This is a genomic window from Achromobacter maghribensis (assembly GCF_057334215.1).
This window is the reverse complement of sequence record NZ_JBHFII010000039.1, coordinates 124,755-169,545: the sequence shown is the minus strand read 5'-3', so window position 1 is coordinate 169,545 and position 44,791 is coordinate 124,755. Positions and strand designations below refer to the sequence as shown.

At 65.3% G+C, this 44,791-nt stretch carries 35 protein-coding genes and 1 pseudogene; 13 read left to right on the top strand and 23 right to left on the bottom strand.

Features of this window, described 5'->3' with window-relative positions:
• The 6 genes from ACE039_RS16340 to ACE039_RS16315 form a co-directional block, all read right to left on the bottom strand.
• Positions 1 to 125: 3-hydroxyacyl-CoA dehydrogenase NAD-binding domain-containing protein (locus ACE039_RS16340; protein ID WP_485822864.1), on the bottom strand; the 125-nt coding region annotated here is incomplete at its 3' end.
• A 55-nt stretch (positions 126 to 180) separates the two neighbouring features.
• On the bottom strand, positions 181 to 1,503 hold the full coding sequence (locus ACE039_RS16335; RefSeq protein WP_199196817.1) for an OmpP1/FadL family transporter: 1,323 nt from the start codon (positions 1,501 to 1,503) through the stop codon (positions 181 to 183).
• A gap of 95 nt (positions 1,504 to 1,598) precedes the next feature.
• Positions 1,599 to 3,533 (bottom strand): 3-hydroxyacyl-CoA dehydrogenase NAD-binding domain-containing protein, encoded by a 1,935-nt coding sequence (locus ACE039_RS16330; RefSeq protein ID WP_485822825.1) that lies wholly within the window; start codon positions 3,531 to 3,533, stop codon positions 1,599 to 1,601.
• On the bottom strand, positions 3,530 to 4,825 hold the full coding sequence (locus ACE039_RS16325) for an acetyl-CoA C-acetyltransferase (RefSeq protein WP_485822824.1): 1,296 nt from the start codon (positions 4,823 to 4,825) through the stop codon (positions 3,530 to 3,532). The genes ACE039_RS16330 and ACE039_RS16325 overlap by 4 nt, the downstream gene beginning before the upstream one ends.
• A 13-nt stretch (positions 4,826 to 4,838) precedes the next feature.
• A complete protein-coding gene (locus ACE039_RS16320; RefSeq protein ID WP_485822823.1) occupies positions 4,839 to 7,187 on the bottom strand; it encodes an acyl-CoA dehydrogenase in 2,349 nt (782 codons plus the stop codon).
• Positions 7,188 to 7,245: 58 nt separating this feature from the next.
• On the bottom strand, positions 7,246 to 7,917 hold the full coding sequence (locus ACE039_RS16315; RefSeq protein WP_105557564.1) for a TetR/AcrR family transcriptional regulator: 672 nt from the start codon (positions 7,915 to 7,917) through the stop codon (positions 7,246 to 7,248).
• Positions 7,918 to 8,304: 387 nt separating this feature from the next.
• Here ACE039_RS16315 and ACE039_RS16310 point away from each other — a divergent pair, with 387 nt between their 5' ends.
• The 3 genes from ACE039_RS16310 to ACE039_RS16300 all read left to right on the top strand — a co-directional run bounded on the left by ACE039_RS16310 (position 8,305) and on the right by ACE039_RS16300 (position 12,242).
• The gene (locus ACE039_RS16310) at positions 8,305 to 9,906 is read left to right on the top strand and encodes a glucosamine inositolphosphorylceramide transferase family protein (protein ID WP_105557565.1); all 1,602 of its coding nucleotides are present in this window, start codon (positions 8,305 to 8,307) and stop codon (positions 9,904 to 9,906) included.
• Between the two features lie 563 nt (positions 9,907 to 10,469).
• Positions 10,470 to 11,222, top strand: coding sequence for a response regulator transcription factor (locus ACE039_RS16305; RefSeq protein WP_313462789.1), 753 nt, complete (start codon positions 10,470 to 10,472; stop codon positions 11,220 to 11,222).
• 357 nt (positions 11,223 to 11,579) lie between these two features.
• The gene (locus tag ACE039_RS16300; RefSeq protein WP_313462787.1) at positions 11,580 to 12,242 is read left to right on the top strand and encodes a helix-turn-helix transcriptional regulator; all 663 of its coding nucleotides are present in this window, start codon (positions 11,580 to 11,582) and stop codon (positions 12,240 to 12,242) included.
• A 31-nt stretch (positions 12,243 to 12,273) separates the two neighbouring features.
• Here ACE039_RS16300 and ACE039_RS16295 read toward each other — a convergent pair whose 3' ends face one another.
• From ACE039_RS16295 to ACE039_RS16235, 13 genes are read right to left on the bottom strand one after another with little or no spacing between them, the layout of a single operon-like run.
• Positions 12,274 to 13,548: a WcaI family glycosyltransferase gene (locus ACE039_RS16295; RefSeq protein WP_485822822.1), complete on the bottom strand. Its 1,275-nt coding sequence runs from the start codon at positions 13,546 to 13,548 to the stop codon at positions 12,274 to 12,276.
• Entirely contained in the window at positions 13,545 to 14,105 is a 561-nt protein-coding gene (locus tag ACE039_RS16290; RefSeq protein WP_105557568.1) for a putative colanic acid biosynthesis acetyltransferase, read from the bottom strand. Before ACE039_RS16290 ends, ACE039_RS16295 begins: the two co-directional genes overlap by 4 nt.
• On the bottom strand, positions 14,102 to 14,989 hold the full coding sequence (locus ACE039_RS16285; RefSeq protein ID WP_105557569.1) for a glycosyltransferase family 2 protein: 888 nt from the start codon (positions 14,987 to 14,989) through the stop codon (positions 14,102 to 14,104). Before ACE039_RS16285 ends, ACE039_RS16290 begins: the two co-directional genes overlap by 4 nt.
• Before the next feature lie 13 nt (positions 14,990 to 15,002).
• Entirely contained in the window at positions 15,003 to 16,130 is a 1,128-nt protein-coding gene (locus ACE039_RS16280; protein ID WP_485811505.1) for a glycosyltransferase, read from the bottom strand.
• Positions 16,123 to 17,427, bottom strand: coding sequence for an O-antigen ligase family protein (locus ACE039_RS16275; protein ID WP_448708996.1), 1,305 nt, complete (start codon positions 17,425 to 17,427; stop codon positions 16,123 to 16,125). The genes ACE039_RS16280 and ACE039_RS16275 overlap by 8 nt, the downstream gene beginning before the upstream one ends.
• 9 nt (positions 17,428 to 17,436) lie before the next feature.
• The gene (locus ACE039_RS16270; RefSeq protein ID WP_105557572.1) at positions 17,437 to 18,339 is read right to left on the bottom strand and encodes a glycosyltransferase family 2 protein; all 903 of its coding nucleotides are present in this window, start codon (positions 18,337 to 18,339) and stop codon (positions 17,437 to 17,439) included.
• A gap of 22 nt (positions 18,340 to 18,361) precedes the next feature.
• Complete coding sequence (locus ACE039_RS16265) at positions 18,362 to 19,678, bottom strand: lipopolysaccharide biosynthesis protein (protein ID WP_485822821.1); 1,317 nt, start codon at positions 19,676 to 19,678, stop codon at positions 18,362 to 18,364.
• 32 nt (positions 19,679 to 19,710) lie between these two features.
• Complete coding sequence (locus ACE039_RS16260) at positions 19,711 to 20,673, bottom strand: GDP-L-fucose synthase family protein (protein ID WP_485822820.1); 963 nt, start codon at positions 20,671 to 20,673, stop codon at positions 19,711 to 19,713.
• 6 nt (positions 20,674 to 20,679) lie between these two features.
• Entirely contained in the window at positions 20,680 to 21,789 is a 1,110-nt protein-coding gene (gene gmd / locus ACE039_RS16255) for a GDP-mannose 4,6-dehydratase (protein WP_105557575.1), read from the bottom strand.
• A gap of 10 nt (positions 21,790 to 21,799) precedes the next feature.
• Entirely contained in the window at positions 21,800 to 22,276 is a 477-nt protein-coding gene (locus ACE039_RS16250) for a VanZ family protein (RefSeq protein ID WP_485822819.1), read from the bottom strand.
• Positions 22,263 to 23,693 carry a mannose-1-phosphate guanylyltransferase/mannose-6-phosphate isomerase gene (locus ACE039_RS16245; RefSeq protein WP_448709000.1) on the bottom strand — a complete coding sequence of 477 codons (1,431 nt, stop codon included), beginning with the start codon at positions 23,691 to 23,693 and terminating at the stop codon, positions 22,263 to 22,265. The genes ACE039_RS16250 and ACE039_RS16245 overlap by 14 nt, the downstream gene beginning before the upstream one ends.
• Before the next feature lie 5 nt (positions 23,694 to 23,698).
• Entirely contained in the window at positions 23,699 to 24,151 is a 453-nt protein-coding gene (locus ACE039_RS16240) for a GDP-mannose mannosyl hydrolase (protein ID WP_485822863.1), read from the bottom strand.
• A gap of 52 nt (positions 24,152 to 24,203) precedes the next feature.
• The gene (locus ACE039_RS16235) at positions 24,204 to 25,613 is read right to left on the bottom strand and encodes an undecaprenyl-phosphate glucose phosphotransferase (RefSeq protein ID WP_105557578.1); all 1,410 of its coding nucleotides are present in this window, start codon (positions 25,611 to 25,613) and stop codon (positions 24,204 to 24,206) included.
• A gap of 246 nt (positions 25,614 to 25,859) precedes the next feature.
• Here ACE039_RS16235 and ACE039_RS16230 point away from each other — a divergent pair, with 246 nt between their 5' ends.
• The 7 genes from ACE039_RS16230 (at position 25,860) to ACE039_RS16200 (ending at position 35,587) form a co-directional block, all read left to right on the top strand.
• Positions 25,860 to 26,996: a polysaccharide biosynthesis/export family protein gene (locus ACE039_RS16230; protein ID WP_485811506.1), complete on the top strand. Its 1,137-nt coding sequence runs from the start codon at positions 25,860 to 25,862 to the stop codon at positions 26,994 to 26,996.
• Between the two features lie 83 nt (positions 26,997 to 27,079).
• The gene (locus tag ACE039_RS16225; protein WP_105557580.1) at positions 27,080 to 29,341 is read left to right on the top strand and encodes a GNVR domain-containing protein; all 2,262 of its coding nucleotides are present in this window, start codon (positions 27,080 to 27,082) and stop codon (positions 29,339 to 29,341) included.
• A gap of 20 nt (positions 29,342 to 29,361) precedes the next feature.
• Positions 29,362 to 30,765 (top strand): phosphomannomutase/phosphoglucomutase, encoded by a 1,404-nt coding sequence (locus ACE039_RS16220; protein WP_485822818.1) that lies wholly within the window; start codon positions 29,362 to 29,364, stop codon positions 30,763 to 30,765.
• Positions 30,766 to 30,778: 13 nt separating this feature from the next.
• On the top strand, positions 30,779 to 32,446 hold the full coding sequence (gene pgi / locus ACE039_RS16215; RefSeq protein WP_313460369.1) for a glucose-6-phosphate isomerase: 1,668 nt from the start codon (positions 30,779 to 30,781) through the stop codon (positions 32,444 to 32,446).
• Positions 32,447 to 32,457: 11 nt separating this feature from the next.
• Positions 32,458 to 33,579 carry a UDP-glucose 4-epimerase GalE gene (gene galE, locus ACE039_RS16210; protein WP_485822817.1) on the top strand — a complete coding sequence of 374 codons (1,122 nt, stop codon included), beginning with the start codon at positions 32,458 to 32,460 and terminating at the stop codon, positions 33,577 to 33,579.
• Between the two features lie 183 nt (positions 33,580 to 33,762).
• Positions 33,763 to 34,710, top strand: coding sequence for a serine O-acetyltransferase EpsC (gene epsC, locus ACE039_RS16205; RefSeq protein WP_448710710.1), 948 nt, complete (start codon positions 33,763 to 33,765; stop codon positions 34,708 to 34,710).
• A 58-nt stretch (positions 34,711 to 34,768) separates the two neighbouring features.
• Positions 34,769 to 35,587 (top strand): NAD-dependent protein deacetylase, encoded by an 819-nt coding sequence (locus ACE039_RS16200; RefSeq protein ID WP_448710711.1) that lies wholly within the window; start codon positions 34,769 to 34,771, stop codon positions 35,585 to 35,587.
• Positions 35,588 to 35,724: 137 nt separating this feature from the next.
• Here ACE039_RS16200 and ACE039_RS16195 read toward each other — a convergent pair whose 3' ends face one another.
• From ACE039_RS16195 to ACE039_RS16185, 3 genes are all read right to left on the bottom strand, one after another.
• Positions 35,725 to 36,579, bottom strand: a complete 855-nt coding sequence (locus tag ACE039_RS16195; protein WP_313460360.1) for an inositol monophosphatase family protein — start codon at positions 36,577 to 36,579, stop codon at positions 35,725 to 35,727.
• A gap of 171 nt (positions 36,580 to 36,750) precedes the next feature.
• Positions 36,751 to 38,217: an NAD-dependent succinate-semialdehyde dehydrogenase gene (locus ACE039_RS16190; protein WP_485822816.1), complete on the bottom strand. Its 1,467-nt coding sequence runs from the start codon at positions 38,215 to 38,217 to the stop codon at positions 36,751 to 36,753.
• 127 nt (positions 38,218 to 38,344) lie between these two features.
• A complete protein-coding gene (locus tag ACE039_RS16185) occupies positions 38,345 to 39,607 on the bottom strand; it encodes a 4-aminobutyrate--2-oxoglutarate transaminase (protein ID WP_105556598.1) in 1,263 nt (420 codons plus the stop codon).
• 96 nt (positions 39,608 to 39,703) lie between these two features.
• Between ACE039_RS16185 and pdxR the strand changes: the two genes are divergently transcribed.
• Positions 39,704 to 41,197, top strand: coding sequence for a MocR-like pyridoxine biosynthesis transcription factor PdxR (gene pdxR / locus ACE039_RS16180; protein WP_485822815.1), 1,494 nt, complete (start codon positions 39,704 to 39,706; stop codon positions 41,195 to 41,197).
• A gap of 4 nt (positions 41,198 to 41,201) precedes the next feature.
• Here pdxR and ACE039_RS16175 read toward each other — a convergent pair whose 3' ends face one another.
• Complete coding sequence (locus ACE039_RS16175) at positions 41,202 to 42,098, bottom strand: DUF72 domain-containing protein (RefSeq protein ID WP_485822814.1); 897 nt, start codon at positions 42,096 to 42,098, stop codon at positions 41,202 to 41,204.
• 131 nt (positions 42,099 to 42,229) lie between these two features.
• Between ACE039_RS16175 and ACE039_RS16170 the strand changes: the two genes are divergently transcribed.
• Together ACE039_RS16170 and ACE039_RS16165 are read left to right on the top strand one after the other, a co-directional pair.
• Entirely contained in the window at positions 42,230 to 44,332 is a 2,103-nt protein-coding gene (locus tag ACE039_RS16170) for an ATP-dependent helicase (protein ID WP_448710718.1), read from the top strand.
• Positions 44,333 to 44,397: 65 nt separating this feature from the next.
• A pseudogene (locus tag ACE039_RS16165) lies at positions 44,398 to 44,791 on the top strand (magnesium and cobalt transport protein CorA); the annotation flags it as partial.

Below are 44,791 nucleotides of genomic sequence, written 5' to 3'. Positions count from 1 at the left end.
CCTTCGGCGGCCGCCAGGTCGAACAACGTGACGGGCACGCCGGCATTGGCTAGGTGGGCGGCGATCTGCGCGCCCATGACGCCGGCACCCAGGACGGCGACGTGTTTGACGACGAACTTGCTCAAGGGATTCTCCTGGAAAAGCGGGCGGGCGGCTTGGGGCCGGCCCGCCCGTGCAAGGCTAGAAGCGGGACGACAGCTGCAGGCCGAAGATGTGGCCGCTGCTGTCATAGGTGCCCGCGACGCGGCCCTTGGATAGCTGGCTGCCGGACGTCGTGTCGATGTCCGTCTTGCGCAGGTATAGATAGGTGTAGCCCAGATCCAGCGTGGTGCTCTTGGTGGCTTGCCACTGCACGCCCGTCGAGAACCAGTAGCGGTCGTTGTCGGGCAGAGAGGTCGGACGGTCGGCTTCATTGTGGACCGGAGACTGGTCGTAGGCCACGCCGAACTTCCACTTCCAGGCGGGAGCGAACTTGTAGTTCGCGCCCACGGCGACGCGCCACGTGTCGCGGAAATTCAGCGGCAGTTCGTCGTCGCGCGCGCCGGCGCCCGAGTTGCGGATCTTCAGTTCGGGGATGCTGCTCCAGCCCGTCCACGACACGTCGCCCAGCAGTTCCCAGCGTTCGTTGAGCTGATGCGTGCCGCTCAAGATAAGCGTATCGGGCAAGTCCACCGAGGCCTTGGCGTCGAAGGACACCGACTGCTTGCTGGGGCCGATGCTGGTGATGTCGGTATCGCCCTTGGCCGTGTGCTTGATCTTCGAGCGGTACGACAGGCCGATGCGCGTGTCTTCCGTCGGCTGCAGCATGAAGCCGATGTTCCAGCCCCACGCGTCGCCCTTCAGGTTCAAGTCGGCGTCGCCGTTGGTGGCGACCGGCAGGCCGGCGATCGGCACCACCGTCTTTTTCTTGTAATTGGCATCGATGTGCTGCCAATTCACGCCGAAGCCCATCGAGAACTTGTCGTTGACCTTGTAGGCGATCGACGGGTTCACGTTGATGGTCTTGATCTCGAACTTGTTGGAGTGATATTGGCCGACCCAACCGTCGTCGTATTCGGTCATCAGCCCGAACGGGGCGCCGACGCCCAGGCCGATGTACCACTGCTCGTTCAGTTGCCAGGAAGCGTAGAGGTTGGGGACGACCCCGAGGTTGCCGGCGTCGCCGCCATTGCCGCCGGTGGGCACCGACCCGTTCAAGCCCGATCCGGGAATGCCTGGCACGCTGGGATTGCGGCTATTGCCATTGTCCGAGAACTTGAACGAGGGCTTGATCAAGTTGACCCCGCCCGAAAAGTTGATGCCAGGCAGATACGTCATGCCTGCCGGGTTGTAGTAGATGATGCTGGCGTTTTCCGGATTTGCCGCCGAGCCTGCGTACGCGTTGCCCAAGCCGCTGGCGTTCTGCTCCAAGAGCTGAAAGCCGGCGGCATAGGACGTTGCGGATGCGCCCAGGCCGACCACAAGGGCCGACAAGGTGCTCAGGGACAATGAACGTCTGCGCATGGTACTGCCTCCTCGAGTTGGATGTATGTCTCTATTCCACTGCCGGTTTTCTTGTCGATCCGGTCTAATCGGCGTGAGCCGTTTTACTGCTGTGCCTAGGGGTTGCTACGTTGGTAATGCAAGGGTCCGCCCGTGAAGGGGGCGAATCCGGTTCCGAAAATCACGCCGGCGTCGGCCAGGTCGGCGTCGGCGACGACGCCCGCCTCCACGCGCTGCCGGGTGGCGTCCACAAGCGGCTGGATCAGGCGCTCTGCCAGGCCCGCCGGGGCAGCCGCCGGGGTGGCCCCGGTGTGCTTGACCGGCTTGCCGTCGCGCCAGGTATAGAAGCCCTTGCCGCTTTTCTTGCCGAGATCGCCGCGGGCCAGCCGTTCGGCCAGGCAACGCGGGGGTTCGGCGCCACCGGCCAGTTCGTCGCCAGCGGCGCGCGCGATGTCCAGGCCGACGGTGTCGGCGAGTTCCAGCGGCCCCATCGGCATGCCGAACGCCACCATGGCGGCGTCGACCGTTTCAGGCGCAACGCCGTCGTCCACGCTGCGCATCGCCTGCAACAGGTAGGGGGCCAGCACGGCGTTGACCAGGAAACCGGGCGCGCTCTTGACGGGTAGCGCCAGCTTGTCGATCTGGCCGACGAAGGCGCAGGCGCGCGCCAGCGCATCGCCCGCGTCGCCGTCGGCATGCACGACTTCCACGAGCGGCATCTTGGCGACCGGGTTGAAGAAGTGGATGCCGATCAGCCGCGTGGGGTCCGCCAAGCCGGTGCGCAGGGTTTCAAGCGACAGGCTGGACGTGTTGGTGGCCAGCAGGGCGCCGAGTTTCATGCGCGGTTCCAGCGAGCGGTACAGCGCGCGCTTGGCCTCCGGCTGTTCGCTGATGGCTTCGATGACGACGTCGGCCAGCGGCACGCCGCCGCCCGCCGGGTCGGGAATCAGGCGGTCGAACGCCGCCCGCGCCAGGCGCGGGTCTTTCAGGCGGCGCGCGTACAGCGCCGCCGCGCGCTGGACGGCGGGGGCGATGCGGGCCATGTCCTGGTCTTGCAAGGTGACGGTCATGCCCTTTAGCGCGCACCAGGCCGCGATGTCGCCGCCCATGACGCCCGCGCCCACGACGTGGACATGGCGGGCGGGCGTGACGCCGGTCTGCTTGCCGTTGGCCTTCAGGCGTTCCTGCAAACGGAACACGCGCAGAAGATTGCGCGCGGTGTCCGATGCAATGATGCCGTCGATCAGGCCCGGCGCCTGCAGGGCGTTGCCGCCGTGCTTTTCCCACAACGTCACGATCGCGGGAGCGGCGGGGTAGTGGCCCTGCGGATCCTTGGCGGCGATCTGCTTGCGGGCGCGATTGGCCACCACGGATTTCAGCGGCCAGCGGTTGGCCCACCCGCCCAGGCCGCGGGCACGGCGCGCGGGCTTGTTCGACAGCACCGTCTGGCGGGCCGCGGCCCGCAGCAGACGGGTCGGCACGCGGGCATCGGCCAGGCCCAGCGCGGCGGCCCGGCGGGCGTCCGCGCCTCGGCCGGTCAACATCATGTCCAGCGCGGCGGGCGCGCCGATCACTTGCGGCAAGCGCAGCATCCCGCCCCAGCCGGGGAAGATGCCCAACATGACTTCGGGCAGCGCCAGCGACGTGCCAGGTTCGTCGGCAACCAGCCGATAGCGGCAGGCCAGCGCCAGTTCCAGCCCGCCACCCAGGCAATGGCCCTGGATCAGGGCAAGCGTGGGATAGCGCACGGCGGCCAGGCGGTTGAACAGGTTCCAGCCGCGGGCCACCAGCGCGCGGCCTTGCTCGGGCGTGTCCAGGCTGGCGAATTCATTGACGTCGGCGCCCACGATAAAGCCCGTGGCCTTGCCGGATTGGATGATCAGGCCCTTGGGCGGCGCGGCGTCCAGCGCGTCCAGCACCACGGCCAGCTCGGTCATGGTGTCGGCCGACAAGGCGTTCACGGCGCTGCCGGCGCGGTCGAACGTCAGCCACGCCACGTGATCGGCATCGCGTTCCAGGCGCCAGTGGGAGAGCGAGTCCAGGGTCGTCATGGGCGGTCCTCGTCCAGGGTTTCAACCAGCATTGCGCCGCCTTGACCGCCGCCGATGCAGATGGCCGCCATGCCCCGCCTGGCGCCGCGACGCTTCAGGGCATCAAGCAGATGGAGCACGATGCGGGCGCCGGAAGCGCCCACCGGATGTCCGATCGCGATGGCGCCGCCGTCCACGTTGAGCTTGCCGGGGTCGAGCGACCCCCATGCTGGCGTACCGAAGTGCGCTTGGCAATAGGCATCGTCGCGCCAGGCCGCCAGGCAGCCTAGCACCTGGGCGGCAAAGGCCTCGTTGATCTCCCACAAATCCAGGTCATTCAAGCCCAGGCCGTGACGTTGCAGGATCGGCGTGGCCGCATGGACCGGCCCCAGGCCCATCTGCGCCGGATCCAGCCCCGCCCACTGGCTGTCGACGATGCGGCCCAGCGGGCGCAGGTTCCATTTGGCCACGGCTTCTTCCGACGCCAGCACCAACATGGCAGCGCCGTCGGTCACCTGAGAGCTGTTGCCGGCGGTGATGTTGCCCCAGGGCTTGTCGAACACGGGCTTGAGTTTGGCCAGCCTCTCTGGCGTGGAGTCTTCGCGCACGCCATCGTCATCGGGATACAGCTTGCCCTGCGTGTCGATTAACGGCGTGATTTCGGTCATGATGCCCGCGGCGCGGGCCGCCAGCGCGCGCTGGTGGCTGCCGGCGGAATAGGCGTCCATGGCCGCGCGGTCGATGCCGAAACGGGTGGCGATGTTCTCGGCGGTCTGGCCCATCGACAGACCCACGACGGGGTCGGTCAAGCCTTTCAAGAGGCCGATGACCGGCGCAAGGTTCTTCAGCCTGAAGCGGCGCAAGGCAGCCAGTTTGGCGCCGATGCCGCGGGCCGCGTACCAGCCGGCAAGCCAGCGCACCATGTCGTCCGAGAACAACAGTGGCGCGCGCGAGAGGGCGTCCGTGCCGCCCGCCAGCACCAGCGCCGAACGGCCGGACTGGATGTTGGCGATGGCTGAGTCCAGCGCTTGCATGCCCGAGGCGCAATTGCGCATCACGGTCCAGCCGGGCACGGTGTTGCCGCAGCCCAGGCGCAGCGCGATGTCGCGGCCGATGTTCACTTCGTCGGGAGAGGGCGCGGCGCAGCCCACGATGACCTCGTCCAGGTCGGTGGGCGCGAAGGGCTGGCGCAGCAGCAGGCCGCGGCCGGCCTGCACGGCAAGATCACCCGCCGAGAAGGGGCCGGGCCCCGTGCGCGCTTTCAGGAAGGGCGTACGGGCGCCGTCGACGACGTAAACCGGTTTGAATGCCATCGGTTCCCTCCTCTTAGGCGACCTTGCGTTCGGCAGCGGGCCTGGCTGCGTCGGACGCGCCAAGGTCGAAGGGGAAATCATCCACTTTCACCACGGTATCGCGCAAGCTGTTGCGGCGTTTCACCACGGCATATTCTTCCGCGGTGATGCCGCCGGCGGCGTATGCGGCGTCGGCGATGTCGCGCACGTTGGCTTGGGGATTGCCTTCCAGCGCGCCGCGTTTTTCCAGGTCGCGGATCTTGGCCTCGATGGGTTCGGCCTCCAGCGTGGCGGCCAGGGCCTGTTCGATGGCGCCCACGGGTTCGTCGGCGGAGTCGGGCAGGTGGCAGCCCGCGGTCAGCCGGTCGCGCGTGGCGCTGGGGTTGATCAACAGCCGTGCCACGTCCTGGCCCAACTTATCGGAGGGCAGCGATTGCGTGCGGCCCCACGGGAAGATGATGCGCGCCAGGCTCCAGGCGACGAAACGGTTGGGGTAGTTGTCCAGCACGCCGTCGAAGGCTTCCTGCAGCTTGAACAGCGCGTCCTGGATGGACCAGTGCGCAAGCGGCGCGTCGGCGGCCTGGCGGCCTTCGTCTTCGAAGCGCTTGAGGGTCGCGCTGACCAGGTACATCTGGGACAGCACGTCGCCCAGTCTCGCCGACAGGCGTTCGCGCCGTTTCAGGCTGCCACCCAGCACCAGCATCGAGGTGTCGGCCAGCAAGGCGAAGGCGGCGGAATAGCGGCTAAGCAGCTGGTAGTAGCGCAACATGTCCGGCGCGACATCGGCGTTCACCCTGACGTAGCGGGCGCCCGTCAGCGCGGTGCCCAGCGCGCGTAATTTGTTGCGGACGACAAAGCCGACATGGCCCCAGAACGCCCGATCGAAGTCGGTCAGGCCCTGCTTGCCGTCCGGCGATTGGGCGGCCTGCATTTCAGCCAGCACATACGGGTGGCAGCGGATCGCGCCCTGACCAAAGATGATCAAGCTGCGCGTCAGGATGTTGGCGCCTTCCACGGTGATGCCGATCGGAATCTGCTGGTACGCCCGGCCCAGGAAGTTGCTGGGGCCCAGGCAGATGCCCTTGCCGCCGATGACGTCCATGCCGTCGTTGACGACCTGGCGGGCGCGTTCGGTCACATGGTATTTGACGATCGCCGACACGACCGATGGCTTTTCGCCCAGGTCCACGGCGCCGGCCGTCATGCTGCGCGCCGCATCCATCATGTAGGTGTGGCCGCCGATACGCGCCAGCGCTTCTTCCACGCCCTCGAACTTGCCGACCGGCGTGCGGAACTGGCTGCGCACGCGCGCATAGCCGCCCACGGCGCGGGCCGTCAGCTTGGACATGCCGGTGTTGGACGAGGGCAGCGAAATCGAACGGCCCGCGGCCAGGCATTCCATCAGCATGCGCCAGCCTTGGCCCGCCATGGCTGGGCCGCCGATGATGAAGTCCAACGGCATGAAGACGTCGGTGCCCCGGGTGGGCCCGTTCATGAACATCGCGTTCAACGGGAAGTGACGGCGGCCGGTGTCGACGCCGGGGTGATCGTGCGGTACCAGCGCGCAGGTGATGCCAAGGTCGCGCTTGCCGCCCAGCAGGCCGTCGGGGTCATACAGGCGGAAAGCCAGGCCCAGCAAGGTGCACACGGGTGCCAGCGTGATGTAGCGCTTGTCCCAGGTGACGCGCATGCCGATCACTTCGCGGCCCTGCCATTCGCCCTTGCAAACGATGCCGCTGTCGGGAATGGCCGCGGCATCGGATCCGGCCCAGGGGCTGGTCAGCGCGAAAGCGGGCACGTCTTCGCCGCGGGCAAGGCGAGGCAGGTAGTGGTTCTTTTGTTCGTCGGTGCCGTAGTGCAGCAGCAGCTCGGCGGGGCCGAGTGAGTTGGGCACCATGACCGACACCGCCAAGGCGGACGAGCGCGTGGACAGCTTGGTGACGATTTCGGAATGCGCATAGGCCGAGAAGGCCAGACCGCCATATTCCTTGGGGATGATCATGCCCAGGAAACCCTGGGACTTCAGGTAGTTCCAGACATCGGCGGGCAGGTCATAGCTTTCCTGGGTGACGCTCCAGTCATTGACCATGCGGCAGGCCGTTTCCGCCTGGTTGTCCAGGAAGCGTTGTTCATCCTCGGTCAGGCGCGGACGCGGATAGGCCAGCAGGCGGCTCCAATCGGGCCGGCCCCGGAACAGTTCGCCTTCCCACCAGACCGTGCCGGCTTCCAGCGCATCGCGCTCGGTGTCCGACATCTGCGGCAGGACCTTGCGGTACAGGTTGAAGATCGGCGCCGACAGCAGCGCGCGCCGCAGGGGGCGCACGCCCAGCAAAACGGCGGCAAGAAGCGCGATGGCGGCCAGCGCGATGAGGACTGCGTTCATTTCGTTGTCTCCGTATGTGTTCTGTTCTGTTCCAGCGGCCGCTATGAGGTCGGGACGGCTACGTGCCCACGACGGGCGGCAGCGGCGCGCGCAAGCCGCCCAGCAGGAAACTCATCAGCCGGGGCAGCAGCAGGTCGGGGTTGTCGGGTTGTTCGGCTTCGTCGAGGGTCCATCCCGTGACGGACCGCAGCAGGTCGGTGCCGATGATGGCGTACGACGTGGCGCCGAGCATGAATTGAAAGCGCCACACGATTTCGGCTTTGGGCACGTCGGGTAGGGCGGCGAACAGGGCGTTGCGGTAGCGCTCCAGCACGTCGGCGTATTCCTCGGCGAACAGGGCGCGGATGAAATCGGACGGATCGGTCATGGTCCGTTCAAGCAGCGGCAGGAACGTGCTGCCCGCCTGGGCGGGATCGGCGGCCAGACGCAGCAGGGTGCCGAAGAAGGCGTCCACGATCAGCGACGGCTTCAGGGGCTTGCCGCCGGATTGCGACTCCAGTTCATCCAACAGGCGCAGGCGCTCGCGATTCAGCACTTCCAGGCGGCGTTTGAGCACCGCCTGGACGAGGGACTCCTTGGAGCCGAAGTGATAGTTCACCGATGCCAGATTGACCCCGGCCGCGCCGGTGATCTGCCGCATCGATGTGCCGTCGTGGCCTTGTTGCGCAAATAGCGCCTCGGCCGTGTCCAGGATGGATTCGCGAGTGTTGGGAGTTCTGATTTCTTGCATATGGTTGAATTCAAACGTTCGTTTAAAAACATTATGCGGTAGGGAAGTGCAGTAAGCGAGCCTCGGCAATCCCCAATAGGGTTTACCCGTGACGGCGCTTATGCACCGGTTGGTCTGAACCCTTCAGGTATGAGCGGACCGGGTCAGCTAGATCAGATGGATGAGAGGGCTCGCGCCGAGGGACGACGCGCCCATCGGCCGAAGGCGGGGGGCTTGGCCATTCGTCCTCGGACGGCCGCCCTAGGATGAATGTGGTCTGGAAGCCGCGCGCAAAACGCCGCAGTATCAGCGCGAGGAGTTGAACGCGTTGCACCGGCCGTACGCGACGCGGGCCCGTTGGCGAGACCGCTACGGCTACCCGTGCGCCCCGACACAGGAGCAGGACAAATGAAGACCTACCGAGTGGGACTGCTGGTTGATGGGTATGAGCAACCCGGCTGGATGCATGAGATGGCGGAGTGGCTGATCCATAGTCAGGATTTCGACCTGTCCGCTCTGTTGGTCATATCGCCCGAAGGCGCTGTCAGGACGCCGCGTCTGGGGGTGAAGGCGCTGTTCGGCACGTTGTCACGCCTTGAGGCCCGGCTGCTGCCGGTCAAACAGCGCCAGATGCTGGCGAACTGCCGAGACATGCGGCAAAGCACGCCACCTGGCGTGCCAGTGCTGCCGCTGGCGCCGCGAGAGGCGGTGCAAGGCGAAGACGTGGTCGCCGCGCTTGGCCTGGACCTGGTGATCACGCTGGGCGCGTCGCTGGCGACTCGGGCGCAAATGAGCGGGTGGGCGCGCTTGGGCGTCTGGCAATTGAGCTATTCGGATATCGCGGTGTCCACCAGCCGATATGCCGGTTTTTGGGAGGTTTACCAGCGCGAGGATCACACCACCGTGAAACTCTGGCGTGTCGGCCCGGAAGCGGATCAGGACGAACTCCTGGACCAGCGCAGTTTCAACACGGAAGTGTTCTGGCTGAAGAATCAGGCGCGCGCCTTCAGCCTGGGAAATTTCATGGTCTACGACGCCTTGCAGGCGCTGGCCCACGCCAGGCAGACCATGGCAACGCCCCAAATGCAGATCATGAGCGGACCGCGCCGGCCCGATCCGATGGAGTGGGACAGCGCGGCTTATATCGCGCGTCAGGCATGGTTAATGTCTGATTTAATTGTGCGGCGCATCATGAAGCGCAATGTTCGATGGCGAATAGGTATGTTCCCATCGGCCCGGCAACAGGTTGTGGTATCGGACGCGATGGTGCTGCAACCTCCGAAGGGGCGATTTTTCGCGGACCCTTTCGTATATACCCACGATAAAAAACCATATATATTTTTTGAGGATTACGACTTCACTTCCCGGAAGGGCACGATTTCGGTCGCGACCTACTCCGACGGGGCTTTCCGGCTGCTTGGCACCGCGCTGAACCTGCCCTACCACCTGTCGTTTCCCTATATATTCGAACACGAAGGCGTGACCTACATGGTCCCGGAAACGTGCGGAAATCGCAGTATCGAATTGTGGCGTTGCACTGAATTTCCGCTTAAATGGGAGCTTGATGTCACTTTGATGACCAATATATCCGCCGTGGATACCATTATTTTTAAACACGGAGAATACTGGTGGTTATTAACGAATATCGATCGGACGGACGGCCAAAGCCATTGCGACGAGCTGTTCGCGTTCTTTTCGGATTCGCCGCGTTCCACGGTCTGGACGCCGCACGCCGGCAATCCGATCGTGCGCAACCCGATGCGGGCCCGCAACGCCGGAATCGTTGTCTCTCCTGGCGGAGAGGTGATCCGCTGCGCGCAGTATCAGGGCTTCTGCCACTACGGCAAGGGCGTTTCACTGAACCGGATCGAGGAGCTTTCCCCGACGACCTATGTAGAAACCGATGGCGAAATCCACTACGCGAGCTTTTTAGGGAAGCGTCATGCTTCAATGCACCATTGGCATCACCAAGGGGGGCATACGGTATTTGACTTCGCCTATATGGAGTAAATGATGCATCCGGCACAAAAATAAAAATGTTACCTATATTTCTTTTGAAAAATGCACGCACGGGCGTGATGTGTCCGTGGAAACATATCGATAGCTTTCCCATCCGAAACCGGTCTTCCGCGCTGCGGCGGGCGTGTGTGCCCCGATGCGGCTTTTTTTGTGCCCCCCATCCCTTATGGCCCGTCCCTATTGAGCCTCCACAAAGGAGGATCCTCGGGGAGCCGCTCCGTATGCCTTCGAATGTTGGTAAAAACCCTAGCGTCAAAAAGACGGAGAAGACCTTCTCATCCCTATTTACGAGAGTGATTAAGGCTAACGAATGATTTCTGTTTTTGTCGGATTATATCGCCCTGAAACGTCTTGATTTTGAGGGTTTCGAACCATAAGATGGGTTCATGCCATCCGTTATGTTGGCTACCAAAGTTGCCCAGCCCAAACGCCCCGGTCCAGCTTCATTAGATATTCCGGGATAGTGCGGACCACCCACCGCGGGGCTGGAAAAAAAATAGTCTTCAGCACAGCGAAGATCCCTTCTAGGCCCGTCGAAAAACCGGGAGGACACCATGGCCAAGATGGTCCTGATTGAAGCCCATCCGCTATTGCGGTTGGGGTTGTGGCAGATACTTAGCAAGTTGGACGATGTGTGGGAAATCGAGGGGATGGGCCTGGCGGATTTATCCAAGGCCGACGGCGCGCACGCGGGCGCCGATCTTCTGATCTACGGGTTGCCGGTGGAGACCGACGAGGCATGGAGCGCATTGCACGAGATCCAGCGTGTGCTCACTCCCAAGCGGATTCTGCTTTTGACGGACGTGATGCCGTTGCCCATGCCGGTGCAGGGCTTGCCGGGCGCAAGCGTATATGGTTGCCTGATGAAGACCGCCTCGGTTGAAATCCTGGAAGCCGCGATACGCCTGGTCATGGCGGGCGGACAGTGCTTTCCCAGCGAACAGGCATTGCAGACGCCGGCGGCAACGGTCTGCGCCTTGCCGTCTCGCGATGCCGACGAGGCTTCTGGAAAGGGCTCGATGCCGGTCAGCGCCGGGGCGCAGTTGCTTCAGATCACGCCGCGTCAGTACGAAGTCCTGGTGTTGCTGGCCAGGGGCTATCCCATCAAGACCGTCAGCCGGATGCTCAACATTTCGGTCGCCACCGCCAAGACGCATGCATGCACGCTTTACCAGCGCCTGCATGTCAAGAACAAGGGAGAGGCGGTCTACGCGGCTTTGCAGCGCGGGGCAACACTGGAATGGCACGAACCCACTGGCAGCAGGGATACGGACGCCGGGCAGATCTACGGGCGCAAGCTGGGGTAACAGCAGGTTGCGCTGCCTGCCCGGCAGCCTGGAACGCGCAGGTTCCGTTGCTGCCGGGGTCCGCATAGCCATCCTGGCTAAGGCTTACATAGCAGTGCCCGGCGTGCTTTTTGGCACGCCTTTCCACCACCAATCATCCTCCTGAACGAGATTCAGCGAACGTAGCCGCTGATAGCATGGGTTGTGTCCGCAAGCCTGGGTCGATAGCGCGAATCACAACACCTCGCGATAGTGATCCCGTAGCGCGGACGAGATTCCCGTCATGCCGGCGCACCACCCAAAACCTGCTCAGGCAGCGTGGTGCGCCGGTGTGACGGGAACCGTGTATGGGCCATGCGTCACAAGGTTCCTCCCGGGATGACAACCGTACTGATCGAAGACTACGCTCTGCTTCGCGTCGCAATTCAGCATGTGCTGGAACGTGTCCGGAACGCCGACGACATCCTGGCTATTTCGCCAGCCCATTTGCTCAACATGTCCAGTTCGATCAACCGTCCAGTGGAATTACTGGTGATCGGTTGTAGTGGCATGGCCGAGCAGGACATCGGGCTTATCTCCCAGTCGATGGCTTTCTTCATGCCGCGCCTGGTATTGGTGCTGTATTCCGTGTTGGACACGTCCGTCATGGGCGTGTGCGCGCGCAGCGGGGTCGCGGGGTATCTGCCCAAGGCGTCCAGTCCCGACGCGCTGGCGGCGGCCGTAAGCCTGGTGATGGCGGGCGGCGAGTGCTATCCCCAACCGGCCGGGCGACCCCAGAGCGCCTCGCACGCACCGGCGCAGGAGCTGCGCGAACTGACGCAGCGGCAGGAAGAAATACTGCAGCTGCTGGTGCAAGGCAAGACGATGCGCGAAATCGGCCAACAGGTCGGCATCTCGGTCGCCACGGTGAAGAGCCATGCGCGCACGCTGTACTGGAAGTTGAACGCGCGCAACCAGGCCGAAGCGGCCTATATCGCGGTGCAGATGGGGCTGGTCAGAAGCGCGGGAACGCCCGCTCCAATCAAGGTCGATGGCAAATAGGGGCGCCCGCTACGGGCGCGAATCATCCGCCCTACGTATCGCTTTCGCGAGTGCGGCTTTTCATGGAGGCCGGCGTTTGGGCCTTCACGCCGACCACCGCCGCGAACTCGCGTTCCGCCGCGGCCAATACCGCGTCGACGTGCAGATAGGTCAGCGCATAGTGGCGCGCCGATGCGCCCAGGGCCTGGCGGGTCTGCGCGTCGTTGCTTAACGTGCGGATGGCCTGGGCCATGGCGTCGGCGTCCTCGGGGGCGGTGAGCAGTCCGCAATGCGCGACGACGGTGGCAAGCTCCGTGCCGGCCGCGGCGCCGCAGACGACGGGACGGCCGCTGGCCAGCATGCCCGTCAGCTTGGATGGCATGACCAGATCGGCCGCGCCAGCGCGTTGCGGCAACAGGTGGATGTCCGCGGTATTCAGCAGCGCACCCAGCCGCGCCGCCGGTTGCAGGTCCAGGAACACGACGCGCGACAGCCCTTCACAACGCGCTTGCAGCGGCGCGCGTTCTGGTCCCTGCCCGCAGAACACAAACCATAGCCGGGTGTCGTCGGCAAGCTGCCGCGCCACGTCGGCCAGCGTCTGCAGCCCTTGTTTTCCGCCCATGTTGCCCGAATACAGGGCGACGATGGCGTTGGCCGGGATACCCAGTTCCGCTCGGTAATCGCCGCCGTCCGCACGCGGCGAGATGGCGTTGACGTCGATCCAATTGGGGAGCAGCACGGCACGCTCGGGCGCCACGCCTTTGGCCACTGCCAAGTCCAGCATGCGATGCGATATCGTGGACACGCGGTCGAAGCGGCGCATCAACCAGCTTTCCGCCCGCTTGACCAGCGCCCGAAGCCGGGCGCCCTTCAGCAGACCCAGCTCGAATGCCGCGTCGACTTCGTAATCCTGGATGTGCAGCCACGCTCGCGCGCCGCACAATCGCGCCGTCAGCCAGGCGGCGGGCGCGCAGAACAGCGCCGGCTCCACCACCAGGATAAGGTCCGGCCGGCGGGCGGCCGCACGCAGCAGCGACGGCAGGCTGGATACGGCGAAGCTTGCCAGATGGATCAGGCGCTTGAGGCCGCCGGGGCGCGCGGGCACCCACAGCGGTGCGCGGCGCACGGTGACGCCGGCCCGCTCTTCCTTGCGGTAGCGGCCCGCGCGGTAGCCGTTGTGAACCTGCCATTGGGGGTAGTAGGGCGGGGCGGTCACGACGTCCACGTCATGGCCCTGCGCGGCCAGCCATTCGGCCAGTTCGGCGCTGTACTTGCCGATGCCGGTCAATTCCGGCGCGTAGTTGATTCCGTAGATCAGTATCTTCATGGCGGCGTGGGCAGGCGGGGGCGCACGGGCCGGCAGGGGTTGCCATGGCACACCATCGCCGGCGGCATGTTGCGGAATACCGAGCTGCGCGCGCCCACCACGGCCTCGCGGCCGATCGTCACGCCCGGGCCGACGAACACGTCCGTCGCCACCCAGGCGCCATCTTCGACGCGCACCGCGCGTTCGCGCAAAGGGAAATCCGGCTGGCCCGCGTCATGATCGGCGGCGCATAGATAGCTGCGTTGCGACACGACGGCATGCGCGCCGATATGGATGGGCCCCAGGCTGTAGATCACGGCGTCATCGCCGATCCAGGCGTAGTCGCCAATCTGGACCTTCCACGGATAGGTCACCGTGGCGGTCGGCCGGATCAGCACCTTGCGGCCCACCTGCGCGCCGAAACAGCGCAGCAGCCAGCGGCGAAAACCATAGGCGACCTGTGGCGACCATCGGAACACGGTCCCCTGCACCATCCACCACAGCTGCACCGTCAACGCGGAGCGGCCGCGTTGGCCCGGCGCCAGCGCAAAGCGGTCCAGTTGCTGGAGCGCGCTCATTTGGCGGCCCCCGCCACGGCATCCGCCTGCGCGTCGCCCGCGCGCGCCTGCCGCGCCTTCTGAAGCTCTTCGGTCTTGATGCGAATCTGCCAGTAATACATGGCGCGCGCCACCGCGTAGTCGTAGCCGGCCTTGCCGTCCAGGAACCCCAGACGGAAAACATAGGAATGCAGGAAGGAAATCGGCGCCTTGAACGGCATGGCCTGGAAGATGCGCTTGAGCAGCGCGCGCGCGCCCACATTGGCTTCGCGCGGATCGTTCATCAGTCCTTTGGTGCGCAGGTTGGCTTCCCAGTCGGAATAGCGGTTGTGCTTGTCGAAATAATGGAAGAGCGAGTCGTGATCGTTGTGCACCATGCGCTGGCGCAGCGCGAAGGTCTCGCCCTGGACTTGCGGCTGGTAATGGCCTTCCACTTCCCACATGTGGGCCACGTCCAGATCGTCGTAGTCCAGAAAACGGGACTGGTCACGGGCCAGCAGCGCCAGCTTGTAGACGCGGTGGCCGTGCACCAGCTTCTTGCCGCAGAACACGTAGTCAAACGGCACGAAAGCCCCGCCGGCGCCGGCGGCAAAGCGCGGCAGCGTTTCGCGGATCTCGGCGGCCAGCGCAGGCGTCATTTCCTCGTCGGCGTCCACGTACAGCACGACCGGGTGCGAGAACGGCAGCTGCTCCAGGCACCACTGCTTTTTCTTCGGGTACTTTCCGTTCCACTGGAAGTTCGAGACGCGCGCGCCCAGCGCCGTGGCCATCGCGCAGGTGGCGTCGGTGCTGTTGGAGTCCACCACGAACACCTCGTCGAACTCCGACAGCGCCTTCAGGCACTTGGTGATGTTGCGTTCCTCGTTCTTCGTCATGACAACCACGGAAACCGGTATTTTCTGCATGATGCTGTCCTGTTCAGGGCGTGCCGCGTTGCATCAGCGGCTGGAATAGCGCGATGACGTTGCGGCAATGCCGCTCTAGGGAAAAGGCGTCGGCGCGCTCGGGGCCTCGGGCGGCCAATTGCTCGCGGATGTCGCCGTCGTAGGCCAGGCGGCGCACGGCATCGGCCAACGCCGCCGCGTCGCCCACCGGCACCAGCAGGCCGTAGCGGCCGGCGTCCAGTATTTCCGCCGGCCCATGGGGACAGTCGGTCGAAATGACCGGCACGCCCAGGCACAGCGCTTCAACCAGCACATTGCCGAAGCTCTCGCGGATGGACGTCAGCGCGAAGGCGCCCGCGCCGGCGATCACGGGGAATGGGTTGTCGATGTGACCGGCCAGCGTCACGGACGTGCGCGACGGACGCTCGTCGATGCGCTTTTGCAGCGCCGCGTGCTCGGAACCTTCTCCCAGGATGGTGAAGGCGATGCCGGGGTCGTCCAGCAGCGCGGCGGCGTCGATCAGCGTGGCGTAGTCCTTCACGGCTTCCAGCCGGCCCACCGCCACGACGTGATAGGGGGTCGTCGTGCCGCCTTCCGGGCGCTGGGCGCCTTGTCTGCGCACGTTGTCCAGCGGCACGCCGTTGTAGATCGTGTGGACCTTGCCGCGCAGCGGCGGAAACATGCTGACCAGATCTTCCTTCACGCCACGGGACACGCCCACGACGGCGTCGTGGCGGCGGTAGGTCTGGCTGACCAGCCAGCACTTCAGGCGTCGCATCCGCGACGCGCCGTAGTGGATGGCCGGGCTGCTGTGCTCGAACGCGACCGTCCGGAACGTGCCGCCCAGCATCTTTCTGGCCAGGACGACCAGCATGTTGCACAACAGGCCATGCGAGCACACGATGGCGGGCTTGTCGCGCCGGATCTGGGCCACAAGGCGCATGAACGCCAGGGGCAGCATCAAGCGCAGTTTGGTGGGCGATTCAATGACCGGCAGCGCGCGGGTGACCTTCGGGTTGCCGACCGGATACTCGCGGTTGCGCGACCGCAGCAGGAACAGGGCGGAATCCACGCCCTGTTCCGGCAAGGCGTCCACGATGAAGGCGACGCACCTTCCGACGCCGCCGTGCAAGTCCGGCGCGACAAACAAGACATCAGGCATGGGGAATCACTCTCGGTAGCGCCCGGCGCGCGGCGTCCGGGCGGTGGCTGGGGGTGAACGGTGCTGCGGGCGTGTCCGCCCGAGGCACGGGCATGATCTGCGCATTGCGCATCAGCGACAGGCAATAGCACAGCAGGAATCCGGTGAACGCGGTCTTGGGCGCATAGGCCAGCCCGCCGGAGAGCGAATCGATGAAGATGTAGATGGGGGCGGTCGCCAACAGGTAGCGCCGGTGCATTTCCAGGCCCGGATGCTGGTAGCGCCTGAGCAGCGTCAGCAGCAATATCAGCAGGGGCGGCAGCATGATCATGATCGTGCCGACCACGCCGAACTTCATCAGGTAAAAGGCCCAGGAATTGTGCGCGAAGGTGCTCAGTTCGAAGCCGTTTTCGCCCATGACCCAACTGCGGAACCCCGCGCCCTTGCCGAATACGGGGCTTTCGGCGAAGGAGTCCATCTGCCCCTGCATCTCCTGGATGCGTGCGCCATAACTGGAATCTTCGTCCAGCTTTTCGACGCTGAAGATGCGGTTGGCCAGCACGTCCAGGTACCCGATGCTGGCAAACACCAGCACACCCGCGACGGCGGCCGGGGCAAAGATCAGCACCGCGCGCCGACGGATTTCTGGGCCCGCGCCCAGCAGCACCGCAATCACCACCGATACCGCCAATTGCAGGTATTGGCTGCGGTTCAGCGAAAATACCAGGGCCAACAGCATGTACAGCGTCAGCGCGTAGGCTTTGGGGCCGGACACGTTCAGCGTGCGCCGGAACGTCAGCAGCGACACCACGCCGAACGGGATCGCCCACACGCCCAGCCGCACGTTGCGCAGCGGGTTGGACACGCTGAAACCCTGCGCCTGTTCCAGCAGCATCAGCGTGGCCACCGCCAGGCAGGCCGCCACGATGTACTTTTGCAGTACGGCGTAAGCGGCGGGGCTATCGATGTCCTTGTAGCAAAGGAATGGCGTGCACAGGAAATAGAACACGATGCGCAGGTCGCGCGCCACGTCGCCGGTCTCGATGCCGGGGTGATGGAGCGATACCAGCAGCAGGTAGATCACCGACATCGCCTGCAGGCCCAGCAGCGCGCCCAGCACGCCGCGGGGCAAGGCGTACGCGCTGGGCTCGGCCAGCCGCAGCGCCTTGACGGCCAGCATGGCGACGAACAGTACGTCGAAAGGCGACAGCTTGAAGCTGCCCACGCCCAGGATGAAGCGGTCGTCGTTCAGGGCCAGGGCGGTGAACGCGAACAGCCCCAGCAGGTGCAGGGTGGATAGGCGGCGATGCGGGCTCATGTCGGTGTCCTAGTGCGCGGCCCAGTCGTCGCGTCTGAAGATCTTGGTGGTCAGCTTTTCGAACAGGTAGGACAGGTCTCCCTGGCGGGCATGCGCGGCCACCTTCGATGCGCGGCAGGACAGTTCGAACAGCCGGCCCAGTCCCGGTTCGGTGCGCCGGATGCGGGTCACGATCTGTTCGCGCTCTTCCAGCAGCACGTCCTGCATCAGGGCCGTCTTGGTTTCGTCATGCGCCGTATACACGCCCAGCGCGTCCGGCACGATCAGGTTCTTGCCCTCGCGCAGCAGCCGGCTCCACAGCTCCAGGTCCATGCAATAGCGCATGCTTTCCTGCAGCAGCCCGTATTTGCGCAGCAGGTCGCGGCGGAAAATGGCCGACTGGTTGGGAATCGACGCCTTCACGACCGTCAGCGTGCCTCGGTTGACGGGCGTGTAGTGGATCTTGCGGAAGATCTGGTTGTTGGCGTCGGCCACGAACAGGTTGCCGCTGACGATTGGCGCGCGGCCTCGCGCCGCGGCCGCGCCCAGCTTGCGCAGCGCGCCCGGAAAGTACAGGTCGTCGGAATTCTGCCAGCCGACGTAATCGCCAGTGGCCCGTTCGAATCCCTTGTTGATGGCATGGGACTGGCCGCGGTCGGGGGTGCTTTCCCAGTACGTCAGGTACCGCTCGTACTTGCGGATGATGTCCACGCTGCCGTCGGTCGACCCGCCATCGATGATGATGTACTCCAGTCGCGGATAGCCCTGGTTCAGCACGGACAGAATGGTGCGTTCCAGGAATTTGGCCTGGTTGAACGAGGGGGTCACGATGGTCAGCTTGGGCAGCAGGCCGCCGGCGATGGGCGCGGGCGGACGGAGTTCGCGGACGAAGTCGATGAGCTGACGTGAATACTCGTTATGACGCTTGCGCATGTAAGACCTCAACATGTTGGGGTTAACGGGTGGCCGCTGGCAATGCGCCCGGGAAGTCGGGGCGGGATTGACGGATGGCGAGAGCGACGCCGGCCAGCGTGATCGCCGCGTAGGCCATACGGCCCCAAGCCGCGGCGTGCTCACCCGCCGCGTGTACCAATCCCGCCATGACGCACAGCATCGCCAGCCCGCCCAGACCGTTCAGGATGGCGACCGCGCGGGAATTTCCCAGACCGAGCAGCGAGAAGTGCGCCGCCGCATTCAGGGACAGCAGCCCCGAAGCCACGATCAGTAGCCGGAAGGTGTCAAGATGGCCTGTGGCCACGTTGTCGCCCAGCAGCAGGTTCAGAAGCGGCTGGCTCACGGCCAGCACCGCCAGCGTGGCGCCGGCGGACAGCGCCAGGTTCCACAGCATCATGCGGCGGATCTCGCGTTCGGCGGCGCCGGCATAGGGCGGCGACACCGACAGGCGGCTGACGCGCGGCATGGCCTTCTGGAAGATCGCCACCGCGGCGGTATGGATGATCTGTCCGACCTGGACGCCGACCGTATAGATCGCCAGCGCGGCCGGACCCATCAGGCTGCCCACCAGCACGCGGTCCACGGATCCGAACGCCAGCGCGCTCAGGCTATTCAGCCAGGACCAGCGGGAAAACTTGAATGCGTCCATCATCGCGGCGCGGTCGCGCACAGGGCGCACCAGCACCCGGCCGTAGGCGCGCGAGAACACGCGCATCTTCACGGTGCCGGCGACAAGCAGCCCGAGGGCCTGGGCCACGCCCGTCCAGGTGGGCGACGCCGTCAGCCAGGCCGTGGCGCAAGCCAGCGCCATCGTTGCGGAACGGCTGAAGACTTCGCACAGCGCCGTGGCGCGGAAGTCTTCGCGCCCTTTCAGGCAACCCGAGAACAGCTGGTCATACTGTTGAGTCAGATAGATGGCCAGCGCCGGCATGGCCAGCAAGGTCACCGCGACGCCGCCGAAGGTGGCGGCAGGCCAGGCCAGGCCGACGACCGCCCACAACAGCACGGCGGCCAGCGTGACCACGCCCAGCGCGCAACCGATCAGCGACATGCTGACGCCCGCCGCGCGGTAGGCGCCGCCCGGTTCGTGCATCCGTTCGGACACGAGCTTGGTCGCGGTCACGGCCGCGCCCAGGTTGGCGGCATTGCCGAACCCGGCCAGCGCGATGATCATCGAGTACTGGCCAAAGCCGACGGTGCCCAGCTGACGGAACAGGATGGGCAGCGCCACCAGCGCCGCGACCGGGCCGATGCCGTATTCCACCAGCCCCCAGAAGGAAGCGTTGCCGGCGATGTGTTTTCTGACGAATCCAAGCATCGGGTAGCCTGTGTTGCATGCTGGCGCGGCCCTCAGGCCACGGGCAGCGCCTGTCGGGGTTGTTCGACGCGTTCACGCAGGAAATGCCCATAGGCCAGCGCGATGCCGTCGACAAGCGAAATGCCGGGCCGCCAGCCCAGCGCCTGCACGCGCGACGAGTCCATCAGCTTGCGCGGCGTGCCGTCCGGCTTGCTGGTGTCGTAGACGATGCGCCCGTGGTACCCCACGACGCGCGCCACCAGCGCCGCCAGGTCCGCGATGGAAATGTCCTTGCCCGCGCCGATGTTGTAGATGCCTTCGGCGTCGGGATGCTCCATCAGGGTCACGCAGGCCTGGGCCAGGTCGTCCACATACAGGAACTCGCGCAGCGGCGTGCCCGTGCCCCAGATCGTGACGCTTTCCTGGCCCGCTTCGCGGCCTTCGTGGAATTTGCGAATCAGCGCGGGCAACACATGGCTGCTGTGCAGGTCGTAGTTGTCGTGCGGGCCGTACAGGTTGGTCGGCATGGCGCAAATGAAGCGCGCGCCGTACTCCCGCTGATAGGCTTCGCACAGCTTCAAGCCTGCGATCTTGGCGATGGCGTAGGGCTCGTTGGTGGCTTCCAGCGGGCCGGTCAGCAGGGCATCTTCGCGGATCGGCTGTGGGGCCTCGCGCGGGTAGATGCATGACGATCCCAGGAACAGCAGCTTGCGCACCCCGGCCGCATACGCGGCGCGGATCACGTTGCACTGGATCATCAGGTTCTTGTACAGGAAGTCGACCGGATGATTCTGGTTGGCCAGAATGCCGCCGACACGGGCGGCGGCCAGGTACACCACATCGACCGGGGTGGTCGAGAAGAAGCGGTGCACCTGGTCCTGGTTTTCCAGGTCCAGCTCGGTGCGGGTGCGGGTCAGCACCTGCGGGTAGCCGCGGCGCTGCAGTTCGCGGGTGATCGCGGCGCCCACCATGCCGCGATGGCCGGCGACAAACACGCGTTGGTCCAGGTTCGTCATGTCGGGCTACTCCTTGTAGGCGTAGATTTCGTAGCCGTTCTGTTCGACCAGGGCGTCGCGGCGCGCATCCTTCAGGTCGCTTTCCACCATTTCCTTGACCAGCTGCGCAAACGTGGTGCGCGGCGACCAGCCCAGCTTTTCCCGCGCCTTGGTGGGGTCGCCCAGCAGGGTCTCCACTTCGGTCGGACGGAAGTACCGGGGATCCACGCGCACGATCACTTGGCCGGGCTTGATGTCATGGACCGGCGAGAACAGCACGGTGGCCGTTTCTTCCAGGCCTTCGCCTTCCCAGGCCAGCAGGATGCCCAGCTCGCGCGCCGCGGTATTGATGAATTCGCGTACGCTGTATTGCATGCCCGTGGCGATTACGTAGTCTTCCGGGGTGTCCTGCTGCAGCATCAACCACTGCATTTCGACGTAGTCGCGGGCGTGGCCCCAATCCCGCAGCGCCGACAGGTTGCCCAGGTACAGGCATTCCTGCAGTCCCAGCACGATGCGGGCCAGGCCGCGCGTGATCTTGCGGGTGACGAAGGTCTCGCCGCGCTTGGGCGATTCATGGTTGAACAGAATGCCGTTGCAGGCGTACATCCCATACGCTTCGCGGTAGTTCACGCTGATCCAATAGGCGTATAGCTTTGCCGCGGCATAGGGGCTGCGCGGGTAGAAGGGAGTGGTTTCCTTCTGCGGGGTTTCCTGCACCAGGCCATACAGTTCCGAGGTGGAGGCTTGGTAGAAGCGCGCCTTTTCCTCCAGCTTCAGGATGCGGATGGCTTCCAGCAGCCGCAAGGTGCCCAGCCCGTCCGCATTCGCGGTGTACTCGGGTTCTTCGAACGAGACGCCCACATGGCTTTGCGCGGCCAGGTTGTAGATCTCGTCGGGCTGCACCGATTGCACGATGCGGATCAGGCTGCACGAGTCGGTCATGTCGCCGTGATGCAGCACGAAATTGCGCGGCTTGTCGTGGGGATCCTGGTACAGGTGGTCGATGCGCGCGGTGTTGAACAGCGAAGCACGCCGCTTGATGCCGTGGACCTCATAGCCCTTGGCCAGCAGGAACTCCGCCAGATAGGCCCCGTCTTGGCCGGTAACGCCGGTAATCAGTGCCCGTTTTGGCATGGTTGTATCCTTAAGACTTAGTGACTTCACGAAAGGAGCCGAAGGCTGCGGAACCGATGTGCAATGAGATTACTGTTGCACCAGCCGCCAAGATATCGGCCAAAAGGTCTAAGAGTTCAGCCTGTCGATAGGGAAAAAAGGACTGGATTGATTCATCCAGCGCACCTAACGCCGTGACGACCAGCATGGCCACCAGGGCCGGGCGCCGGTTGACCGACAGGTAAATCAACGCGGCCAGGAAGGCGTAGGCCACAAGATGCAGGCGCTTGTCGCCGAAGGCATCGGACATGTCGGCCGCCAGCCCCGGCAAATTGCCCACGGTCACCAGCACGGCGAAGAACACGGCCGCCAGAGGCAGGCAAGCTCGCGCGACCCCCACCTTCCAAAACGTGCTTTTGCCGCCGGGCCGCCCCAAGGCAAAAGGCGCCCCCTCGGGGGGCAGCGAACGCGCGGAGCGCGTGTGGCGTGGGGGCTCATACTCTTCCATACATGTCCTGGAAGCGGACAATGTCGTCTTCGCCGAGATACGCGCCTGACTGGACCTCGATGATCTCCAGCGGGATCTTTCCCGGGTTTTCCAGGCTGTGGGTTTCGCCCAGCGGGATGTAGGTCGACTGGTTCTCGGTCAGCAGGTACTGCTTGTCGCCGTTGTAGATGCGAGCCGTGCCGGACACCACGATCCAGTGTTCCGCCCGATGGTGATGCATCTGGGAAGACAGGCGCGCGCCCGGCTTCACCGTGATGCGCTTGACCTGGTAGCGCGGCCCGTGGCCCACCGAGTCGTAGGACCCCCATGGGCGCTGCACCTCGCGGTGGTGGTTCAGTTCGGACCGGTGCTGGGTCTTGAAGATCTCGACCAGGCGCTTGACGTCCTGAGACCGCGACTTATGGGCGACCAGCACGGCGTCGGCCGTTTCGATCACCACGATGTCGTCCAGGCCCACCGAAGCGACCAGCCGGCTGGTGGAGTGGATCAGGCAGTTGCGCGAGTCCTCCACCATGACGTCGCCGGTGGTCGAATTGCCTTCCTCCGTCTTCTGGGCGATGCCCCAGACGGCGTCCCAGGCGCCGACGTCGCTCCACGAGGCCGCCAGCGGGATGACGACGGCGCTGTCCGTGCGTTCCATGATGGCGTAGTCCATGGAATCGCTGGGGCAAGCCTCGAATGACGGCCCGTCCAGGTGGAACAGCCCGTCTTCCCCGTGGCCGGTGGCGACGGCGGCCTGCACCTGTTCCAGCATCTTCGGCGCCAGGCGCGCCATTTCAGCCAGGAAGACCGAGGCCTGGAAGGCGAACATGCCGCTGTTCCAGTAGTAGCCGCCGTCTTCGATGAAGCGTTGCGCCACTTCCGGCGACGGCTTTTCCACGAAGCGGCGCACGCGGCGCGCCGGCGCCATCACGCCGGGCTCTTCCGACTGGATATAGCCGTAGCCGCTGAGCGGCGCGGTCGGGGTGATCCCGAACGTCACCAGCGCGCCTTGGCGCGCGGCCTCGTAGGCGTCGGCGAAGGCGGCGCTAAGCACCGGGCCGTCTTCCAGCACGTGGTCGGACGGCATGATCAGCATGATGGGGTCTTCGCCGCCGCGCATGGCCCGCAGCGTGGCCGCGGCGATCGCTGGCGCGGTATTGCGCGCGAAGGGCTCCAGGATCACCTCGGCGTCCTTGATGCCCAGTTCCAGCGCCTGTTCGGCGGCGATGTACTGGTGGGCGTCGTTGCAGACCAGCATCGGCTTGGCCTGGGCGCCCGCCGACCCCAACCGCAGCAGCGTGTTCTGCAACAGGCTGCGGGCATCGGTCAAACGGATGAACTGCTTCGGCAGCAGTTCGCGCGACAACGGCCACAGGCGCGAACCGGAACCGCCGCAAAGAATGACAGCCCGGTAGGGGGGAGGGGGATTCGTCATGGCGCTCACTCCTTGAAGTAGGCCTGGGTGTACGGATGCACGCCGGGGTCGGCGGCGATCTCTTCCGCAGGCAGCCAGCGGTAACTCCGGTGCTGGGCCTGAGGAAGGCTTGCGGCGTTCAACGACAGTTCGGCCTCAAAGGCGAGGACGACGTAATGGGTGGAGCGTCCGGCTTCACCCGCGAAATTGGTGCCATAGAAGTGTTCGTACACGCCGCGCGGGGTCCAGACCTCGGCCGCGATGGGCAGGCCAAGTTCGTCGCGGGCGATACGGCGCAGCGCGCTGCGCAGCGATTCGTTCTTGCGGATGCGGCCACCCGGCACGAACCAGGCGCCCCGGGCGGGCGGGTTGGTCCGCAGGCCCGTCAGGTAACGGCCCTTGGCGTCGCGCAGCAGCAGGTCGATGGACACCAGCGGCAGCATCTCGACCGCCTGGCGGAAGTCGGCCTGCGCCAGCATGCCGTCCGGGGCCGTATCCGCCCGGGCGTCTTGCCCGGGCCATCCCAAAGGCTTAGTAGACATTGCGGCCCGTCCATCCCGACACGGCCGTGCGCGCGATGATCAGCAGGTCCATCCGAAACGTCCAGTGCTGGATGTAGTAGATGTCGTGCTCGACGCGGTCGCTCATCTTGCGCAGCGTGTCCGTCTGTCCGCGGAACCCATTGACCTGGGCCCAGCCCGTGATGCCCGGTTTGACCCGATGGCGCATCATGTAGCGCTGCACCAGGTCCTTGTACATTTCGTTGTGCTCCAGCGCGTGCGGACGGGGTCCGACGACAGACATGTCGCCCATCAGCACATTCAGGAACTGCGGCAGCTCATCCAGGCTGGTGCGCCGCAGAAAGCCGCCAATACGGGTAATGCGGGAATCGTTGCGCGTCGCCTGCGTCACCGTGCCATGTTCCTGGTGCACGGTCATGGTGCGGAACTTGTAGACGTGGAACACTTTGCCATCCACGCCCAGGCGCGGCTGGGTGAAGAAAACGGGGCCACGGGACGTCAGCTTCACCATCAGGGCGATGGATATCATCAGCGGCGACAGCCCGATCAGCGCGCACAAGGCGAATCCGCGGTCGAAGACCTCTTTGGCCCAGCCGCGCACGCCGGCGGCCGGCAGGCTGTTGAGCTGGATGGCGGGCAGCCCCAGGAATTCGCCGATCCGGTGGCCCAGCAACTGGATCGACATCACGTCGGGAATCCAGCGGATATCCACCAGGTCGTTGCGCAGGTGGTAGAGCACTTCACGCAGCTCCTGGCCCGCCTCCATCGGAAGGACGATCCAGATTTCCCGCACGTTGTGCTCGTGGACGAAGGCGTGCAGGTTATCCAGGTCATGCAGGCGGCGTACTTGCGGCGGCAGGCTCTCATGCGGCTCGGCGTAGATGCCCGCCACGTTGTAGCCCGCGCCCCGATACCGTTCGACGCGGCGCCACAGGTCATGGCCCAGTGCGCCGAATCCCACCAGCAAGACATTCTTCTTGTTCAGCCCGCGGTCGCGCGCGGCCCCAAGCGCCGCATACACGGCGATGCGCACGCCGGCCAGCGTCAGCGCGGTCATGCCGAACCAGGTAGCCGCCCATATGCGCGATATCGCGGCAGTCTGGTGCATGAGAAAACTGACAAGAATGCCCAGCGCGAACACGGTGGCCCAGGCCATCAGGCTGCGCACCACCAGATCCGTCAGCAGGCGGCCGCGCCAAGACACATAGAGGCGGTACGCCGGGAAGATGGCGATGACGCCCAGGCCGCACAAATAGATCAGGAACAGATGAATCTGCGGAGGATCCGCCAGAGCATCGTCCGAGAATTTCAAGCCGGTGGCAGTCAGGCCGCAGGTGATGACGATCGCGGCGTCGAGCAAGCGGTACAGATAGCTTGCCCCGCTGAATCTTGCCGACGTGTCCGTGTTGGACGGGTCCATCGCGCACTCCTGTTCGTGGGGAGTCTTCTTCTTGCGGCCAAAAAAAAACGATGCAGTGCCGCAAAACATGGGGCTACCGACGAAATCTTATTGAGTGCAAGGCGTACCCGAAACCTCCAAACGATGTAGGAGAAGGCTTAGGGCATCCGTCGAATGTGCGGGGCTTCGAAAAGAGAGTGGAATGTCGCAACCCGTTACGCATCGGGCTCCATTCCAAGCAACGAAGTCATTCACAGTGGATTTGCCATGACGACATTTTTCGGAACGTTGAGCCGAGCCATCGCCGCTATCGCGCTCGTGTCCTCGCTAGGCGCTTGCGCCCTGTCACCCGGTATGACCTTCAACGCCGGCCACCTTGTAGATCCCCTGGATCCGAACTCCGTCGCGCCGATCAAGGAGATCACGCCGTCGCTGGTCGTGGACGACCTGCGCGCGCGCCAGGCATTGATCGACAACGACGGCGTGAACCGCCTGGTCGGCAGCGTCGAGCCCTACCGCATCGGTCCCGGAGACATCCTCTCCATCGTGGTGTGGGATCACCCCGAGCTCGTCCTTCCGACGCAAACCTACGCTATCGGGACTGGGGTAACCGAACTAGTCATGGGGGATACCGCCTCGGGCATTCCGGGCTATACGGTGTCATCCTCGGGATATATCCAATTTCCCTATACGGGATTGCTGAAAGTGGCGGGGTTGACGGAACTTCAGGCGCGCAATCTCATAGTCAATAGTTCCGGCAAGTACATCCAGGATCCCCAGATCACGGTACGCGTGCTTGGCTATCGCAGCAAGCGCGTCTACGTCGAAGGCGAGGTCAAGTTGCCGGGCACGGTAGCGATCAACGACATTCCGATGACCCTGCTTGAAGCGGTCAACCGCGCGGGGGGCTTGTTGCCCACCGCCGACCGCAGCGCCGTCTATGTGATTCGTGAAGGCCGCCGTACCCGCGTGAATCTGCCCGCGCTGATCGAGCGAGGCCAGGACTTGAATCAGGTCATGCTGAAGTCGGGCGACATCGTGCGTGTGACGCCGCGCGACGACAGCAAGGTGTTCGTGATGGGCGAAGTGTTCCTGCCCACCACGGTGGTGATGCGCGACGGACGCATGTCGTTGACCGAGGCGCTGGGCATAGCAGGAGGTCCGAACCAGCTCACGGCCGACGCGTCGCAAGTGTTTGTGGTCCGCAGTACCGAGCAAGCGACGCCGCAGGTGTTCCACCTGAACGCCAAGTCGCCGCAAGCTCTGGCCGTAGGAGCGAAGTTCGAGCTGGAACCCAAAGACGTCGTGTTCGTGGATACGGCAGCGCTGGTGCGGTGGAACCGCTTCATCAGCAACCTGTTCCCGAGCGCGCAAACGGTACAGACCGTGAAATCGATCGACTAGTCCGCCTTTCGGGGTCGCCAGACCCTAAACCAACGCCTTTGGGGGCGCCGCAACCGCAGCGGCGCCCACGTCTGGAGAGCTGCATGTCGTTGCCCATCGAATCATTCGAGCCGAACGTCCCGGCTCGCCAGCAGGAAACCCCGTTGTCCTCGCATGTGGACGCCATCGTGTCGAACCGGTGGATGATCATCGCGATCACGTTGCTCGCCTTCTTCGGCGCGCTGGCCTATGTGATGGTGACCCCATCGGTCTATTCGGCCGACATCATCGTCCAGGTCGAAGAGGAAATGCCCAATGGCCAGGCGCGTAGCCTGCTTGGCGACGTTTCGGCCATGTTCGATACCAAGGCCGAGACCTCCGGTGAAATGGAAGTGCTGCGCTCGCGCATGGTGGTGGGCCCGGCGGTCGACAAGTTCCTGCTCTACATCCACGCGAAGCCGCGCTATTTCCCCGTCGTGGGCGAATGGCTGGCGCAGCGCTATGAGGCCTTGCCATATCCCTCCAGCCTGCCGCGCGGCGGATACGCGTGGGGCGGGGAATCCATCGCAATCTCGCAGCTGGACGTGCCCAACGAATGGCTGGGCAAGCCCTTCCGCGTAACTGCGCTGGGCGAAGGCCGCTACACGCTGGCCGACAAATTCACGGGCGCCACGTTCACCGGCACCGTCGGCAAGCCCGAGCATTTCATGTTGCCCGGCGGCGGCGCCATGGACGTACACATCGACGCCCTGGCCGGCCGTCCCGGCACGGAATTCACCGTGTCGCGCACGTCGCGTCTGGCGGCTATCGAAGACGTGCAGTCGCACCTGGGCATCTTCGAGCGCGGCCGCGCCTCGGGCGTGATCGGCGTCACGCTGGAAGGCAATGATCCCGCGCTGACGACCGCGGTGCTGAACCAGATCGGCCAGGAATACGTGCAGCAGAACGTCAACCGGAAGTCGGCCCAGGCCGAGAAGTCGCTGACGTTCCTGGAGCAGCAGCTGCCTATCTTGAAGGGAGAGCTGGATGCCGCCGAGACCAAGTACAACACCTTGCGCAACAAGCGCGGCACGATCGACCTGAGCGAAGAAGCCAAGTTGATCCTGGCGCAGTCGGTGGATGCGCAGACCAAGGTGATGGAGCTGCGCTCCAAGCGGCAGGAACTGATCACGCGCTTTGCGCCGACCCATCCCAGCATCGTGGCCATCGACCGCCAGATCACGTCGCTCTCCGGCGACGTCAGCCGCATCGGCAACAACATCAAGCAGTTGCCGGATCTTGAGCAGGATGTCGTGCGCCTGGTGCGCGACGTGCGCGTCAACACCGAGCTCTACACCGGTCTGTTGAACAACGCACAGCAGTTGCGCCTGATCCGCGCGGGCAAGGTGGGCAACGTGCGCATCCTGGACGCGGCCGTGCAACCCGACCGCCCCGTGCGCCCCAAAGCCGCGATCATCCTCGGCGTGGCCACGGTCATCGGCCTGATCTTCGGCATGCTGTGCGCTTTCGTCCGCAATGCACTGTTCGGCGGACTGTCGGAACCCGACGATGTCGAGCGCTATACGGGGCTGCCGGTGCTGGCCGCCATTCCGTACAGCGACATGCAGGACAAGCTGTGGCGCCGCAGCCGCCGCAAGAACGCGACGGTACCCGCGCTGTTGGCGCAAAGCCAGGGCAACGCGCCGCCCATTGAAAGCCTGCGTTCGTTCCGCAATGTGCTGCAGGCGTCGTTGCGCCAGTCCGCCAACAACATGGTCATGTTCACCGGCCCGGTGGCGGGCGTGGGCAAGTCGTTCCTGTCGGCCAACTTTGCCTTCATCCAGGGCGGCGTGGGAAAGCGCGTGCTGCTGATCGACGCCGACTTCCGCAAGGGCCAATTGAACCGCTACTTCGGCGTGCCCAAGGAGGACGGCTTGTTTGAAGTGTTGGCGGGCACGATTCCGCTGACGCGTGTCAGGAAGCACAGCGTGTCCGAAGGCGTGGACTTCATCGCCACTGGCGCGGTGACGTTCGATCCTTCAGAGCTGTTGGCGTCGCCCGTGTTTGGCGCGACCCTGCGCGAGCTGGCGTCGCAGTACGACATGGTGATCCTGGATACGGCGCCCGTGCTGTCGTCGCCCGACGCGGCGGTGGTGGGCACGCATGCGGCGGCGGTCATGGTGGTCGTGCGTTCGGGGATGAACACCGTGGGCGAGATCCGCGAAACGGCCAAGCGGCTGATCCAGGCCGGCGCGCCAGTGGATGGCGTGCTGTTCAACGGCCTCAAGCTCATGCCGGAGCGATTCGGCTTCCGCTCCAAGTATGGGAGCTATCGGTATTCCCGTGCGGCGTATTACGGCGATTTCAAACAGAACGGCCCCAAATAACGCCACCCGGAGAAACTGGCATGCACGGAACTTTTGGCTGGGATACCCCGCAAATTCTGGATGCGGTTTTCAAGGCTTACGACATACGCGGCACGGTGCCGGATGAAATCGATGCGCGCTTCGCCCACAGCCTGGGCATGGCGGCGGGGACTCAGGCGCGGCAGCAGGGCGCGCGGTCGATCGTGGTGGGACGCGACGGCCGCATCAGCAGCGTGGAGCTGGCGGCGGCGCTGCAGGCGGGTTTGCGTTCGGCGGGCATGCATGTCATCGACATTGGCATGGCCACCACGCCGATGGTGTATTTCGCCACGCGCCTGATGGACACGGGCGCCGGCATCGCCGTCACGGGCAGCCATAACCCGCCGGCGCACAACGGCTTCAAGATTGTGCTGGAAGGCGCTTCGCTGTACGGCGAAGGCATCACGGCCCTGCGCGACGCGATGCGCCTGCCGATCGAATCCGCCGCCGTGTCGGGCGGGCGCACGCAGATGCAGATCCAGCCTTGCTATGCCGCCCGCCTGCTTGGCGACATCCGCATGGCGCGTCCGATGAAAATCGCCATCGACTGCGGCAGCGGGGTGGCGGGCGCGGTGGCGCCGGCGTTGTTCCGCGCGCTGGGCTGCGAAGTGACGGAACTTTTTTGCGAAGTGGACGGCTCGTTCCCCGGCCATCATCCCGACCCGGCCGACCCGCAGAACCTGCAGGACCTGATCTATTGCCTGCGCTATTCCGACTGCGAAGTGGGCCTGGCGTTCGACGGCGACGGCGACCGGCTGGGCGTGGTGACAAAGTCGGGACAGATCATCTGGCCGGATCGTCAACTGATCCTGTTCGCACGCGATGTGCTGGAGCGCAATCCGGGCGCCGAAATCATCTACGACGTCAAGTGCAGCCGGCATGTGGCGCGCGCCATCGTTGAAGCGGGCGGCCGGGCCACCATGTGGAAGACCGGCCATTCGCTGATCAAGGCCAAGATGCGCGAGACGGGAGCGCTGCTTGCTGGAGAGATGAGCGGCCACATGTTCTTCAAAGAGCGCTGGTATGGCTTTGACGACGGCATTTACGCCGCCGCCCGGCTGCTGGAAATCCTGTCGTCGGCGCCGGACCCATCGGCCTTGCTGGAAAGCCTGCCGCAATCCTGCGCCACCCCCGAGATCAAGCTGGACACCGCCGAAGGCGAACAGTTCGAACTGGTAGACATGTTGCGCGCACAGGGGGAATTCCCTGGCGCGGTCTCCATCAACGACCTGGATGGCGTCCGGGTGGACTATGCCGACGGCTTCGGCCTGGCGCGTCCGTCCAACACCACGCCGACGGTGGTTTTGCGTTTTGAAGGAGACACCGTGGCCGCATTGGCCCGTATCGAGGAGGACTTCCGCAAAGCGTTCCGGCGCATTGCACCTCACGTTCGTTTACCGTTCTAAGGAGCATCACGCGATGGGTAAGGCCAACTATGCGATTGAGGCGTTAAGGGCGAACTCCGGCTTGGCGCACAGCCCCGAGTGGCAGGCGTTCGCGCAAGCGGCGCAAAGCGCCGGACTGGACGCCGGCACGTTGAAAGTGATCGAGGCAGCGGGATTGTGCGTGGACCTGACCATGCAGCGGCAGTCCCCCGCCTTGGAGGCGGCGGCGCTGAACCTGCTGCAGGCGCGCGGGTTGGCGGACGCGCGCCACGCGCTGTTCGCGGGCGACCCGGTCAACTGGACCGAAGGCAAACCGGCGTGGCACACCGCGCTGCGCGCCGGCCGCACCCGCGAGCAACCGGACGGCCAGGATGCGGATTCCGTCTGCGAGTATTCGCGCATGACCGATTTCGTCCGCAAGCTGGACCAGACGGCGGACTTTTCCACGGTGCTGCATATCGGCATCGGCGGCAGCGACTGGGGGCCGCGGTTGGCCATTCAGGCGTTTGGCGGGCCGTCGCAACGACGCCAGATCCGTTTTGTGTCCAACATCGACGGCCATGCCTTTCATGACGCCGTGGCGGGGCTGGATCCGCGCCGCTGCCTGGTCGTGGTGTCGTCCAAATCCTTCACGACATCCGAGACCCTGCACAACGCGCGGGCCGCCATTGCGTGGCTCAAGCAAGGTGGCGTGGCGGACGTGTCCGAACACCTGGCGGCGGTTACCGCGAATGCACCCGCCGCGCGCGCCCTGGGCGTGCCGGCCAGCCAGGTGTTCAAGATGTGCGACTGGGTCGGCGGACGCTATTCCGTCTGGTCGGTCGCCGGGCTGTCGATCGCGTTGACGGTGGGCGCCGACGTGCTGATCGGCATGCGGGCGGGCGCCGAGGCCATGGACCAGCATTTCCAGCAGGCGCCGTTCGCCTCCAATGCGCCGATCCAGCTGGCCCTGGCGGGCCTGGTGAATTGCAGTGTGCTGGGCCACAACTCGCTGAACATCGCCGCGTACAGCGCGCGGTTGCTGCATCTGGTGACGTACTTGCAGCAGCTGGAAATGGAATCCCTGGGCAAGCGCGTGGCGGGCGACGGCGCGGCGGTCGGCGTGCCAACGGCGCCCATCATCTGGGGCATGCCGGGCACCGACGGGCAGCACACGTTCTTTCAATGGTTGCACCAGAGCGAGGAGGGTGCGCCGGTCGACTTCATCGCCAGCCTGCAGGGCCATGCCGACAGCCCCGATGCGCACCGCATGCTGCTGGCCAATTGCCTGGCGCAGCGGCAGGCGCTGCTACGCGGCAAATGCCTGGAAGAGGCGTTGCTGGATGTGGCGCATATCGACGACCAGGAACGCGCGCTAAGCCTCGCGCAGCACATGGTGCATCCGGGCGGGCGGCCGTCGACCCTGATCGTCCTGCGCCAGCTGGACCCGCGCGGGCTGGGCGCGCTGCTGGCCTTGTACGAGCACAAGGTGTTCGTGCAAAGCGTGGTCTGGGGCATCAATCCCTTCGACCAATGGGGCGTGGAATTGGGCAAGCGCCTGGCCACCGGCATCGAACGCGAGCTGGCGGTTCCGGTGTCGGCCGGGGTGGTGGACTGGGGCCATGACGCGTCCACGTCGTACTGGATCGACCGCTATCGCGGCCATGCCCAGGCGCCGCGCTCGCGGCATGCGTGGGTGCCGGGCATGGCGGCCCATCTTTGACGGGGACGGGCATGCCACAGCTGAATGTGCTGGTGACGGGCGGCGCGGGCTATATCGGCACGCACACGCTGGTCGCGATGCTGGCGGCGGGCCAGCGGCCGCTGGTGCTGGATAACTTCAGCAACGGCAGCCGCGAGGCCGTGCACCGGGTCGAACGCCTGTGCGGCGTTCCGATTCCGCTGATAGAGGGCGATCTCCGCACCCCGGGCCTGATGGAATCGGTGCTGGCCGAGGCCGCGGCGCGGGGGGAGCCGGTGCAGGCGGTGTTGCATCTGGCGGGCTGCAAGGCGGTTGGGGAATCGGTGGCGGATCCGCTGAAGTACTACGACAACAACGTGGCGGGGTCGTTGGCCCTGCTGCGCGCCATGCGCGACACCGGCGTCGCGCGGCTGGTGTTCAGTTCGTCGGCCACCGTCTACGGCGAACCCCGCTACCTGCCGTTTACCGAGGCCCACCCGCTGGCGCCCACCAACCCCTATGGCCGCACGAAATGGATGGTGGAAGAGATACTGCGCGATGTCTGCGCGGCGGACCCGGCCTTCAGCGCGGTCACGCTGCGCTACTTCAACCCCATCGGCGCGCACCCCAGCGGGCTGATCGGCGAAAGCCCGCGTGACTTGCCCAACAACCTGTTCCCCTTCATCACCCAGGTGGCCGTGGGCCGGCAGCCGTTCCTGCGCGTATTCGGCGACGACTACGCGACTGCCGACGGCACCGGGGTGCGCGACTATCTGCACGTGATGGACCTGGCGCAAGGCCATGTGCAGGCCCTGGCGTATTCCGAGGGGCATCCGGGCTTTGTCGCGGTGAACCTGGGAACGGGGCAGGGCACCAGCGTGCTGGAATTGGTGCGGGCCTTTGAACAGGTCAATGGCTGCCGCATCCCCGTGCGCACCCAGGCGCGGCGGCCCGGCGACATCGAGCGGATGTGGGCCGACCCGGCGTTGGCGGCGTCCCTGCTGGGATGGCGCAGCACGCACGACGTGGCCGCCATGTGCGCGGACGGGTGGCGCTGGCAGCAAGGCAATCCGCAAGGCTACGGGGAGCCAGGCGATGCGGGGCCGGTCGGCGAACGGCCCGCCCAGGCGCAACCGGCGCACGAACCACCGGGGCGGGGGAAGGCCGCCGCATAACCCCAATGGCATGTCGGAAGGGTTACGGAAAAAGGGCGCGAGCGGTTACAGTTGACGGGATTATTGCGTAGCAACATGGCCCGGCGGCCTGGCCGCCCGGGCCCTGTACCGTCAGTGAGGCACTTCCATGTTTGAATTCCATCCGTATGCCGGACTCAGCGGCGCCTTGCCGGAGCCGCGGCAATGAGCGGCCCCTCCTATTTGCCGCCGGCCCACTGGAACCTGGACAGCATCGTGTCCGGCCTGCGCGAAGCGCGTGTCGCGTGGCGCGGTCCGCGTGGCCGCCTGCGTGAAGATTCGGGCTTGCGTGAATTTCCGTCGCAGGAAAGCCTGCGCCAGATCATCAAGGACCTCTGTGGCGCCTTGTTCCCGATGCGCCTGGGTCCGATCGACCTGCGCGAAGAGGTCGAAGACTTCTACGTGGGGCACACCATCGGCGCTGCGCTGGATGCGCTGCTGCATCAGGTCTGTCTGGAACTGCAGTACATGGGCCGCCATGAACACGTGGACCCGGCCGAGACGCAGCGGCGCGCCATCGAGATCGTGCGCCAGTTCGGCGCCGAGCTGCCCCGCGTGCGTGCCGCGCTTGACCTGGACGTGACCGCCGCCTATCAAGGCGATCCGGCCGCGCACAGTGTGGACGAGGTGCTGCTGTGCTATCCCGGCGTGGCGGCGATGATCCACCACCGCCTGGCCAATGTCCTGTATCGCCTGAACGTGCCCATGCTGGCCCGCATCGTGGCCGAGATCGCGCATGCCGACACCGGCATCGACATCCATCCCGGCGCCACGATCGGCCGCAGTTTCTTCATCGATCACGGCACGGGCGTCGTCATCGGCGAAACCGCCATCATCGGTGACCGCGTGCGGCTCTACCAGATGGTGACGCTGGGCGCCAAGCGCTTCCCCCCCGGTGAAAACGGCGAGCTCAAGAAGGGCCTGCCGCGCCACCCGTTGATCGAAGACGACGTCGTGATTTACGCTGGCGCCACGATCCTGGGCCGCGTCACGATCGGCAAGGGGTCGACCATCGGCGGCAATGTCTGGCTGACGCGCAGCGTGGCGCCGGGCAGCAACGTCACGCAGGCCAGCCTGGTCAGCGACATGCCGGATTGCGGCCTGGGCGGCTGAGCGCTGCCTTCAAGCGCGTGGCGCCGCCGGGGCGGACGGCCAGGACAGAGGAGTCAGGATGGATACACGAGTCTCGGATCTGGCCGCGCTGCGCGGCTTCATCGACCGCCACCCGCGGCTGTTCGTCCTGACGGGGGCGGGTGTCAGCACCGACTCGGGCATCCCCGACTACCGCGACACCGAAGGCGAATGGAAGCGCAAGCCGCCCATGACCCTGCAGACCTTCATGGGAGACGACCTTGCGCGGGCGCGGTACTGGGCCCGCAGCATGGTCGGCTGGCGGCGCTTCGGCAGCGTCAAGCCCAATGATTCGCACCGCGCGCTGGCGCGTCTGGAATCGCATGGCCACGTCACCGTGCTGGTCACGCAGAATGTCGATGGGCTGCATGAAGCCGCAGGCAGCCGCGAAGTCGTGGACCTGCATGGCCGGCTGGACGAGGTGCGCTGCATGAATTGCGATTGGCGCGGCGGCCGTCAAGCCTGGCAAGACGAGCTGCAGCACGGCAATCCGGAATGGACCTCGTTGGATGCCACCGATGCGCCCGACGGCGACGCGGATCTGGACGGCGAGGATTTCTCGCGGTTCACCGTTCCGCCTTGCCCGCGCTGCGGCGGCATCGTCAAGCCGGACGTGGTTTTTTTCGGTGAAACCGTGCCCCGCGACCGCGTCGACCGGGCCAATGCCGGCCTGATGAGCGCCGACGCGGTGCTGGTGGTCGGGTCATCGCTGATGGTGTATTCGGGCTACCGCTTCGTGACGGCGGCCTCCCGCAACGGCATGCCGATCGCCGCCATCAATCTGGGCCGTACCCGCGCGGATCCGCTGCTGACGCTGAAGGTGGAACAGCCTTGCGCGGTGGCGCTGGACGCCCTGTAGGCACGGTTTTTGCCGGCCGGTTTTTGACCGGTCTAAGCAAGTGCTTGCCCTGTAAGGGATTTTTCGCGCTGTTACAGACCTTTCCATAGGGTTGTCCACAGGAACTGTGGATAATTCCTAGGGATAACCCCGATTTTTCAGGGCTCCGTGGCGTCAATGCCGTCGCCCAGCAACGCTTTGCGGGCAGCGTGCCAACTGCCGGCGTCCGGAGCATAAAGCAGTCCGCCCGTGCGGTGCGTGGGCTTGTAGGGCGACCCGTCGAAGCGAGCGGCGTAGCCGCCGGCCTCGCGGTGCAGCAGCCAGCCCGCCGCATGGTCCCAAGCCGTCAACTGATTGTACAGCGCCACGTGGCAATGGCCCGCCGCCAGCATCCGGTATTCATGCGCGGCGCAACGCAGGGACGAGGTGCTGCCCAGGCGCGACAGATTGCCGTTGACGACGGTGCGCAGCGGCTCGGGCAGGGCGCCGGTAGAGATCAGGCCATCCATGTCCTCGGGGGGCGCCGGGCTGGCCACCGTCAGGGGCGCCTGCCGGCCGTTTTCGTATTCCATCCAGGCGCCTTCTCCCCGCACGGCCAGCGCGCTGTCGCGGTTGACCGGGTCGTAGATGACCCCGGCGATCACGTCGCCGCGGTGACACGCCGCGATCATCATGCCGAACAGCGGCAGGCCGGCCACATAGTTGCGGGTACCGTCGATGGGGTCGATCAGGAAGGCCAGGTCGGCGTCCACCAGCATGTTCAGCAAGGCGGGGTTGCGCGCCGAGGCTTCTTCGCCGATCAGCACGGCGCCGGGATGCAGCTTGGACAGGCGAGCGGCGATCAGGCGTTCGGCCGCCTCGTCCGCGTCGGTCACCAGGTCGCGCGGTGAACTCTTGTTCCGGACTGATCCTTCCGGCAGGTTGCGATAGCGTGGCATGACCTCCGCCAGGGCGGTTTCGGCCAGCACGGCGGCAAGCTTGCGGGTGTCCTCGCGGGTAAACGTTCTGCTCATACTGACTCGTCCAGGGAACGCGCAAATCTATCATGCCTGAGCGGCATTTGATCGCGTTTCGCAAGTCACTGGAACGAAAGGACTTTTTCGGGCTGTGCAGAAGTTATCTGCCGGGTTGTCCACAGTTGGTGGGGATAAGCGGGGCAATCCCGCCTATCCCCTGGGACGGATTTAGCCCAAGTCGACGCACAGATACTTGATCTCGAGGTATTCCTCGATACCGTACTTGGAACCTTCACGGCCCAGGCCGGATTGCTTCACACCGCCGAACGGACCCACTTCGTTCGAGATCAAGCCGGTGTTGATGCCGACGATGCCGTATTCCAGCGATTCCGACACGCGCCAGATGCGGGCGTAGTCGCGGGTGAAGAAATAGGCGGCCAGGCCGAAGATGGTGTCGTTGGCCATCCCGATGACTTCTTCTTCCGTTTCAAAGCGGAACAGCGGGGCCACCGGGCCGAAGGTCTCTTCGGTCGCGAAGCGCATCGATTGCGTCACGTCGCGCACCACGGTCGGTTCGAAGAACGTGCCACCCAGCGCGTGCGGCTTGCCGCCGGCGATCACACGGGCGCCGTGCGACGTGGCGTCCGCAATGTGCTCCTGCACCTTCTCGACGGCGCTGGCGTCGATCAGCGGGCCTTGCGTCACGCCGTCGGCGAAGCCGTCGCCCACCTTCATGGCGTTGACCTTGGCCACCAAGCGCTTGGCGATTTCCTCGTACACGCCGGCTTGCACGTAGATGCGGTTGGCGCACACGCAGGTCTGGCCGGCGTTGCGGTACTTCGACGCCAGGATGCCGTCCACGGCGCGGTCCAGGTCGGCGTCGTCGAACACGATGAAGGGCGCATTGCCGCCCAGTTCCAGCGACAGCTTCTTGATGGTGGGCGCGCATTGCTCCATCAGCGTGCGGCCGACTTCAGTGGATCCGGTGAAGCTCAGCTTGCGCACCACTTCGCTTTCGCACAGGGCCGCGCCGATGTCGCGCGAGCTGCCCGTGATGACGTGGAACACGCCAGCCGGCACGCCGGCTTCCTCGGCCAGCACGGCCAGCGCCAGTGCGGTCAGCGGCGTGTGCTGGGCGGGCTTGACGACCATGGTGCAGCCGGCGGCCAGGGCCGGGCCGACCTTGCGGGTGATCATGGCGGCCGGGAAATTCCACGGCGTGATGGCGGCGGTGACGCCGATGGGTTGCTTCAGTGCCAGCAGGCGCTGGCCGGCTTTCGGGCTTTGCAGCACGTCGCCGTCGATGCGCTTGGCTTCTTCGGCGAACCACTCCAGGAACGAGGCGGCGTAGGCGATTTCGCCGGCGGCCTCAGTGACGGGCTTGCCTTGTTCCGACGTCATGATGGCAGCCAGGTCTTGCTGGTTCTGCATCATCAGTTGCGCCCACTTCAGCAGGATCGCGGCGCGCTCCTTGCCGGTCTTGGCGCTCCAGGCCGGCAGCGCGGCCTGCGCGCTGGCGATGGCTTGTTCCGTTTCCTTGCGGCCCAGCTTGGGCACGGACACGATGGTCTTGCCGGTGGAGGGATTGTCCACCGGGATCGATGCGCCGCTGCCGGCGCCTACCCACTTGCCGTCGATGTAGCAGGCGTCGCGCAACAGTTCAGGACGCGACAGGGGATGGGTCAATGCGGTCATTATCGAAGTCTCCGTGAATGAAATGCGAAAAAGGGCAGGAAACGGCTGCGGGCGTGGCGGTAATCCGCAGCACGCCCGCAATTGCCATGCCCGCCTGATCGAAGATCGGGCTTTCAGGCCCTGAACATCAAGCGGCCAGCGCCTCGGACAGAATGACCAGCGCGCGGTCGAACTGCGCGTCGGGGATGGTCAGCGGATACAGGAAGCGAAGCACGTTGCCGTACACGCCGCAGCTCAGCAGGATCAGGCCTTGTTCCAGCGCGCGGGCTTGCACGCGCTTGACCGCTTCGGCGTCCGGCTTGCCGCTGGCGTCGTTCAATTCCACCGCCACCATGGAGCCCAGGCCGCGCACGTCGGCGATGGCGGGCACCTTGGCGCGCAGGCCTTCCAGGTGGGCGCGCAGCTTGTCGCCCAGCACTGTGGCGCGTTCGCACAGCTTTTCTTCGGCGATCACATCCAGGACGGCATGCGCGGCGGCGACCGCCAGCGGGTTACCGGCGTAGGTGCCGCCCAGACCGCCCGCGGCCGGGCCATCCATGACGTCGGCGCGGCCGACCACGCCCGAGATCGGGAAGCCGCCGCCCAGGCTCTTGGCCATCGTGATCAGGTCGGCCTGCACCGCGTGGTGTTCCATCGCGAACAGCTTGCCGGTGCGGCCGAAGCCGGTCTGCACTTCGTCGGCGATCAGCAAGATGCCGTGTTCGTCGCAGACCTTGCGCAGCGCGCTCATCAGTTCGGGCGGGGTGATGTTGAAGCCGCCTTCGCCTTGCACCGGTTCAATGATGATCGCTGCCACGCGCTTCGGGTCGATGTCGCACTTGAACAGCAGGTCCAGCGCCTTGAGCGAATCCGCGACGGTGATGGACTGCGTGCCGTTGGGGAACGGCACGTGGTAGATGTCGCCCGGCATGGGGCCAAACGACAGCTTGTAGGGAGCAACCTTGCCGGTCAGCGCCATGCCCAGCATCGTGCGGCCATGGAACGAACCCGAAAAGGCAATGACGCCCGAACGGCCGGTGGCCGAGCGTGCGATCTTGACGGCGTTTTCAACGGCTTCGACGCCGGTCGTGAAGAAGGCGGTCTTCTTCAGGCCGTCGATGGGAGCCAGGCGGTTGATGCGCTCGGCCAGCGAGATATAGCCTTCGTACGGCACGATCTGATAGGCCGTGTGCGTGAAATTGTCCAGCTGGGCGGACACGGCGGCCTTGACCTTGGGGTGCAGGTGGCCGGTGTTCAGCACGGCGATGCCGCCCGCGAAATCGATGTATTCCTTGCCGTTGGCGTCCCACAGCGTCGCGTTTTCGGCGCGCACCGCGTAGAAGTCGCACATGACGCCAACGCCACGCGGCGTGGCCAAGGAACGGCGGGTATTCAGGTCCTGATTCTTCATCTCTGCCTCGGGGAACGTGGTGGGCGGGAAAAACCTTATTTAATGCTACGATGGCCCCATTTGTGGGAACCACTTTAATAAAACAGGTAGAACCAATTGCGGTCCATTGTAGGTGACTTGCTGCTGCTGCGCTTGGCCGACGGATCCAGCGAGCCCATGAACAAGCGGCTGTATCGCGGCATCCGTGAAGCGATCCTCGACGGGGCCATCGCCGCGGACTCGCGCCTGCCCGCGTCACGCGACCTGGCCGCCGAGCTGGGCATCGCCCGCAATACCGTCGTTCACGTCTACAGCCAACTGCTGGCCGAGGGCTATACGCGCAGCCGCCAGGGCAACGGTACGTTCGTCAACGCGTCGGTGCCGGACTCCTACCTGGCCAGCGGCCGCCGCCTGCGCCAGCCGCTGGCGTCGCAGCCGGGTCCGGCGCTGTCGCCGCGCGGCGCGGCCATCGTCGACGGCGTATCGGCCTCGCCCTATCAATGGGGCGCCTTCATGCCTGGCGTGCCCGACCTGACGGAATTCCCGCACAAGAAGTTCGGCCGCATCGTAAGCAACCTGTGGCGCAACCCGTCTCCTGATCTGCTGACTTATGCCTACGGCGGCGGCTTGCCGGCGCTGCGCGAGGCGCTGGCCCAGCATCTGGCGCTGACACGCTCCATCGATTGCGATCCCGAACAGATCATCATCACGGAAGGGTCCCATCAGGCCATCGACCTGACGACCCGCATCCTGGGCGAAGCCGGCGAAACCGCCTGGGTGGAAGATCCGGGTTATTGGGGGGCGCGCACCATCCTGCAAGTCAACGGCCTGCGCACGGTGCACCTGCCGGTGGACGAAGAGGGCATGCGGGTGCCGGATGCCGTGGACACGCCGCCGCGTTTCATCTTCGTCACGCCCTCGCATCAGTATCCGCTGGGTCCCGTCATGTCGCTGACCCGCCGCCGCCAGCTGTTGGCGGTTGCGCGCCAATGCGGCAGCTGGATCATCGAAGACGACTACGACAGCGAATTCCGTTTTTCGGGCCGTCCCATTGCGTCGCTACTGGGCCTGGAGCCGGATGCGCCTGTCATCTACATGGGCACTTTCAGCAAGACCTTGTACCCGGGCCTGCGCGTGGGTTACCTGGTGCTGCCCAAGCCGCTCACCGCGGCGTTCCAGGCGGCGCACGCGGAGCTATACCGCGAGGGCCACCTGATGACCCACGCGGCGCTGGCGACGTTCATCGCCGAAGGCCACTACGCGGCCCACATCCGCCGGATGCGCATGCTGTACGGCCGGCGCCGCGCGATGCTGGTCAACCTGATCGAACGTCGGCTGGGGCCGGAATGGCTGCACCGCGACGCCAGCATGGCGGGCCTGCATCTGGTGCTGACCCTGCCGGCGGATATGGACGATCTGCGCGTGGTGGACGTGGCGCGCAGCAAAGGCGTGCTGACGCGTGCGCTGTCGCGTTACTACGTCAATGCGCAAGCCCGGCGGCCGGGCCTGTTGCTGGGCTATGCCTGTGTGCCCGAACACGACATCGCGCGCAAGTTCGAAGTGCTCCTGGAAAGCCTGGCGGAAGTGGCTCGTAAGCCTGCGGCGGCCTGATTCCTCAGAACGGCAGCAGCGCGGATGCGAATGCGGCGGCGTTGCGCATGCCCTGGTCTTCGAAGTTGGTGTTGAACACGGCGTGGGCCTGCGCGCTTTGCGTGGCCAGGCGCGAAAACCGCTCGGCCAGTTCGGCCAGTTCCTGTTCCGTGTATTCATATTGGAAACGCCCCGACGACGCCGTGCCGGACACATTCCATGCACCGGCGTTGCGGCCGTGCAGGCGTAGCAGCGTCAGATCGGGGTGGGTGCTTTCCCAGACGGCGGGCACGGTGTTGTCAAAGCCCTGGGGGGCGTCCACCACGGTGTGCACCACGCCCAGGTCGCGTTCGAACGCCAGCGTGTCCGCAGTGGCGGCGGGGCTCTCGAACCAGCTGTGGTGCCGGAACTCCACCGAGATCAGGTGTTCTTGCATGCGCCGCGCGCAATCGGCCACGCGCGCCCGGCCACGCGCATCGCGGCGGATCCAGGACGGAAACTGGAAATGCACCGCGCCCAGTTTGCCCGGCATCCGCAGCGGCTCCAACGCCAGTTGGTACCGGCGCCAGAGCTCGTCGCGCAGATCGTCGGGCATCTGGTCGTGATAGATGACCGGGTCCGGCCAGCCGGCCAGTTCGCGGCCGATATCCGCAGGCAACGCGGCAAGCGGCGTCTGGTGGCCCGTGAACAGCCGGAAGGCCTTGATGTTGAAGACAAAATCGTCGGGGGTGCGCTGCGCCCACAGGTAGGCGTTTTCCGCCGATGGCAGGGCGTAGTAGCTGGAATCCACTTCGGCCATGGGAAAGCGCGAGGCGTAGAACCGCAGCCGGGCTTCGGCGCTGCGCATCCCGGGCGGGTAGAAGCGCCCGCAGGCCAACAAGGTGGGATCGGTCCAGGAGGCGGTGCCGGTCAGGATACGCATGGGGCAAAGGGTCTGGTGGGTACGGGGGCGGCGGCGAACGGCCACGCTGCTATGATAGCTGGATATATAGCCAGTCATTTGGCCCGCCATCGTGCTCCCTGCGGCGCGCCATGCGGCCCTTCCCACGCGTCATGCCCGATCAGAATCCCGCCCCATCCCATAGCCGCCCCGACCCTCTGGCCGACCTGAATCCCGCCCAGCGTGAAGCCGCCGAATTCGGCATCGGCGGCGCGTCGGGCGGTGGTGGTCCTTTATTGGTCATCGCCGGGGCCGGGTCGGGAAAAACCAATACGCTGGCCCACCGGGTGGCGCACCTGATCCTCAACGGCGCCGACCCGCAACGCATGCTGTTGCTGACCTTTTCGCGCCGCGCGGCTCAGGAAATGGACCGCCGCGTGGGGTCCGTGCTGCAGCGGGTCATGAACCTGCGCGGTTCGCAGCAAGCGCCGTCATTGCCGTGGGCCGGCACGTTTCACGCCATCGGCGCGCGGCTGCTGCGCGATTGCGCGCTGCGCATCGGGTTGTCCGAAGCCTTCACCATCCATGATCGCGGCGACGCCGAAGACCTCATGGGGATGGTCCGGCACGAACAGGGTCTGTCCTCCACCAAGTCGCGCTTTCCGCTGAAGGGTACCTGCCTGGCCATCTACTCGCGCGTGGTCAACAGCCAGACGCCGGTGGCCGACGTGCTGAAGACCTCCTTCCCCTGGTGCGCCCAATGGGAAGACGAATTGAAGAACCTGTTCCGCGGCTATGTGGCCGCCAAACAGGATCAGCAGGTGCTGGATTACGACGACCTGCTGCTGTATTGGGCCGAAATGATGTCCGACCCCGGCATCGCCGCCGACGTGGGTGCGCGTTTCGACCATGTGCTGGTCGACGAATACCAGGACACCAACCGGCTGCAGTCGGCCATCCTGCTGGCCATGAAACCCGACGGCCGCGGGCTGACAGTGGTGGGCGACGATGCCCAGTCCATCTATTCTTTCCGCGCCGCCACGGTACGCAACATCCTGGACTTCCCCGGCCAGTTTCCGCAGCCCGCGCGCGTCATCACGCTGGACCGCAACTATCGCTCGACCCAGCCCATCCTGAACGCGTCCAACGCGGTGATCGGCCTGGCGACGGAACGATTCGCCAAAGACCTCTGGACCGACCGCGCCTCGTCGCAACTGCCCGAACTGGTGACGGTCAGCGATGAAGCCGGGCAGGCGCGCTGGGTGGCCGACCAGGTGCTGGCCCAGCGCGAAGGCGGCGCCACGCTGAAGTCGCAGGCGGCGCTGTTCCGCACGGCCAGCCATAGCGCCGCGCTTGAACTGGAACTGACCCGCCGCAATATCCCCTTCGTGAAGTTCGGCGGCTTGCGCTTCCTGGAAGCCGCGCACGTGAAGGACCTGCTGTCGCTGCTGCGTTGGGCCGAAAACCCACGCGGCCGCATGGCGGGTTTCCGCGTGGCGCAATTGATGCCTGGCATCGGGCCGGCCACGGCCGGCAAGTTGATGGACGCCATGTCCGCATCCGCCGAACCGTTGCGCGCGTTGCGCGAATTCAAGCCCGGAGCCGCGGCGCAGGAAGAGTGGGGCGCGTTTGCCGATACCTATGCGGCGTTGTGCGATCCCGGCCTGCGCTGGCCGGCCGATGTCGACCTGGCGCTGCGCTGGTACGCCGGGCAACTGGAACGCCTGTACGACGACGCGCGGGTGCGTAAAACCGATCTGGACCAGTTGGTGCGGCTGGCGGCGGGCTACCCGTCGCGCGAGCGCTTCCTGACGGAACTGACGCTGGATCCGCCCGACGCCACCAGCGACGAATCTGGCGCTCCATCGCGCGACGAAGACTACATGATCCTGTCCACCATCCATTCCGCCAAGGGCCAGGAATGGAAGGCCGTCTATGTGCTGAACGTCGTCGACGGTTGCATCCCGTCCGACATGAGCACCGGCACGGCCGAAGAGATCGAAGAAGAGCGCCGGCTGCTATATGTGGCCATGACCCGCGCCAAGGAACGCCTGCAACTCATCGTGCCGCAGCGGTTCTACGTGCACCAGCAGACGGGCATGGGCGACCGCCACGTCTATGGTTCGCGCACGCGCTACATCACCAATGCGATGCTGCCCCTGTTCGACCACCTGCCCAAGGCGCCCGCGCTGCCCGGCCTGCCCGACGCTGCGCCCAAGGAACCGCAGGCGCCCAGCATCGACGTGACCAAGCGGGTGCGAAGCCTGTTCTCCTAGGCTGGGCTATCATCGGCCGATGCCCATAAGTTGTCCGGTCGGGATCGCATTGCCAGAGGTAGTCCATGTCTGCTGAACCCAGTTTCGTCGACGCCCATAAGGGCGAGGTGGTTGCGTCAATAGCCTATGTGAATGGGCGGCGCGACCGTGAAGTGCCCATCGACGAGGTGGGGCAGTACATCAGCCGATACAACAGCCAGCCCCAGGGCCAGCCGCCCGGCATGCTGTGGATCGGCCTGCGCAATCCCACGCCGGAATTGCTCGCGCGCATCACAGGGGAACTTGGCGCCTGCGACAAGAACCAGGAAGAGATGCTGGAACCGCATCGCCGCCCGAAGATCATCGACTACGGCAACATGGTCCTCATCGTGACCATCACGGTCGAAGTCGAAGCCGAACGCCCCATCTTTGGCGAAACCCAGCTCTTGATCGGCGACGGCTTCCTGGTCACGGTGCGCC

What these genes read in the sequence shown, in the direction of transcription:
- ACE039_RS16335 (WP_199196817.1), bottom strand. Translation starts at nt 1,503, where the DNA reads ATGCGCAGACGTTCATTGTCCCTGAGCACCTTGTCGGCCCTTGTGGTC.
- ACE039_RS16330 (WP_485822825.1), bottom strand. Translation starts at nt 3,533, where the DNA reads ATGACGACCCTGGACTCGCTCTCCCACTGGCGCCTGGAACGCGATGCC.
- ACE039_RS16325 (WP_485822824.1), bottom strand. Translation starts at nt 4,825, where the DNA reads ATGGCATTCAAACCGGTTTACGTCGTCGACGGCGCCCGTACGCCCTTC.
- ACE039_RS16320 (WP_485822823.1), bottom strand. Translation starts at nt 7,187, where the DNA reads ATGAACGCAGTCCTCATCGCGCTGGCCGCCATCGCGCTTCTTGCCGCC.
- ACE039_RS16315 (WP_105557564.1), bottom strand. Translation starts at nt 7,917, where the DNA reads ATGCAAGAAATCAGAACTCCCAACACTCGCGAATCCATCCTGGACACG.
- ACE039_RS16310 (WP_105557565.1), top strand. Translation starts at nt 8,305, where the DNA reads ATGAAGACCTACCGAGTGGGACTGCTGGTTGATGGGTATGAGCAACCC.
- ACE039_RS16305 (WP_313462789.1), top strand. Translation starts at nt 10,470, where the DNA reads ATGGCCAAGATGGTCCTGATTGAAGCCCATCCGCTATTGCGGTTGGGG.
- ACE039_RS16300 (WP_313462787.1), top strand. Translation starts at nt 11,580, where the DNA reads ATGACAACCGTACTGATCGAAGACTACGCTCTGCTTCGCGTCGCAATT.
- ACE039_RS16295 (WP_485822822.1), bottom strand. Translation starts at nt 13,548, where the DNA reads ATGAAGATACTGATCTACGGAATCAACTACGCGCCGGAATTGACCGGC.
- ACE039_RS16290 (WP_105557568.1), bottom strand. Translation starts at nt 14,105, where the DNA reads ATGAGCGCGCTCCAGCAACTGGACCGCTTTGCGCTGGCGCCGGGCCAA.
- ACE039_RS16285 (WP_105557569.1), bottom strand. Translation starts at nt 14,989, where the DNA reads ATGCAGAAAATACCGGTTTCCGTGGTTGTCATGACGAAGAACGAGGAA.
- ACE039_RS16280 (WP_485811505.1), bottom strand. Translation starts at nt 16,130, where the DNA reads ATGCCTGATGTCTTGTTTGTCGCGCCGGACTTGCACGGCGGCGTCGGA.
- ACE039_RS16275 (WP_448708996.1), bottom strand. Translation starts at nt 17,427, where the DNA reads ATGAGCCCGCATCGCCGCCTATCCACCCTGCACCTGCTGGGGCTGTTC.
- ACE039_RS16270 (WP_105557572.1), bottom strand. Translation starts at nt 18,339, where the DNA reads ATGCGCAAGCGTCATAACGAGTATTCACGTCAGCTCATCGACTTCGTC.
- ACE039_RS16265 (WP_485822821.1), bottom strand. Translation starts at nt 19,678, where the DNA reads ATGCTTGGATTCGTCAGAAAACACATCGCCGGCAACGCTTCCTTCTGG.
- ACE039_RS16260 (WP_485822820.1), bottom strand. Translation starts at nt 20,673, where the DNA reads ATGACGAACCTGGACCAACGCGTGTTTGTCGCCGGCCATCGCGGCATG.
- gmd (WP_105557575.1), bottom strand. Translation starts at nt 21,789, where the DNA reads ATGCCAAAACGGGCACTGATTACCGGCGTTACCGGCCAAGACGGGGCC.
- ACE039_RS16250 (WP_485822819.1), bottom strand. Translation starts at nt 22,276, where the DNA reads ATGGAAGAGTATGAGCCCCCACGCCACACGCGCTCCGCGCGTTCGCTG.
- ACE039_RS16245 (WP_448709000.1), bottom strand. Translation starts at nt 23,693, where the DNA reads ATGACGAATCCCCCTCCCCCCTACCGGGCTGTCATTCTTTGCGGCGGT.
- ACE039_RS16240 (WP_485822863.1), bottom strand. Translation starts at nt 24,151, where the DNA reads ATGCTGGCGCAGGCCGACTTCCGCCAGGCGGTCGAGATGCTGCCGCTG.
- ACE039_RS16235 (WP_105557578.1), bottom strand. Translation starts at nt 25,613, where the DNA reads ATGGACCCGTCCAACACGGACACGTCGGCAAGATTCAGCGGGGCAAGC.
- ACE039_RS16230 (WP_485811506.1), top strand. Translation starts at nt 25,860, where the DNA reads ATGACGACATTTTTCGGAACGTTGAGCCGAGCCATCGCCGCTATCGCG.
- ACE039_RS16225 (WP_105557580.1), top strand. Translation starts at nt 27,080, where the DNA reads ATGTCGTTGCCCATCGAATCATTCGAGCCGAACGTCCCGGCTCGCCAG.
- ACE039_RS16220 (WP_485822818.1), top strand. Translation starts at nt 29,362, where the DNA reads ATGCACGGAACTTTTGGCTGGGATACCCCGCAAATTCTGGATGCGGTT.
- pgi (WP_313460369.1), top strand. Translation starts at nt 30,779, where the DNA reads ATGGGTAAGGCCAACTATGCGATTGAGGCGTTAAGGGCGAACTCCGGC.
- galE (WP_485822817.1), top strand. Translation starts at nt 32,458, where the DNA reads ATGCCACAGCTGAATGTGCTGGTGACGGGCGGCGCGGGCTATATCGGC.
- epsC (WP_448710710.1), top strand. Translation starts at nt 33,763, where the DNA reads ATGAGCGGCCCCTCCTATTTGCCGCCGGCCCACTGGAACCTGGACAGC.
- ACE039_RS16200 (WP_448710711.1), top strand. Translation starts at nt 34,769, where the DNA reads ATGGATACACGAGTCTCGGATCTGGCCGCGCTGCGCGGCTTCATCGAC.
- ACE039_RS16195 (WP_313460360.1), bottom strand. Translation starts at nt 36,579, where the DNA reads ATGAGCAGAACGTTTACCCGCGAGGACACCCGCAAGCTTGCCGCCGTG.
- ACE039_RS16190 (WP_485822816.1), bottom strand. Translation starts at nt 38,217, where the DNA reads ATGACCGCATTGACCCATCCCCTGTCGCGTCCTGAACTGTTGCGCGAC.
- ACE039_RS16185 (WP_105556598.1), bottom strand. Translation starts at nt 39,607, where the DNA reads ATGAAGAATCAGGACCTGAATACCCGCCGTTCCTTGGCCACGCCGCGT.
- ACE039_RS16175 (WP_485822814.1), bottom strand. Translation starts at nt 42,098, where the DNA reads ATGCGTATCCTGACCGGCACCGCCTCCTGGACCGATCCCACCTTGTTG.
- ACE039_RS16170 (WP_448710718.1), top strand. Translation starts at nt 42,230, where the DNA reads ATGCCCGATCAGAATCCCGCCCCATCCCATAGCCGCCCCGACCCTCTG.